This is a genomic window from uncultured Lacinutrix sp., from assembly GCF_947500325.1.
GTDB lineage: Bacteria > Bacteroidota > Bacteroidia > Flavobacteriales > Flavobacteriaceae > Lacinutrix.
The window spans coordinates 230,687-288,357 of sequence record NZ_CANMRQ010000002.1 but is presented as its reverse complement, the minus strand read 5'-3'; the positions used below and the strand labels follow the sequence as shown (position 1 = coordinate 288,357).

The following is a 57,671-nucleotide window of genomic DNA, read 5'->3' as shown; positions in this document are numbered from 1 at the left end:
TTTTATAGGTTATAAAACACAGGAAATTGCTTTTGAAATTATAGCTGGTGATAATAAAGAAATCAATGCCATTTTAGCTGCAAGTACTGCAACTTTAGACGAAGTAGTAATACAAACAACTACTAAACGTGAAAGTGAAACCGCATTATTATTAGACCAGAAAAAAGCTGTAGAAATCAAACAAAGTATTGGAGCGGACGAATTATCTCGTAAAGGTGTTAGCGATGCTGCCGGTGCTGTAGCAAAAATATCTGGAGTCTCTAAACAAGAAGGATCAAGTAATGTTTATGTTCGTGGTTTAGGCGATCGTTATTTAAATACTACCTTAAACGGTTTGTCACTGCCATCTAATGATGTAAACAAGAAAAATATTGATTTAAATCTTTTTGCATCAGATGTTATTGAAAACGTCTCTATTAGCAAAGCCTATTCTTCACGTTTCTATGGCGATTTTGCTGCTGGCAATGTAGATATCTCATCTAAAAATTACAAAGGAAAAGGCTTTTTTGATTTTACTGCAAGTACAGGAATTAATTCTAGAGCTGCTGGTCAAAATTTTGTAAGAAGTGAAGGCACTGGCTATTTTGGTTATTACGGAAGATATGATCATAATCCATTTGCTGTTATTGTATCTCATGGTGTAGATCCTGTAAATGTTAATTCTCCTATAAATGTTGGTTATGGTGCTTCGGCTGGAAAATCTTTTGATTTTGAAAACGATTCACGTTTAAGTTTATTTGCTACTGCTTCTTTTGAAAATGATTATGAATATAGAAAAGGTAAGCAAACAGACTTTACTTCTGTATTTAAAAAAATATTCCCTGAGACTGAAGAGTTTGAATATTCTACTACTACTACAGCAATGTTAAATGCTAATTATAAGATTGATAGTAATAGTAAAGTACAGTTTAATTCATTATTTATTAATAGCTCTTCAGATCAAGTTGGGTATTATGGTATTGGAGGAAATGGGTTTAATAGAGATTCGCAATCTTTAGTAAATGATCAAATAGGATTCTACCAACAAAACATACAATTTAATCAAGATTTAATTTATGTAAACCAATTAATAGGTAGTCATAAATTTGATAAATTAAAAGCAGATTGGGCTATTGGTTATAATAGAGTTAACTCTCATGAACCAGACAGAAAACGTTTCAGCATTGAAAACTACCAATTAGCTTTAGATAATGACCCTACAACAAATCCAAGTTTCTTTAACAATGTAAATTTTGACAACCAACGTTATTTCCAAGATATTGAAGATGAAGAACTAAACAGTCGTTTAAATTTTACATATGAATTAAAAGAAAACACAAAATTAAATTTTGGTTTTAACGGAAGATCAAAAACACGTGATTTTGAAAATATTCGTTACGGATTTGATGTTGATGATCAATATACTATATCTGACGTTTCTAATTTAAATAGCTATTTTAATGTTAACAACATTAATTTAAATAGTCTACCTCTTGATGGAAGCGGTTTATACAATATTAAAGTAATTAATGCTGCTGTTGACGAATACGGAAACACAAATGCACCTGGCGCTCCAGAAAACACCTATTCTGGTAAATTAGATGTCTATGCAGGTTATGCAAATGCAGAGTTAAAGTTTGGAGACAAATGGTTGGTCGTACCAGGCGCTAGAATAGAATCTTTTAAACAACGTATAGAATATGATGTAATTAATTTACCAGCTAATGAACCAGGATTTAGAGAAACAGAAAATGTATTCTTTTTACCAAGTTTAAGTATTAAATATGCTTTAAACGATGATCAAAACCTTCGTTTTTCTGCTAGTAAAACAGTTTCTACTCCAGAGTTTAAGGAAATGGCTCCTTTTGTTTATGAAGGTGTAACACAACGTATTGGAGGTAATCCAGATTTATTAAACAACCCATCATTCTCATCAATTTATAATATTGACTTTAAATACGAATGGTTTGTAAGCCGTTCTGAAATAGTCTCTATAGCTGCTTTTGGAAAACAAATTAATGACCCAATAAACTTAGTTATTGCAAATGATGCTACAGGAACGCAACGTTATTTTAGAACTGGTGACAAAGCAACTATTTTAGGTATTGAATTAGAAGCTAGAAAAACATTATTAGTAAACGAAGATGAAAAACCTAAATTATCTGCAGGCTTTAATGCAACTTATATGCATACAGAACAAGACTTAAAGAGTTCTACAGGTTTATATTCTTCAACTTTAAATAGAACAGATAAATTACAAGGTGCATCTCCTTTAATTATTAATGCAGATTTAAGTTATACACCAACATTTGGGGAAAAATATAAACCAACGGCAAACTTAGTATTCTCATATTTCTCAGATCGTATTTCTGCTTTAGGTTCTGGGCAATTAGGAAATATTATTGAAAAAGGAATACCTACTGTTGATTTTGTTTTAAAGAACAAAATTGGCAAAGATTTCGAAATTAATTTTAGTGCTAAAAATTTACTCGACCCGAGTATAGAACGTGTTAGAGAAAATACATCGTTTGGAGATGTAACACTTTCAGAATACAAAAGAGGAATAGACTTAGGACTACAATTAAAATATAAATTTTAAAACAATCAAAAACAACACAACATTATTAAACTAAAAAACAACACTATGAAACGTAATTTTTTATTAGGCTTAGCAATCTTAGCCATGCTTTTTTCAGCTTGCTCTACAGACGATACTGCAGATGTCGTATTAAATGTAAACAATGGTGGTACTACTTCTACTGGAACAACAATATCTGGAACTTACACTAGTGATTTAACTCTAGAATCTGGTACAGATTACACTTTAAACGGTTCTTTAATTATGTCTGCTGGAACTACATTAACTATTCCTGCTGGAACTACAATTAATGCATTAGCTCAAGGAAGCGATGTATATATTGCAATTGCTCAAGGCGCTAAAATTAACGCCATGGGAACAGCTGCAAACCCAATTGTATTAACATCTAATGCTTCTAATCCTGAAGCAGGTGATTGGGGTGGATTAATAATCTTAGGAAAAGCGCCTATAAACTCTGTGGCTGGTTCTGCAACTTCAACATCAGAAATTGCAAGTTTACCTTATGGTGGTACAGATGCTAATGACGATTCTGGTAGCATAAGATATATGAGAATTGAATATTCTGGAGGTTCAGCAGATGGACAATCTGAAAACAATGGTCTTTCTTTCTACGGTGTTGGTAATGGTACTTTAGTAGAATACATTCAAGCTTTTGAAGGTAAAGATGACGGTATTGAATTTTTTGGAGGCACAGTAAATGTAGATTATGTTTCTGTTGTAAATGCTCAAGATGATTCTATAGATTGGACAGAAGGTTATACAGGAACAATTACTAATGCTTATGTAAAGCATGGAGCAAATCATGATAAAGGTATCGAGGCTGATGGCTATAATACTGATATAGGAAACAATTCTAATCCAATGTTCTGGTCTAAACCAACTGTAAACAATTTAACTATAGAAGGTAACGGATCTACAACTGGTAATGAAGCTATTAGACTAAGAGCAGGAACACAAGGCATTTTTAATAATGTATCTATTCAAGGATTTGCTGAAGGTTTTGATTTGGATGGTAACCAAGGAGACGCTCCTACTGGAGCTGGTGTATTAAGTAATGATTTACAAGTAACAGATGTAACTTTTACAGATGTGATTGAAAAAATGAAAAACGATACAGGTAATACATTTACTGAAGCAGATTTTATTTCTGGAGATGGTAATGGTACAGGAACTGACTATGCAACTTGGAGTGCAAGTTGGACTGTAAACTAATAAGGAAAAGCCTTTTAAATAAAAAAGCATCCTCAATGAGGATGCTTTTTTATTTTGTTTAATTACAATAATTTAATTACTATCTGCGACAGGAGTCTTTACTTCCCATTCGCTTACACTGGCAATAACATTATTGTTATAATCTACTTCTTTAAGAGTGGTATCTTTCCAGAAAAACCACTTGCCGACTTTTTTACCATTATCATAATTTGCAGAAACTTGTTTCTTGCCTTCTGTGTCGTAACTAAGCCACTCGCCTTGTAGCTTACCATCTGTAGTGTAAGCACCTGTTTGGCTTACAACTCCATTGTCATGATAATAAACAACTTCAATTAAATTAGTGTCTTTGTTAACTTTTAAATTTCGCTTTTCTTGTGCAAAAGTTACCACAGCAATTAAAAAGGCAATTGAAAATAAAATTGATTTCTTCATAATTATGGGTTTTAACATTATAATCCAAAGATAAAGATTACATAACATTAAAGCAACTATTACATAACATTAAATTAACATTGAATATGCAATTCACTACAAATCAATAAACTAAAATTCAATTTCAGCATAAAAAAAGCTTAATAAATACTTAATATTAGCTTTACTTTTAGTTTAACTTCATTATTAATCTTTGTAATGTCTTAAGACAAAACAATTAGTTATTCATTATAATCTATTAGTTTTTGTCGACTACATTATTATGATTTCTAATGAGACTGCTTTGGCCAAGGCAGTCTTTTTTTATTTGAAAAATCACTCAAAATTAATCATTTGGAAACATTGAGTTAACATTAAAACCAGTTCTTTGCAGCGACAAAAAACTAATAATTATAATGAAACTTAAAATTACGCTTACAGCATTATTATTATGTGCATACATCTCAACAAATGCACAGGAAATCAGTGATACTAAATTTGGTAAAGGGTTAATTAACTTTACTGCTAAAGACAGTTCTTTTAGTATAAAATTTGCACCACGTTTTCAAGTGCGTTCTATGTCTTCTTGGGATCATGATGGCAATCAATACACAAGCCCAGAACACAACTTTATAGTTCGTAGAGCACGTTTAAAGTTTGATGGTTTTGCATATACCCCTAAATTAAAATATAAAATTGAGCTAGGTTTATCTAATAGAGATGTTTCTGGAGCTAATGAATTTAACAGAAATACACCTCGTATTATTCTAGACGCCGTTATAAAATGGAATTTTGCTAAAAATTGGGAACTTTGGGCTGGACAAACAAAATTGCCTGGAAATGTAGAGCGTGTAGTATCTTCAGGAAATCTACAATTAATAGATCGTTCTTTATTAAACAGCCGTTTTAATATTGACCGTGATTTAGGTATTCAATTACGTCACAAATCTAAATTAGGTGGTGATTTTGTAATGCGTGAAAAACTTTCTATTTCTCAAGGTGAAGGACGTAATGTAACAGAAGGAAATGAAGGTGGTTTACAATATACTGGTCGTTTAGAATTTTTACCATTTGGAACTTTTAAATCTAAAGGGGATTATAGCCAAGCAGATTTAAAACGTGAAGATGCGCCAAAATTAATGGTAGGTGCAACATACAACTTTAATCAAGGATCGGTAAGAGAACGTGGTTTTGCTGGTGATTATATGTTTAGAAGTGATGATTCTTTATATGAAACAGATGTTACAACTGTGTTTGTAGATGCTATGTTTAAGTATCAAGGGTTTTCTTTTATGGGAGAATATGCTACACGTAGTGCTAAAGATGCTGTTGCTATAGATGTAGATGGTACACCAACTGGAGATGTAGTATTAACTGGAGATGCACTTAACTTACAAGCAGGTTACCTATTTAAAAGTAACTATGAAATTGCAGGACGTTTTACAACTGTAGATTATGATACTGTAACTGGAAGTTTACCACAAGAACAATATACATTAGGCGGTTCTAAATACCTTGTAGGTCACAAATTAAAAGTACAAGCAGATTTAAGCTACACAACTGTAGATAGTAAAGATGATAATATTACTTTTAGAATAGGATTTGATATTCATTTCTAAAATTGAGATAAAAATAACATTGAGATAACATTACACTCAATAACACTAATGATATTTGCAAACTTATTTTAATTAAAAATTATGGATAATATTTATTTATTTATGTTAATTGCCATTACAGTCTTAGCCGTAGCTGATATTGTAGTTGGTGTTAGTAATGACGCAATTAATTTCTTAAACTCTGCAATAGGTTCTAAAGCTATTTCTATGCGAACTATTATGATAGTTGCAAGTTTAGGTATTTTTATTGGAGCCGTTTTTTCTAGCGGTATGATGGAAGTAGCTCGTAAAAGTATTTTTGTACCTGCGATGTTTAGTTTTAACGAAATCATGTACATTTTTATGGCAGTAATGATTACAGATATTCTATTACTGGATTTCTTTAACACCTTAGGTTTACCAACCTCTACAACAGTTTCTATTGTATTTAATTTATTAGGAGCAGCTGTAATCATGTCATTAATTAAGATTAATGCTCCAGATAGTGTACATACTTTATCAGATATAAGTAAATTTATTAATACAGAAAAAGCAATCACTATTATAAGTGGTATTGTCATGTCTGTATTCATAGCCTTTTCTGTTGGTGCATTAGTACAATGGATTTCTCGCTTAATATTTACATTTCAAATCGAAAATAAAGTTAAAAACTTCGGAACTATATTTGGTGCCGTTTGTTTAACAGCTATTACTTATTTTATTTTCTTAAAAGGATTAAAAGGAACACCTTATTATAAAGATTTAAAAGGGCTTGTTGAAGGTAATGAGATATTTATTATTCTAGGAAGTTTTGCATTATGGCTAGGCGTTTCTTATGCTTTTCAAGCCATCACAAAAAAAACAATACTACTAGTAGTAATTGCAGTTGGTACATTTGGTTTAGCATTAGCCTTTTCAGGTAATGACTTAGTAAATTTTATTGGTGTACCAATGGCTGCGTATCACTCTTACGAAGCATGGATAGCTGGCGGAATGGATACAACAATGCTAATGTCTGTTTTAGATAAAAAAGTACCTGCAGAACCATTATTATTATTTATAGCTGGTGGCATTATGGTATTAACACTATGGTTTTCTAAGAAAGCGAAAACAGTAGCTGAAACAGAATTAAGCTTATCGCGTCAAGGTGATACTCATGAGAAATTTGAACCTAATATGTTATCAAGAAGTATTGTAAAAGGATCGTCTTGGTTATCCAATGCTATTAGTTCTATTATACCAAAGTCTGCTCAAGAAAGTATAGGAAGAAGTTTTGAAAAACCTGACGCTCTAGCTTTAACTAAGGATCAAAGTATAGATGCTCCAGCTTTCGATATGATTAGAGCTTCTGTTAACTTAATGGTTGCCGGTGTTTTAATTGCGATTGCTACCTCTATGAAATTACCTTTATCTACTACATATGTAACATTTATGGTTGCTATGGGTACATCGTTTGCAGATCGTGCTTGGGGTAGAGAAAGTGCTGTTTATAGAGTTGCTGGTGTATTAAATGTAATTGGCGGATGGTTTGGTACTGCATTAGGAGCTTTTATTGCTGCTGGTTTAGTAGTGTTCTTAATTAAATGGAATCCTGAAGTAATGACTCCTATTTTACTATTAATAACAGGAACATTATTAGTAAGAAACTATTTATCTCATAAAAAATCTTCTAACAAAACTATAGATGAAGACAGTTTAACAACTTCTGAAGAAAGTAGTTCTGTACAAGGTGTTATACATGAAAGTGCTAAAAATATTGCTAGTGTTGTAAAACGCGGAAATAGAATTTACACGAATGCTGTTAAAGGTCTTGCCAAACAAGATTTAGCATCACTTAAAAAGAACAAAAAACAGGTTACAAAGTTATCTGAAGAAGTAGATAATTTAAGAGATAATATCTTTTATTTTATTAAAAATTTAGATGAATCTAGTGTTGATGCTAGTAACTTCTACATTAATATTTTAGGTTACTTACAAGACATGACACAATCTTTAGAATATATTTCTAGAGCTAGTCATAAACACATTAACAATAATCATAAGAAGCTTAAATTTAGCCAAGTTAAAGAGTTAAAAGAAGTCGATGATGCATTAGAAGCGTTATTTACAAATATTAAAAATGCTTTTGATTCTCGTTCTTTTGAACAAATTGGAGACATTCTAAATCGTAAAAAAGAAGTGTTTGACATTGTAACTTCAAAAATTGTAAAGCAAGTAGCACGTACAAGAACAGAAGAGTCTAGTCCAAAAAACACAACATTATACTTTGGCTTATTATTAGAAACTAAAGATTTATTATCTGCTACAATGAACTTATTAGAAGAGTACCATAGTGCTCACGATAGTTCTGTAGAACCAGCGACTATAACAGAGACTGAATAATAAACCATACGTTTATATAAAAAGAAAAGCCTCCATAATACGGAGGCTTTTTCTTTTTAAAACTATAAACCTGAGTTCGATATAACTTACACACACAGTTTATTTTGATTTTCTTAGACTAGGCTTGACTTTGAAGGGCTATTTATAGCTCGAAAAGTCATAACGACGTCTAAGGAAAGACAAAATGAATCTACAGAAAGCCTTCTAAACAGCAATCTTTATCCTAAAAAGCCTTGAATTAAAGGATTAACCTGTGTCTTTTTAGTACAAATCTTACTATTTATAAGGCTTCTGTGTAAATAATTTATATCGAACTCAGGTTATAAGAATCTCATTAAAATATAACCTAATATAGAACCGATTATAATAATCCAAATTGGGCTTATTTTACTTTTAAATACTAAAAAAGCAGAACCTAATGCTATAACAATTGCTTTCCATTCTAACAAGGTTTCTTTACTCATTATAATTAAAACAGCAAGCATAACTGCAACTGCTGCTACATTAACTGCATCTAAAAAATACCGTAGTATTTTAGAATTTCTCATTTTGGGGATAAATGGATTAAGAATTAAAACAAACAAAAAAGAAGGCAAAAATATCCCTGCAGTTGCTGCCAAAGCACCATAAAATCCTGAGAGTTGATAGCCTATAAACGTTGAAGTAGATAATACTGGTCCAGGAGTAAATTGCCCAACAGCTATTGCATCTATTAATTCGGCTCTGGTTAACCAACCTCTGGTTACTAACTCAGCATCTAAATAAGCAAACAGAACATAACCGCTACCATATAAAATAGCGCCTACTTTTAAAAACACCAAAAACACTTTTAATGTAGATAGTTTAGTTAATGTAAATCCTAAACCAGAAGAAAAAAACAAAGGAGAAATACTATTTATTCCCTTAATCGATTTTTCTTTAATATAGAAATATAACATGCCTAAAACGCCTGCGCTCAATAAGGCAATAATTTCATTTACACCTAATAAGCTTACTACTAAAACTATAATTCCTAAAATAGCTAATTCGGTTGTTTTTATAGCTTTTTTACCAAGCTTTAGTACTGCTGAAGCTATAATTGCTAATACTGCAGGTTTAATTCCAAAAACAAATGGTTCTACTTGAGGTAATGCTCCATATTCAACATACAAATAAGCTAGAATTGCTGTAATAACAGTTGCGGGAAGTACAAATGTAATTCCAGCTACAAAGAGCCCAACTTTTCCTGCACGCTCATAACCACAATGCATTGTCATTTCGGTTGAGTTTGGACCAGGAATTAAATTGGTAGTCCCAATAAGATCTAAAAAATAATCTCGTGTCATCCATTTACGCTTTACTACAATTTCATCTTCCATCATAGCAATATGAGCCGCTGGGCCTCCAAAAGCAAAACAACCTAATTTAAAAAATACTAAAGCAACTTCTTTAAGAGTATTATTCATTATAAATTTCTAATTATAATTTTAAGGTATGAATATAATTAAACTATTGAAGACCTTTAAATTTAATTCTGTTTGTTAATATGTTTTAAAAAAATAAGGCTATTAAAAAAATCCATAATCTTCTCTAATACGTAACTAATAGAAATATTTAAAACCTAATCTATGATTATTAAAAAAACAGCAATCGCATTTATATCTTGTATTATTTTAGCAAGTTGCGTTTCTAAAAAGAAATACTTAGCCTTAGAACAAGAAAAAGGTGAAGTGGTTAATGAGCTAACAAAAACCAAGGTTGAGAAAGAAGATTTAGAGGCTAAATTTGCAAAAATTGAAGCTAGAGTTGAAGATTATAATACTAAAATAAACTCTTTAGTTGAAGACAATGATGGCTTAAAATTAGAAAATGATTCTAAAATGTCTATATCTGCCGATGGTACAATTGCATCAAACATTACAAAACTCCAAATGCGTGAAACATTAGCAAAGGCTGATCCATATAAGGTAAGTCAAGCAAAAACCCTAAAAGACTCTATGAACATAGCTGTAGAATACAGTCTTAATAGAGTTATCGATACTAGTACTTTAAATGAAGATGAAGACATTGCAGTAGATATTGATGATACAGTAGTAATGATTTCAATTTCTGATAAAATGTTATTTAGAAGCGGAAGCTACCGTTTAAGTTCTAAAGCAAATGGTATTTTACAAAAACTAGCAGATGTTATTAATTCTGAACCTAGTATTGATGTCATGGTAGAAGGTCATACAGATTCTAGAACTATTAGTAACGCTAGAGTTTCAGATAATTGGGACTTAAGTGTATTAAGAGCCACTTCTGTAATACGTAAATTACAAAAAGACTTTGGTGTGTCTCCAGAGAAACTAATTGCATCTGGAAGAAGTAGTTACCAACCATTAACAGAAAATGAAACCAAAGAAGGACGCTCAAGAAATAGACGTACAAGAATAATTCTCCTCCCTAATATTGATAAGTTTTTTGCTTTAATGGCATCAACAGATTAATATTATAGTCTATATATATTGAATTTAAAAAGCATCTTTTACAAGGTGCTTTTTTGTATTTGATCTATTTCTTCTAATGATTTCCCAATTAACTCTAAACCCGTTTCTCTTTCTATTTTTGCTTTTAATTTTATTTCGTCTACAACATAAGTATTAGACATACTATCATGCCAGCCTCTTGCTTCATCTCCTAAAAATGAGAATTGTTCAAATGGAATTAAACGACACAAACTTCTAAGTATTATATCTGAGATTTGAGGCTTAGAGCCATCTTCCATTACAATCTTAGTTTTAGTAATATATTTCCCTATAGAATGAGCAGTTAAAGATTCTATTATTATAAAGTACACAAGAAGTATAATAATTCCTAAAAGGTAATCTTTCCATCTAGCCTCGTCCACAAAGAACCATTCATATAACTCATAGTTGTCTGTAAGATTTATTATTAAACCTATTAGCATACCAACTAAACCACCAATAAGAACTTGTATTATGTAGTCAATAATTAAATTAGCAAAACGCTTCCCTTTACTAGCGTAGATATCTGGTGTAACTTTAAAATTCTTTGGTTCCATATAAAAATTAGGTTAAGACATCTAATATAGCCTTAAAATATAAATAACTTAACTTAGCGTGTATAAGCAATATTTTAAAATGAAAAACTTAGTATTTATTTCGTTTCTTTTCTCAATTTCAATTGTATTTAGCCAAAAAATTTCTGGATCAGAATTATTAGACAAAGCCATACAATATCATGATCCAAATAATAATTGGAAAACATTTAATAATACTTTAAATGTAACTATGAAAACACCCAATAACCCTAAAAGAGTAAGCGTAATTGATATAGATTTACCAGAAGAATCTTTTAATGTAATAGCCCAACGAGATACTATTAGTTCTAGATATACAATTAAAAAAGGTAAATGTATAATAGCACCTGCAGATTCTCTTAGAATTGCTAGTTTAAAAGAAAAACCTAAACGCTCTCACTGTGAAACTGCAGCTCTCTATAAAAACTATTACACTTATTTATATGGCTTACCAATGAAACTGAAAGATAAAGGGACAATTATAGATGAAAAAGTTGAACTTAAATCTTTTAAAGGCAAAAAATATCTGGTTTTAAAAGCAACATACGAAGCTACTGTTGGTAGTGATATCTGGTATTTTTATTTTAATCGCAAAACTTATGCTATGGAAATTTATCAGTTTTACAAAACTGATGACAAAGGTAATATAAAGAAAGATAGTGGTGAATATATTTTACTAAGTGGTGAATCTATAATTAGCACTATTAAAATGCCAAAAAACCGCGCGTGGTATTATAATAAAAACGATGGTTATTTGGGCACAGATTTTTTGATGGATTAGTTATTTTTCACATAAAACAATAAAATGATTTTCTATTCTAACATTTTATAGTAATCATAATAATCTAACATTAGTACAATAAGATTATGTAAAAAATGGACAATAACACCTAACCAAATGGTATTATATTTACTTCTTAAATATCCTAATAATAATCCAAAAGGAAATATCCATAGAAAAGAAATAAATGAGAAGTGAATTAGTGCAAACAAAAAAGCTGTTGCAATTATAGTTAAATTACTACTAGTAATCTCTCTTAACTTATTAAATAAAAAGCCTCTAAAAGCTAGCTCTTCAAAAATAGGTGGCATTATAGCGACAAAAAATATAGCCCAAAACAAAGGATGCTCTAGATACAAATATGACACAAAATAGTTGCTGGATTCACCATTATCCATTAAAAAAGTAACAAACTCGATAAAATAATATACAATAAGACTACTTATTATAGGAGTAACAATAACTATCAAGAGTAACCTCCAATTAATTGACTGAACTGAATATAACTTTAAAATATTCTTAAAATCTAATATAGAGAACCCAATAATAATTAATGCAAACGTAATTTCGATAACTAAATCTGCTACAAAATTTTCAGGGTAGACATCTCCTATAAAATAAACTACAGCTATAAAAACTAACATGGTTGCATAGAAACCTATAATTAAGTTTATAGTTTCTATTTTCTTTATTTCTATATGTTTAGATATAGATTCACCACATTCTGAACAAAACTTTATTTCTGTATCAAAAATGGCTTTACAACGTTTACAAACTAAAGACACTAATTACTATCTTTTGTAGAAGATGCAGAATATATTCCTTTCCCTAAATAGCCAATTATAATAATCTTCCAAAGAATACCTTTTATTAGAGATGATGGTTCTATTATTGCAGAAATAATTATTGTAGTAATATACAATAACAAACCCAGCAACAATGCTATAAGTGGTTTTTCTTTAGACCAACCTCCAAGCAATAAATAGATACAACAAATAATAAAATTAATTATAAGTGTTACATAATCATCATTTACAAAAAATGAAAAAAAACCAAAGAGCATTACTAATCCTGCCATAACAAAAAGTGTATTTCTAGCGGATTTTATTTTTTCTTCGGCATCCATGTTTTTATTTTTTGCCATCACACGTTTAGCATAAAACTTAGCCACATCTTGTTCATCTCCTTTCTCTGGATATCCACATTCTGGGCAAAAAGCCGTATTTTCTATAATTGGTAATTCACAATGTGTACAAGTTAATTCCCCTAAAGTTTCTGCTGTTTCCATAGATTAAATTTGGTTAGGTTTGTAATATAGTATTTTTTATATCTTTTAAATAAAAAAGCACCCCTTTCGAGATGCCCTTTTGAGTAATAACACTTAATTAGTTCTCATTATTATACTCTAATTAGTAATATAATAAGACTATTTTGTCTACGATCCACACATTAAGCAATCGTCACCTTCAGCTTCTTTAGCTTGGGCTATTAATGCTTTCATTTCTTCTGCGCTCATAGGTGTGCCTTCTGGTTTTTCTGCGGCCTGCTTAGCAAATTTCTCTGCTGTTTTAGCAGCTTGCTGTTGTTTTTGCGTTACACCATCATTATCTACAGCAACTTCTTGCACTACTGGCTCTGCTTTTGCTGCTCTTGAAATAGTTACTTTTTTAGCGTCTACAGCACTTTTAGTACGTAAATAGTACATTCCTGTTTTTAAGCCGCTTTTCCAAGCATAAAAGTGCATTGACGTTAACTTAGCCATTGTTGCGCCTTCCATAAATAGGTTTAACGATTGAGATTGATCTATAAAGTAACCTCTATGACGAGACATATCTATAATATCTTTCATAGATAATTCCCAAACCGTTTTATATAAATCTTTAATATCTTGAGGAATAACATCTACATCTTGGATAGAACCGTTCGCTCTCATTATTTCGTTCTTTAAATTCTCATCCCAAAGGCCTAAATCTACTAAGTCTTCTAATAAATGTTTATTTACTACAATAAACTCACCAGATAATACACGACGCGTATAAATATTAGACGTATAAGGCTCAAAACACTCATTGTTTCCTAAAATTTGAGATGTTGATGCTGTTGGCATTGGTGCTACTAAAAGCGAATTACGCACTCCATTTTTTAATACTTGCTTACGTAATTTTGCCCAATCCCAAAGTCCACTAAGTTCCTCGTCTTTTACACCCCAAAGGTTAAACTGAAATTCTCCTTTACTAATTGGAGACCCTTCATAACTTTGATATGGCCCATCTACTTTTGCTTCTTCCATACTTGCTGTTACTGCAGCAAAGTATAATGTTTCAAAAATATCGTGGTTTAATTTTTTAGCTTCATCACTTGTAAAAGGCATTCTTAATTTAATGAATGTATCTGCTAAACCTTGCACTCCTAAACCTATTGGTCTGTGACGGAAATTTGAGTTTTCTGCTTCTTTTACTGGATAGTAATTTCTATCAATTACTTTATTTAAGTTTTTAGTAACACGTTTAGTGATTCTAAATAATTCTTTATGGTCAAACTCGCCATTTTTAACAAACATTGGTAATGCAATTGATGCTAAATTACATACTGCAACCTCATCCGGAGATGTATACTCCATTATCTCTGTACATAAATTTGAAGAACGAATTGTTCCTAAATTTTTCTGGTTAGATTTACGGTTAGCAGCATCTTTATATAACATGTAAGGCGTACCTGTTTCAATTTGAGATTCTAATATTTTCTCCCAAAGCTCACGAGCTTTTATTGATTTACGTCCTTTACCTTCTGTTTCATATTTTGTATAAAGTGCTTCAAACTCTTCGCTATGAACATCACATAAACCTGGACACTCATTTGGGCACATTAATGTCCACTGTCCATCTTCCTGTACACGCTTCATAAATAAATCTGGCATCCACATAGCGTAGAACAAATCACGAGCACGTAATTCTTCGGCACCATGGTTTTTCTTTAAATCTAAGAAACTCATAATGTCTGCATGCCATGGTTCTATATACATAGCAAAACTCCCTTTACGTTTTCCGCCTCCTTGATCTACGTAACGTGCTGTATCGTTAAATACTTTTAACATTGGTACAATACCGTTACTAGTTCCATTTGTTCCTGCAATATAACTTCCTGTTGCACGTACATTATGAATAGATAAACCTATTCCACCTGCAGATTGAGAAATTTTTGCTGTTTGTTTTAATGTATCGTATATACCATCAATACTATCATCTTTTACTGTTAATAAGAAACATGATGACATTTGTGGTTTTGGTGTACCAGAGTTAAATAATGTAGGTGTGGCGTGCGTAAAGTATTTTTTAGACATTAGTTCGTATGTCTCAATAGCTGCATCTAAATCATTAAGATGAATACCAATAGACACACGCATTAACATATGTTGTGGTCTTTCAGCAATTTGCCCATTTAATTTTAAAAGATAAGAACGTTCTAGTGTTTTAAACCCAAAATAGTCATAGCCAAAATCGCGATTATAGATAATAGAAGAATCTAATTTATCTTTATTTTCCATAATAACATTAAACACCTCATCACTTAATAAAGGTGCTTCTTTACCAGTTCTTGGATTTACATATTCATATAAATCGGTCATGACTTCACTAAACGTCTTCTTAGTGTTTTTATGTAGGTTAGAAACCGAGATGCGGGCAGCTAAACGTGCATAATCTGGGTGAGCAGTAGTCATAGTTGCTGCTTGCTCTGCGGCCAAATTATCTAATTCACTAGTGGTTACACCATCGTATAATCCATCTATTACTCGCATTGCCACTTTAATTGGGTCTACAAGTTCATTTAGTCCATAACATAGTTTACGTACTCTAGACGTAATCTTGTCGAACATTATAGGTTCTTTTCTACCATCTCTTTTTAATACAAACATACTTTACACATTTTTAGTTTTATTCTGAAAGCCGCCATTTTCAGAAAAAGGGTTAATTAGCTACACTAAATACACAACAACATGATAAACAGGGAGTTATTGTGTTAGTTTTTTTTATAATACAATTAAAATTAGTTTCCAAAAGTGCTTCCAAAGTCAATAGACTACAGAAATATTTAAAAACCAATAAAAAATAATTTTGTTTTTGAATTCTTTTATTTGGTTCTAGAAATCATCTGAACCAAAATCGTACTTATTTTCTTCTTCTTCCTTGTTTAAAACACCAGCTTTTTGGTATTCTGACACACGTTTTTCGAAGAAATTAGTTTTTCCTTGTAATGAAATCATATCCATAAAATCAAATGGATTGGCTGTGTTATACACTTTTTCACAACCTAAATCTACAAGCAAACCATCTGTAACAAATTCTAAATACTGTGACATTAATTTAGAATTCATTCCTATTAAACTAGCTGGAAGAGACTCTGTAATAAACTCTCTTTCTATGTTTAATGCATCAACAATAATATCTTTAATTCGCTCTTTTGGCACTTTATTCACTAAGTGATTTTCATGTAGGTGTACCGCAAAATCACAGTGCATACCTTCATCACGAGAAATCAACTCATTAGAAAAAGTTAAACCTGGCATTAAACCACGTTTTTTTAACCAAAATATTGAGCAAAATGACCCAGAGAAGAAAATACCTTCAACAGCAGCAAAAGCAATAAGACGTTCAGCAAAACTTGGAGATTCTATCCATTTTAATGCCCATTCTGCTTTTTTCTTAATTGCAGGAAAGGTTTCTATTGCATTAAAAAGCATTGCTTTTTCCTTTTCGTCTTTTACATAAGTATCAATTAAAAGCGAATATGTTTCACTATGTATGTTTTCCATCATAATTTGAAAACCATAGAAAAACTTTGCTTCACTATATTGTACTTCATTTACAAAATTTTCTGCCAAATTTTCGTTTACAATCCCATCACTTGCAGCAAAAAACGCTAATACATGTTTAATAAAATAACGCTCATCATCTGTTAATTTATCTGTCCAATCTGTAATATCTTGATGTAAATCTATTTCTTCAGCAGTCCACATACTAGCCTCAGACTTCTTATACCATTCCCACAAATCATGATGTTGTATAGGGAAAATGACAAATCTGTCTTTGTTTTCTTGTAAAATGGGCTCGACTACTTGAGACATAATATTGTTGCTTTTTTGTAAAAAATTAAAACGAAAAAATGGTTCTTCTTGGGACTAACAAAGATTGAAAATAATCTATGATTTTAAAAGGTGCTTAACCTTAAATATTATCAAAGTTTTTAACATCAATTGTTGAAATGTAGACCTACAAGTTGGTTTTATTGACCTTAACAGTTCTTAAGTTTTAATAAAACATTAACTCTTTTAAAAAACAAAAAAGTGAGCGTAAAAAAACACTCACTTTTTATAATAACTCATCGCTTCTTAATAGAATAAAATTTTAAGAAATAAACAAATAGTTATTCATTTATTCTCTTAGATAGATTAATAGCATAACCTTTTATAGTGATTCCCTAAGTCACTTAAATATTTTCTTATTAAGAAACTAAAAAACTAACATAACAGTATAAATATATAATGAAAGACAATCTCTAAATCATAGAAATGTATAACTGGTAGGTTTTAATGTATAAGTGGTATGTTGCCACTCTCTTTAAAATACCTAAATTCAAAATAACATCATAATTGACTAATTACACATAATTATTTACCACTTATACATAAAATAATGTGAAGTCTTTTATATGTTTTATATTTATGTAATAATCTCCTTAAACTTATGCTTAAAGCGGTAATTGTAGACGACGAACCAAAAGCCATTCAAGGCTTATCATGGGAACTCACTAATTTTAGTGACGAAATAGAAATAATTAAAACCTTTTCTATACCAGAAGAGGCATTAGTCTATTTAAACGATAATACACCAGATTGTTTATTTCTAGACATACAAATGCCTACAATGGATGGATTTCAGTTTTTAGAAAAACTTAATAAGCAAGATATTGCAGTAGTTATAACAACTGCTTATGATGAATATGCTATTAAAGCTCTTAAAAATGAAGCTTTAGATTATTTATTAAAACCAATAGATTCTGATGATTTACAGATTACTATATCAAAAATTAAAAAATTTAGATCACGAGCATTAAACTCGGATCAAATTGAAGACATTCTAGTTAATTTCACAACATCTAAAAATAAAAAGAAGATTACAATTAATACAGATGGTAAATTATTATTCTTAAATATTGAGGATATTATTTTTGTAGAATCTGACGGGAATTATAGCACGATTTTTTTAACAGATGGCCAAAAAATATTGGTAACCAAGAAGCTTAAAGAAGTGAATGCTTTATTGCCAGATGGTGATTTTTTTAGAATTCATAATTCTTACGTTATTAATCTTTCAAAAATCAAAGAATTTCTTAAAACCGAAGGCTATGTTATTATGGACTCTAACCATAAAATTCCAGTAGCAAGACAACGAAAATCAGATTTCTTAGAAAAACTATAGCAATGAAATCACAACTATTTTATTACAAAAATAAATATAGAAGCTATTTTTTAGTTACTATAATAATATGCTTTAGTTTCCAACTAACACAAGCTCAAAACAAAAAACAAGATTTCTCTATTCTTGCAGATAGTATTATTAAAACAAATCATAGTAAATATGATGATTTAGAATATGCTATTTATAAAAACAAATACGACACTGTAAAAATGCGCACTCTTTTACAGAAAAGTGTAATAGCAGATTACATTCCTGGACAAGCTTTTGCAAACATAATGTTGGGCAACCAGTACAGAAACAAATCTTTTTTTAATGAATCTAGAGCTTTCTTAAAACAAGCACTTTCTATTTCTAAAGAACATAATTTAATAGAATACGAAGTAGTAAGCCTTAATATGCTTGGAGTAATTGATAGACGACAAGACAATATTCGTTCTGCATTAGATTACCACCAAGACGCTTTAGCTCTTGCTGAAACGCAAATAGAAAAGACAAAAAGTATTCAAAAAAGTATTGCAGTGAGCCATAATAGTATGGGCAACATATATCTAAGCTTAAAACAACAAGACTTAGCACTAAAAGAATTTAATAAGGCTTTAAAAATTGAAGAATCTATTGGAAACGAATTAGGCTTAGCTATTAATCATCATAATATTGGTGCTATATATGAAGCCGATGACGATTTAGAAAAGGCTTTAATAAGTTACAAAACATCTCTAAAATATAATGAACGGATAAACTCTGATATTGGTAGAATTATATGTAATAATAGTATTGGAGGTATATATGTTAAACAGAAAAAACCTCAAAAAGCTTTAAAAGTTATAAAACCAACTATTGCTTTAGCTGAAGAAAAACAAGATCAATTTTATATTGCCTCGGCCTATATAAGACTGGGATCTGCTCAAAATCAATTAGGACAGATAGCTTTAGCCAAAAAGAATCTTGAAAAAGGTCTAAAAGCTGCAGAAGATTACAATTTAAAGTCTTTTATCTCTGAAGCCATCTTTCAACTTTCTGACATTAATCAAAAAAACGGTAATCCTGAATTAGCATTAGAACAATATAAAAATGCTGTAGCACTTGATCAAAGTATAAGTAATGAGAAAAACACACAATACGTAAACCGATTACGTTTTCAATATGAAGCCGAAAAACAAACCAATCAAATTAAAACATTAGCTGAAGAAAAATTAAAGTTAGAAAAACGAAATGAAACAACCTTTGTTATCCTCTTCTGCTTATTATCTCTAGCTGCAGGTTTATTCTTTTTTTATAGACATAGGCAACTTAAAAGTGAAAAGCAAATCTTGACTCTTGAACAAGACATGTTACGCAGTCAAATGAATCCACATTTTATATTTAACTCTTTAAACTCAATCAAGCTTTACATTATTAATAATGAAAAAGAAAATGCTGTTTATTATTTAAACAAATTTTCAAAACTTATTAGAAAAATTCTTGTCGCTTCAACTGAAAAAGAAATTTCTTTAGCTGAAGAATTAGAGACTATGGATTTATATATGAATATTGAAAACATACGCTTTTCAAATGAAATAGATTACTCGTATACAGTTAGTAAAACCATTAATATGGATACTATAAAAGTACCTTCATTAGTGCTACAGCCTTTCTTAGAAAACGCATTATGGCATGGCCTTTCGTCTAAAAAAGATAATAAATCTATACATATAAACATCACTAAACAAAACACAGACTTTGTTAGTATTGCTATTATAGATAATGGTATTGGTCGTGAAGCTTCTGCAGAAATTAATAAGAATAAGTTGCTAAAAAGAAAATCTGTTGGTATTGGTTTAACTAAACAACGATTAGAAAATTTCTCTAAACATTATACACAATCTTATAAATTAAAAATTGAAGATTTATATAATGATAACTTAGCATCAGGAACCAAAGTAACTATAGATATTCCAACCAAAGAAATACATAGATTAAAAACTGCATAATACAGAAATTATTACCGCATGGTTTCTGCAACTTTCTCTAACTCACTATACCAATCTTCTCCAAATTTTCTAATAAGCGCTTCTTTCACAAATTTATAAACAGGAACTTGAAGTTCTTTCCCTAATGAGCATGCATCATCACATATCTCCCATTTATCATAATTTACAGCAGAAAATTCGGTATAATCTTTAACTCGTATAGGATACAAATGACAAGATACTGGCTTCTTCCAATCTACTTCTCCTTGATTATAAGCTTCTTCAATAGCACAAAGCGCAGTGTTTTTGTCGTCGAAAATAACATAAGCGCAATCTGCCCCATTAATTAATGGCGTTTCTAACTCATCAAAAACAGTAGTAACAGAAGTTCCTTGAGCCTCAATAACATCAATTCCTTCCTGTCTTAAAAAAGGTTTAACTTTAGGATAAATATCTTTAAGAATTTCTGTTTCTTCTTTTGTTAATGGTGCACCTGCATCTCCATCAATACAACACGCGCCTTTGCATGCCGATAGATTACACACAAAATCTTTTTCTATGATAGCTTCAGATACTATTGTTTTTCCAAGTTGAAACATAAATTATTTATCTCGAATATTAAACAAATATAATGCATATTAACACAAAATAAGTAACTTTAAAATCGTTAAAATATTACATATATATTACATTGTAAATCTCTAATTATAAACTACTTTTGCCGAAAATTTAAAAATCTAAGACAATGAATTTTGACCCTACAGAAATATTTACAGTATTCATGGTGCTTTTTGCAGTAATTGATATCGTTGGAAACATCCCAATTATTATTGATTTAAGAAAAAAAGCTGGACATATTCAAAGTGAAAAAGCAGCTATTATTGCTGGAGTTATATTAATAGCCTTTTTGTTTTTAGGAAAAAGCATATTAAACCTTATAGGAATTGATGTTAACTCATTTGCTGTAGCTGGTGCCTTTATTTTATTTTTTATTGCTTTAGAAATGATTCTAGGCATTACTCTATACAAAGACGAAGAGACCAACCCAATAACTGCTTCTGTATTTCCATTAGCTTTTCCACTAATTGCTGGACCAGGAAGTTTAACAACACTATTATCTCTTAGAGCTGAATTTAGTATTGAAAACATTATAGTTGCTGTGTTACTAAATGTTCTTGTTATATACCTTGTACTTAAAACCTCAAGAAGAATAGAGCGTTTAATTGGTCAGAATGGTATAAATATCATAAGAAAAGTATTTGGTGTTATACTACTTGCTATTGCTGTTAAGCTTTTTGCTGATAATATTAAAATTCTTTTTGCTTAACTTTACAAGATGAAAATATTTACCACAATTTTAAGTGTAATTGCTGTAGGGCTTATAATTTACAATGCAACCAAACTTAATTTTAGCGCGCTTTTTGAAGGCGAAAGCTCAATTGCAATAATTACTATTTTAGCATCACTTTGCGCTATTTTACTACTACAGATTTTAAGAATTTCAAAAAAAATTGAAGAGAAAAGTAAACAATAAATGTTAGACACTTTAATTATTGGTGGTGGAGCTGCTGGTTTATCTTGTGCTTTAATTTTAGGCTCTGGTTTAAAAAAACCTTTTGCAAAAGATAAAACAGTTGCAATTATAACACATCAAAAAACGTCTCATTTACAAAATGCGTTATTTAATAATGTTTTAGGACTAAAACCAGGTACTTTAGGCAAAGATTTACTAATTGAAGGGCGTCAACAACTTAGAGATTTATATCCCGAAGTTATTCAAATTGAAAAAGAAAAAACAAGTTCGATTAAACGAATTAAAAATGGCTTTGAAGTTACTACAAACAAAGACACATACTTATCGCAACGTGTTGTAATTGCTGTTGGCTACACTAATTTGTTAGCTATAAAAGGGCTTGAAGATTACATAAAACCTCACCCAAGAGCAGCTGTTGAAAAAAGTAGAATTTGGCTTGAAAACAAAAATCATTTAATTGAAAATAATCTGTACGTAGCTGGCACACTTGCCGGTTGGCGTAGTCAATTTGCTATTGCTTCAGGAAGCGGAGCACATGTAGCAACAGATATTTTAACACTTTGGAATAACGGAAAACAAACTAAAGTTCATGATAAGCTTGCTTAAAAAACAGCAAACAGTAAAGACAGAAATAAACATGCAATACATAGAAAAACACTACAGTTATGTATTTTTCTCATTATAAGCATTCTACATAATTGAGATTTAAACATTTTATCTTTTGTAAGTAGAAATTCTTTTTTAATAGTTCTTGTTTTAACAGTATAACTTTCAACAACAATTCCTTTATTAAGAAATTTTACAGCGCTAAAATCTATTAATCTTAATATAATAGCTATTAAAAAAAAAGAAGTCGTTAATAAAGTAAGAATCATCTCAATTCTCATTTTCTATAGAAAGATTAATTAATTCGTCAATCATGATATCTTTTTGGTTTACGACTTCTTCGTAAGCACCAAAACCAAATAATTGCTCTGCTATAGCAGCTTTTATATATTGTTTCACTTCTTCTTTATATGCCACAAAGACAACTGTTGTTCTACGTTTAACATTTAAATAATCCTGAAAAGTTCCAATCATCTCATCACTTACCTCATAATTATCTATAAAATCTTCTCGTATAGCATTATCAAAAGCACTTCTGTCATTTTCTATATGCTCAAAAGCGAAATGACTAATATAACCTCTACGTTGTAAAAACTTAATTGTTTCATTTTGCATACCTTCATCTAATGGTACAAAAATATCGGGTATAATTCCGCCGCCGCCATATACTACTTTCCCTTTTGGAGTAGTAAATTTAAGAGAATCGGCTATTTCAATTTTTTCAGCATCTAATAATTCTCCACTATCTAAACGAGAATAATAATCATCAAAATAATCTTTATTTCCTTTCTCATAAGCACGCTGTATTGACCGTCCTGTTGGAGTATAATATCTCGAAACAGTTAATCGCACTGCACTTCCATCTCCTAATTGCATTTCACGCTGCACCAACCCTTTACCATAAGAACGACGACCTATTATAGTTCCTTTATCATTATCTTGTAATGCTCCTGCTACTATTTCACTTGCCGATGCTGAATTTTCATCAATCAACACATAAATATGTCCATCTTCAAAAGCACCACTACTTGTGGCGAAACTTTTTTCAATATCTCCACGTTTATTTTTTGTAAATAAGATAAGCTTATCATCTTCCAAAAACTCATCGATAATTTGTTCTGCAATCCCCAAAAACCCACCAGGATTATCTCTTAAATCTAAGGCCAATTCCTTAGCGCCTTTCTTTTGTAGTTTATTTAATTCCCTTTTAAATTCCTTATAGGTAGACTCAGCAAATCTATTTATTTTAATATAGCCTAATCTATGAGTTAACATATAACCAGCATCAACACTTTTTATTGGTATATTATCTCTAGTAACCGTAAATTTTAATGGTTTCTCTTCTCCTTTTCTTACTATTTCTAAAACCACTTTAGTATCAATTGGACCTTTTAATTTATTTACTAAATCTCCATTACTTAAATCTCTCCCAAAAAGTGAATCTCCATTAGCAGTAATAATACGATCTCCTCCTTTTAAACCAGCACGAGCACTAGGTCCATTTTCTATAGTTCTAATTACAGTAATTGTATCTTTATACGTATTAAAATTAATACCTATACCTACAAAATCACCTTTCATATTCTCAGTAACACGTTGTAAATCTTGTTTAGGAATATAAACAGAGTGAGGATCTAAATTTTCTAGAATACCATTAACAGTAACATCAACAATACTATCAGTGTTAACATCTTCAACATATTCGTGATCAATATAATCTATTAAACGATTTAACTTATCCTTCTTACTATTTGAAGTAAACAGACGATCACTAGTATCGTTAAAATCTAACTTTCCACCAATAAAAATACCAGCTGCAATAGCAGCACCAAGAAGTAAAGGCCAGTATTTTTTTTTCATATTATTAAGCTGTTAAATCTTCTATTTGTTCTAATTGGATTCCTGCTTTTTCTAAAAAACGTAATCCAGAATCATCCTTATATCTTTCTTTATAAACTACTCTTACAATACCCGCTTGATGAATTAGTTTACTACATTCTTTACATGGAGATAAAGTAATATACAATGTAGCACCTCTACAAGCTTGAGTAGATGAGGCTACTTTTAATATTGCATTTGCCTCTGCATGTAACACGTACCATTTTGTATAGCCTTCTTCATCTTCACAAGGGTTTTCAAAACCAGTTGGTGTTCCATTAAAACCATCACTAATTATCATACGATCTTTAACAATAAGTGCTCCAACCTGTTTACGATGACAATGCGATAGTTTACCCCATTCTTTTGCTATACGCAAATAAGCCTTATCGTATTTTAATTTTTTATGTTTTGGCATATTTTATATTAATAAGCTTTTGTACACTATTAATTTTAAATTAATAATTAGTTATAACAACCTCTATTATTTTTATAAAAAAGATTGCAACACATCTCCATTGCTCATACACTTAGTACTAGTAACGAAGATAATAGGTTCGTATTTTAATTACAATGAAATTAAAGAAGTTTGTGAAAACTTTATGTTAAATATTTAAAATAAAGGACTGTTTAATAACATAGGAATTACTAACCCAACAACAATTGCAGAAACAACCATAATCCAATCGCGTTTAGAAAATCTAAAAACCGTTTGAAATAAGTAGCCCAAAAATAGAACAAGAAAAACAATAATTACTTGAGCTATTTCAATACCCAATGCGAATTCTAAAAGTGTAATTAATTTATTATCATCACTCCCAACCAATAATTTAAACTCTCTAGCAAAACCTAAACCATGCACAAGTCCAAAAAACAGAGTGGAAATAAATAATATACCTATCTTTTCTTTTTGAGCACCTTTACCTGAGGTAAAAACATTAAAAAGCGCCACTATTAAAATGGTAACAGGAATTAAAAACTCTATAATATTTGCTGAAATTTTTACCGCTCCATAAGTAGCTAAAACCAAAGATAAAGTATGCCCGATAGTAAATAGTGTTACTAATAAAAACACACGTTTCCAATCTTTAAACATGTAAGGAACAGTTAGAACAATTAAAAATAAAACGTGGTCGTACGCATTAATATCTAATACATGATTAATACCGTATTGTACATTAAACCATAGTTCTTGGAGCATAGTAGAGTATATTTTTAGGGTGTATGTAAATATATAAAAAAAAGAAAAGCACCAATGCAATGTTAAACTCAAAAACTATTTGTTAACCTGCTGCATAAGGACTTGTGCTTCTTTATACTTATAATTGTTTGTATCTGATAGAATTGTTTGTAATACAGCAATCAACTCATCTTTTTTATTTTGTTTTAAAAACGTCATGGCTTTATACCAATTAATTTTTTTAGCCTGCAACGTATTAGAAAGCTCCTCGAATTGTTTTAATGCTTTATCAAATTCATTAAGTTCTAAATAAGCAACACCCATGTATATATAACTTAAAGGCTCTATTGAGTCTTCCTTTCTATGATATTTTATAAAGGTCTCTACTGCTTTTTGATATTTTTGGTCTTCAAATAACAATTGAGCATTTTCTAACAACTTATTAGAATCTTTTCCTCTAGTCACTAAAGAAGGTATCTCGTTGAGATGTATATATTGAGTATATAACTCATTAAGACTATTCTCTTTAAATACAAATAAAGAAACTGTTATTAAAATTGCTATAGACGCTGCAATACCAACAAACCAAAAAGGTTTATTTATTGATTTAGAAGTGTTTTCTGAAATCACTTCTTGAATTGTTGATTTTAAATTAGCAGCTTCTTTACTTTCGAAAAAAGATTTTAGTTTCTTAGCCTCATCAGTCTTTAACACATCTTTATCGCCTTCTAACCATTCAATGTCTTCATAAACAACAAGCATTTCCTTCTGAAGCTTTAGTTCTTTTAATAGCTCAGGGTTTGCAAGAAGTATTTCCTCAAACTTCTGTTTTTCTGATATAGACATCGTATCATTTAGATACGCATCGATTTCTATTGAATAGTCTTTCATAATTCTTTGATTTGATTATATCTAGAATCGTTTTTAATCAATTTTGTTAATTGCGATTTACAATTAAAAATACGCTGCCTTACCACATTATCACTATTATACCCCAATTTATTGACAATATCTTTATAGGGCACTTTCTCAAAAAACAGCTTTAACAATTGCTTACAATTATCAGACAACTGTGCTAATTTTTCCTGAAACAACTCCCACTTTTCTTGCTCTAAAACTGCCATTGTCATATCATCTGCTTCTCTCGATAGTTCCACAACGCTAGTATTTGTTACCATCCTTTTTCGCTTATTTAATTCCCGTCTCCACAAATTCCTACACACAGAAAAGAGATAAGCATCAAATGAACTCTCTATAACAAACGCTTTTACTCTATATCTGGCAATCAACTGTAGTAATGCCTTTTGAAAAATATCCTCAGCATCAGATTGATTACCACTATTCATTTTAATATGACTAGTAATTTTAGGAAAAACCTCACTATACAATTCTTGTACTACTTCTTTATTACCTTCTGCTAAGTTCTGTAGGCGATCATTTTCTTTTATAATAGACATGAAAAAAATTTAACAATTTATTTTTTTTACTTTTGCGTAGTAACATTTGTGAATGTTGTGGAACATACTAATAAATTATAAAACAAAAAAAATATTTAGAATGAAAAAAATCGCATTATTATTTTTAATAACAATATTAGTAGTTGGAATACAAAGTTGCTCTAAAGAAGAAACTTCTATAAAAGAAGTAGAATTACTCGACCAAGATGGATTAAACGCAACAGAATTAGAAAGAAATCCAGATGCTTTCTGTAAAGTTTTTGTTAGATATGCTACTTATACAGATGCTTTTGATAGAATGGCGTTTTTAAACTGGGCTAGGCAGTATAGATTTAGTTTGATTTTAGCAAACACAAATACTGGCTGTGAATTTGTAGAAGAATGGTATGTTCCTTGTGATGAATTAAGATTACCTCCTAGAAATAGAGGTTCTGTTGTTATTGACGGAGGAAAAACTGTTAGTGATGGTACAGATGATGAACCTGGTGAAATAAGTTTTTCAATGAGTATTAACTCTTTTATTGAGACATATGATACTTGTGATCAAGTACCTCTACTACCTCCTGCAAGCTTATAAGATAGCCGAATATTGAATAACATTCATAAAATATCAGAACAAAAAAGAAAGGGAATTATTTTCCCTTTCTTTTTTGTTTATTGCATATTTACAAGTTTACATCTTTATAGTCAGGAAGCTTCTAAAGCATTAGATTCTATACAAAGTTTAAAAGTCAATGACTCTGTTAAAACACAGCTTTACAATCAATTATTTGAAACCTACAAAAAACAAAATAATTATGCACAATTAGGTAATGACGCTCATGAACTAGCAAAAAGATATTATCGTAAAAAATTTAAAAAAGAGACTATAGAATACACCAAGATTGCTGTTAAAGCTAGAAAAAAAGCAATTCCTTATAATGCAGAACTTCTAAAAAGAAGCACATATAATGTTGGGTATTTTTATAAAAAATATGACAGCCTCTCAAAATCTATTTTATGGCTTAAAAAAGCGATTGCTATTAAAGACTCTGACTTTAATGACGGCCGTTCTTTTATAAAAATAGCTGATAATTACGAAATTCTAGGTGATCCATTCCAAGCTGTAGAAAACCATTTACTTGCATTCTCATTTCTTGATACTATAAAAGACAGAAAACGAATTCTTAATAATCACATTAATATTGCCTATGCTTATAAACAAATTAGAGAATCAAGTAGTAGTAAGGAAGCAATAAAACATTTAACTATAGCAGATTCACTTATAAAAACTCACGAAAACCCTAATAAGAAAAGTCTTTTTGCAATACATACTAATTTAGGTTCTGAATACTTTCAAGGATTATACAAACCAGATACTCTAAAAGCTATTTTTCATTTTAATAAAGCACTAGAGTATGCTTCAGAGATTGAAAATCCTGATTATAAAAGACAAAGTTATTATAACCTTGGATTTTCACATATTAATATAAATATAAAACAAGCAAAAGAATATTTGTCTAAATCTTTATCGTATGTAAAAGATGAGCATAGCAAAAAAAAATTAATCTATTATGGTTTTGGAGAGACAGCATATACTGAACGTAATTACAACCAAGCATTGGAGTATTATTACAAGTCGTTATCTTTTTATTTCAAAACAAATACTTTCAACAAAAACTGGTTTCCCACAAAAGATCAACTAGAAGCTGTACATGATAAAGAGTTTTTATTAGAGCTTTTAAAAAAAATAACCCAAGTATATCTAGAGCAAGCTATACAAGAAAAAGATAAAAATTTTAATACGCTCGCTATAAAAACAGTAAAAATTAGTGATCGACTTATTGACCTTTTAATGTCTGATAATTTCTCTTACACATCTAGATTATTATGGAGAGATTTAGCTTCAGAGATTTATATTATGGGGTTAGAGGCTTGTTATAAAAACAATAATCTATCTGATGCTTTTTACTTTATGGAAAAAAATAAAGCATTATTATTAACTCAAGAAATACAGAAAAACAACACTCTTTTACCAACACACATTCTGGAAAAAGAAAAAGAGTTAAAAAACAATCTAAACAAATTACAAGCATTATCAGAAAAAACAACAAATAATAATGATTCTTTATCTCTAACTATTTATAAAGAAAAAGAAAAATTATTGTTCTTTAAAGATTCTATAACTAAAAAACACCCTAATCATTTTACTTTAACTGCTTTACCCAAAATACTTCCTCTTTCTAAAATTCAATTAAAGCAAGATCAAGTTATTATTCAGTATATTATGGCTGAAAGAAAGGCGAATTCTATCCCAAATGCATATGGTTTACTCTTATCGAGAGACCAAAATATTTTATTTAAAATAGATCCAATCGATGAGCTAATATCTAGCATCTACGAGGTGAGAAAAAAACTCAATGCCCCTTTTAGAACCATAAAAGACATTGAAGAATATAAGAAAACATCATACTATATATATAAAACTTTATTCCCAAAGGAAACCAGGAACCTTTTAAAAAACAAAAAAGTAACAATTATTGCTGATCACGTGCTTAATTTCATTCCATTTGAAGCTCTTGTAATAGATGAAGGCAAAGGTTCTTATCTTATTGAGGAATCAGAAATCAATTATGCTCTTTCTCTTTCTTTTTCAAAGGAGAATTCAAAAGTATTAAGAAAATCTACTAAAGATTTTTTTGGTATAGCTCCAATGTTTTTTACTGAAGACCTTACTACACTTTCGCAAAGTGAAAAAGAAATCAATTCTGGAAATCAATATTACTCTGGTGATCTACTAACTAAAGAGCAAGCTACCAAAGAAAATGTAACCCAAGCTATTGATCAATATAAAATTGTCCATTTTGCTACTCATGCAGATGCTTCAGACACTATAAATCCATGGATTGCTTTGAGACATAAAAAACTACATCATTTTGAGTTAAACCTCTTAAAAAATAACGCCGAATTAATTATATTAAGTGCTTGTAACACTTCTTTAGGAAAGGTTAATCGCGGAGAAGGTGTAATGAGTCTCGCTCGTGGATTCTTTAAATCTGGAGCTCACACCGTAATTCCGTCTCTTTGGAGTACAAACGATAAAGCTACAGCTACTATCACTTCTCATTTTTATAAAAATCTAAGCGAAGGCAAAACAAAATCTGAAGCTTTACGTACAGCTAAACTTAACTATTTAAACAGCAATAGTGATGCAGAAGCTTCGCCTCATTATTGGGCAGCTTTGGTATTGATTGGTGATACAGGGACTTTGCTACCAAGAACAAACTATACTATCATTATATACATTAGTATTACAATACTTCTTCTAATTGTGTTTAGCATATTCATTTTTAAGAAATATAAGAAAACGTAATAGCTTCTTAGTATACACATAAAGAAATCAGGATAACAGCAGTACTTTGTTAGCCATTTTACTTCTGGTTTTTTTATCAACAGAACTCTTCTCATATATTTTTCTTAAAAAAATCGAATAACTGATAGTAACATTTTCGTTTTTAATGAACACTATATAAAAGACACATACTCTGAGTGTCTATAAACGTTCAGTATACTAATATTTTAAAATTTTAAATTATGAAGAAAAAAAAGTTCAATGGCTTATCTCTAAACAAAAATGTAATCTCCAAACTTAATAGTAGTGCAATTAGAGGAGGTATCGAAAAGGGCACAAAAGATTACGACACCGCTTCTGCAGCACTGCCTTGTTTTTCAAGAGATTGTGTAGTTTTAACTGGCGAATGCGCAGAAACAGAAATTAATTGCCTATCTATTCGTATAGCATGCGAATAAACTCACTAATGTCAGAATACAACTATTTTCTGCACCTAGTATGATTAAGAAACCACCTCTTTATAGGTGGTTTTTATTTATAATCTTGTTTTGTGTAGGTATCTAATAAAAAAGGGACAAATCAAATTAATATTGATTTATCCCTTAAATTAAGTACTCAAGGTGGGAATCGAACCCACACTTCCGAAGAAATTGGATTTTGAATCCAACGCGTCTACCAATTCCGCCACTTGAGCTATTTTGGAGCACAAAAATATATCTTTTTTCTCTAAATGCCTTAAAAATAGTAGCTATTATGCTTCATACATGAAAAAAAATTATAAATTTGCACCTCATTAAAAATAACGTAGTGTTTTTCACTGCATTAAAACATTTTAACGATGCCAAATACTAAGCCAGACGCTAAAATTTTTTCTATAACGCAAAGTAAAACCTTAGCTGAAAAAATAGCGGCCGCATATGGTGCAAGTTTAGGAAATGTAATTACCTCTACTTATAGTGATGGAGAGTTTCAACCATCGTATGAAGAGTCTATTCGTGGTACTAGAATTTTTATAATTGGATCTACAAATCCAAGTTCTGAAAATTTAATGGAGATGTTATTAATGATTGATGCAGCTAAACGTGCTTCTGCAAGACACATTACTGCTGTATTACCTTATTTTGGATGGGCAAGACAAGATCGTAAAGATAAACCTAGAGTACCAATTGCTGCAAAATTAGTAGCAAAAATGCTAGAAGCTGCAGGTGCAACAAGAATTATCACTATGGATTTACATGCCGATCAAATACAAGGGTTCTTTGAAAAACCAGTAGATCATTTATTTGCATCTACTGTATTTTTACCATATTTAAAGGAATTAAATTTAGATAATTTAACCATTGCATCTCCAGATATGGGAGGATCAAAAAGAGCTTATGCCTATTCGAAAGCAATGGAAAGTGATGTTGTTATATGTTATAAGCAACGTGCCAAAGCAAATGTAATTTCGCACATGGAGCTAATAGGTGACGTTACAGGAAAAAACGTAGTATTAGTGGATGATATGGTTGATACTGCTGGCACACTAACTAAAGCAGCAGATTTAATGATGGAACGTGGCGCATTAAGCGTAAGAGCTATATGCACGCATCCTATTTTATCTGGTAATGCATATGAAAGGTTAGAAAACTCAAAGTTAGAAGAATTAATTGTTACAGATTCTATTCCTTTAAAGCAAGAGAGTAAAAAGATTAGAGTAATAAGTTGTGCTAATTTATTTGCAGAAGTAATGCATAATGTGCATTTTAACAAATCTATTAGTTCTAAATTTTTAATGTAGTCTTACAGCTAGATTAACAAATAAGTATATAATAATTAAATATAAATAAAAACAATGAAATCAATTACAATCAACGGATCTCAAAGAGAAAGCGTAGGCAAGAAGTCAACAAAGGCCTTACGTAATGCTGGTCAGGTTCCTTGCGTACTATACGGAGGAGACAAAGCAGTGCATTTCTCAGCAACTGAATTAGCATTCTCTAAATTGGTGTATACACCAAATGCGCATACAGTTGTAATCGAATTAGCAAATGGCGATACATATAACGCTATTTTACAAGATATTCAATTTCACCCTGTAACAGATAGAATTTTACACGTAGATTTCTACCAAGTATTTGAGGATAAAGAAATTACTATGGATATCCCTGTATCTTACATTGGAAATTCACCAGGAGTAAGAAATGGTGGTGTTTTACGTAAAAACAAACGTAGTTTAAGAATAAAAGCTTTACCTGGAAATTTACCAGATTTTATTGAAGCTGATATTTCTAAATTAAAAATTGGAAGTAAACTATATATCACAGCTTTAGAAAGTGAAGGCTATAAGTTTATGCATCCAGATAACACTGTAGTTTGCTTAGTAAGACGTTCTAGAACTTCTGTAGCAGATGAAGATGAAGATGAAGAAACTGAAGAAGGTGCAGAAGCAGCTCCAGCAGCTGATGCAGCAGAATAGATAACTATTTCTACAAATAATAAAAAAGCATTCTGTTAATTCAGGATGCTTTTCTATTTTTACGAAAAACAATACTAATATATGTTTGAGTGTATTACAAGATTTTTCAAAATAAACAAAGCATCAAATAATATAGAAGAAAATAACCCTATGAAAAAATTCCTCATTGTTGGTTTAGGAAATATTGGCGAGAAATATGAAAATACGCGTCACAATATTGGTTTTAAAATATTAGATCATTTAGCTAAAAAAGAATCTTTAACCTTTGAAACACAAAAATTAGGAGACATTACCACATATAAAGCAAAAGGTAGAACCTTCATTTTACTTAAACCAAATACCTACATGAATTTAAGTGGAAAAGCAATACTATATTGGCTTACAAAAGAAAAAATCCCACTTGAGAATCTTTTAGTTATTACTGATGATTTAAATCTGCCTTTTGGAAGTATTCGAGTAAAAACAAAAGGAAGTGATGGTGGCCATAATGGTTTAAAAGACACTCAAGACAAATTAAATACAAGCAAATACAACCGTTTTAGATTTGGAATTAGTGATGCCTTTAGTAAAGGCAGACAAGTGGATTATGTACTTGGCGAATGGAGCGAAGAAGAACACAACAAACTAGAAGAACGATTAAACAAATCTATAGAACTTATTAAATCTTTTGGATTAGCAGGTATAAATAACACCATGAATAGTTTTAATGGAAAATAAAAAAGGGAGCTAAATTAGCTCCCTTTTTTTATATATAAATGTGATAATTATTTTACTACTATTTTCTTTGTTTGCGTATTAGCACCATCAGAAATTTGTAACATATACATTCCAGATTCTACATCTCCAATATTAACAACTTCGTTAAAATCAGAAGTATTAGTGTAGCGCTTATCAAATACTCTTCTTCCTCTAATATCAAATACAGATATTTCTATATTACTATTAGAAGTAGTATTCAATTTCACATTAAAAGAACCATTATTTGGATTAGGATAAATACTTAAGCCATTAAGACTAAATTCATCAACAGAAAGCGCAGCTGTAACATTAACAGTATAATCTTCTACCTCTGCATCATGTCCATTTTCACAAGCAGTAGGAGCATTTTGATACTTAGTTGTTACTCTCATTATTGTATTCCCTACCACAGCATCTGATGGTACCATAATAGATAATGGTGAATTACTTGTTGGTCCATCTGGTGTATTAGTTGCAGATCCTAAATCATAGGCCTCACTTGCTTCTAAAACACAGTTTTGGTTCCAATCTACCCAAACAGTACTAACACAAGTATAATTACCATCTGTATTTTGATTAATTGTAATTGGATATGACATACCTTGCTCTACATCTGTTGACATAGCAGTATAATCACTATACCCTGAAGGTTTTCCAGAAGCATTGTTTATAGAACCAAACTGAACTAATGTTGTACTTGTTTGATAAGTTGTGTTAGCCACTGAAGCACACAAACCATCTACAACTGTAAGCATTACATCTACTGTTTTAGTTTCTGAAGCAGACATACCAGTTACTACAATAGTGTAGTCTCCTGCAGTAGCTCCCGTTAATCCAGAAACAGTCATAGTCGTAGTTCCATCTGCACTTAATGTAGTTGGAGAAAACATTACAGTAGATCCTGCTGGATTTCCTGCAGCACTAAAAGTTGTAGTCTCAGAAAAACCATTTACAGTAAAGAAATCAACATCATAAGTTACCGAATCTATACCACAAGCGCTTTGAGCACCATTTGCATTATTTAATGCAAATGAAGGGGCACTTGAAATATCAAATGTTTCAGATAATGCATAAAAAATATTATCTGCAGCTTCTACTAAAATCCTTGCATTACTAGTATCTGCTACTGCCGGCACAGTTATAGCTTCTGTCCCATCATTAGGTGTATTTGCTGCTAATGTAGTAGGAAAAGTAGCGCCTCCATCTGTAGAAAATTTAATATTTACGGTTTGGCAATTAATAGTTGCATTATCAGTAGGTCCTACATTCCATAATACATTTTGGGCACTTCCACTACCCCAAGCTGGTGGAGTCACTACTGTAAAAGGAGCGCCTCCTTCAACAGTTACTACCATAGTATCAAAATCTGTTTGCGGTGTTTGACCAACGCCTCCAGCTTCTGACCTATCTCTTATTATTAATGCAAAGTTTAATGTTCTCCCTACAGTTGCCACAGTTTCCCATGAAGTATTCGCTACAGTTTCAACAGGATTATCTTCTGTTAATTGACCTGCTAAAACCCTACTATATAAAGGCATATATCTATCTGGTGATGTACTCGGCGGACGAGATCTAAACATTGCTCCAGATCCATTTGTTGGTCCAAAAACAGTATTAGGCACAACACCATCATCTATTTGCTCCCAAGTATATGTTAAAGTGTCTCCTCCATCAGGATCTGTTGCAGCTCCTTTTAATATAAAAGCTGTACCGTTTGGAATCGCAAAATCCGCTCCTGCATCTGCTACTGGAGGATTATTTGTTATTGCTGTAGTTACCGCACAATCGTTTGGAGCATTAGCTACATTATCTAATATTTGTGAAATACTGTAATAGTGAAAATAAGGATCACTATGATCTTGAACATCACTTCCGCCTGTAATACCTGCATAACCCATAATAGTTGTTCCACTACCAGGCTCTGCATTTACTCCAGTTCCTTCTGAATTGAATGACCAAGTATGATTTGCTCCCATTTGATGACCTATTTCATGCGGTACATAATCTATATCAAAAAAGTCTGCCATATATGGACCGCCATCATTGTCTGTAAATTGGTGAGCAGAAAAAGCAGATCCTTTTCCATTTTCACATACACATCCTATACATCCAGCATTTCCATTGTTTCCCGCAAATGCTAGTAAATGACCTATATCATAATCAGCTTCTCCTACGGTTGCCGTTAAATTTGTTTGTAAATCTCCATTTAAATTCCCTCCATAAGGATCTGGAACCGATGGTGAATAAATTAAGTCTAAAGCTGGATCATCTGCTGTATCAACTAAAACAAATGTAATCGCCATATCTACTTCAAACACCTCATTGTTTCTATCTAAAGTTGAAATCATTTGTGCTAAAGCATCTGCTCTATTATCTCCATTAGCTGCATTACCATCATCCCAAAAATTTGTGTATTCTTGAGTTACAGAACAAGCCATTCTAAAAGTTCTTAATAATTGATCGTTAGCATCTCTAGATACTTCACTACTAACAATTCGCTTAGTGATTTCTATATCTTCTGTTAAACATTCGAATGTATCAGAAGAATTTAATTTTGCTGTTCTATTATATAATAGGTACTGCCCATTAGATACTTTAGTAACTGGTTGAATATAAACCATTTCTTTTCCTGGTTCAGAAATCATTCCCTTTAACCCTAAAGGCGTCACACTAAATCTTACTCTAGTTCCAGAATTATCTACTCTTGAACCTAAATATGTTTTAATACCTGGGTGATCTGCAGCATTATCGTTAGAAGAGAAAATTTGAGTTTCTACAATTCTAAATTCTTGCATTTTACCATCTATACTTGGAAAAGAAACAATGGTATTAGATCTACCCTGAGATGCATTTCTTAATGGCGCGCCTTGTAGTTGTTGCTTGAAACTTTCAATATTAAATTGGAAAACTTCCGAATTATCCTTGTCAAGGTTTTTTAATGAAATACCCTGAGTACCGTCTTTAAATGTTGTTTTGGACCATATATTATCTTGCGCTAATATACTATTGGCAAATAGCAAGATTGCCAATGACAAAACATAATGTAATTTTGTTTTCATAATTGTGAGAGATTTTATAAATAAACTCAAAATTAGCTTTTATTTGTGAGAAAATCGAAAAAAATTAACTAAATCTACCGCATAATTATACCCTATATAGCCTATAGGTTATAGATTAAATATTATTATTACTATAGTTTACATAATTATACTAAATGTATTATTACTAGATATTTAAATTAAAATAATACTAATCTAAGGAGGTTTTATCTAATAAAACAACAAGTAGTTTTTATAATTTCATATTATAGAAACGAATTTAGTTAGTCTTTTTATACTTTTGTATTTCATAAATAAACAGGCTTGAAATCTAAAAATTCTGATAACAAATACACCATTGTTACAATTGGCACTTTTGATGGTGTACATATTGGGCATCAAAAAATCATTAAGCGTATTGTTACTGTTGGTAAAGAGCAATCATTAAAACCAACTATATTAACGTTTTTCCCACATCCCAGAATGGTTTTACAAAAAGATGCAAATATTAAGCTTATTAATACAATGAAGGAAAAAGAAACTTTATTAAAAGGTTTTGGGTTAGAGAATATGGTAGTTGAAAAATTTACTCAAGACTTCTCTAGATTAACAGCTAAATCTTTTGTTGAAGATATTCTTATAAAAAAATTAAAAGCAAAGCATGTTATTATTGGATATGATCATCATTTTGGAAGAAATCGATCTGCAAATATTGAAGATTTAAAATCCTTTGGATTACAGTATGGTTTTGAAGTTGAAGAAATAACTGCTCAAGATATTAATGATGTTGCTGTAAGCTCTACAAAAATTAGAAAAGCCTTGTTTGAAGGAGATATTACAACTGCAAACACTTATTTGGGGTATCCGTTTATGTTAAGTGGTCATGTTGTTAAAGGTAATGGTATAGGTAGAACCTTAAACTTCCCTACTGCTAATATTGAAATAGATGAAACCTATAAACTTATTCCTAAAGAAGGTGTTTATGTTGTAAAAACTAAAATTGAAGGCAATACTATTTTTGGCATGATGAATATAGGTACCAATCCAACAGTAAATGGCAAATTGCAAACTATTGAAGCTCATTTTTTTAACTGGAAAACAACATTATATGATGTGAAATTAAATGTTGAATTGCTAGAAAGACTTAGAGATGAAGAAAAATTTGAATCGGTTAATGTTTTAAAAGAACAACTAAAACAGGATAAAATTAATGCTTTAACATTTATTAATAATTATGCTCAATAAATTTCTATTTAAACATATAGATAATAGTGCATTAATAGTCTTCAGGATTATTTTTGGATTACTATGTTTTTTAGAATCGGTTGGAGCTATTTTTACTGGTTGGATAACACGAACTTTAGTTGATCCTAAATTCACCTTTTCTTTTATTGGGTTTGAATGGCTACAACCTTTACCAGGAAACTGGATGTATGTTTATTATATAATAATGGGGCTCTTTGGTTTCCTAATTATGTTAGGCTACAAATATACAATGAGCACTATTGCATTCACATTAATGTGGTGTGGTGTTTATTTTATGCAAAAAGCGTCTTATAACAATCATTATTATTTATTAATCTTATTGAGCGCAATTATGGTTTTACTACCTGCAAATAAATATGCGTCATTAGATGTTAAATATAATCCTAGTATAAAACAAAATTCGATGCCTAGTTGGTGTAAATGGATATTTATATTACAATTGTTCATTCTTTATTCTTATGCTTCTATTGCTAAAATGTATCCAGATTGGATAGATTTAACAGTTCCTAAATTATTAATGCAAGGCAAAATCAATTATCCCATAATAGGAGGTTTTCTACAAAATGATTTTATGCCTTACTTGGTAGGCTATGGAGGCATTTTATTTGATGGGTTAATTATTCCATTATTGTTATTTAAACCTACAAGAAAATATGCTTTTTTTGCTTCGATCTTTTTTCATTTGTTTAATTCCATAGTATTTCAAGTTGGTGTATTTCCATATCTATCTTTAGCATTTTGTTTATTCTTTTTTAAACCAAAAACTGTTAAAAATATTTTTCTAAAAAAGAAAGAGTTATATACAGATTCTAAAGTAATAGTACCTAAATACAAACCTGTCTTAATTACACTAGCTTCTATCTATTTTGTAATACAAATTGCATTACCTCTACGCCATCATTTTATAGAAGATAATGTATTATGGACAGAAGAAGGCCATAGAATGTCTTGGCGAATGATGTTACGTTCTAAAACGAGTACCACAACTTATAAAATTGTAGACAAAGAATCCAAAAAAGAAATAAGAGTTAATCTTAAGCATTATCTCTCAAAAAAACAAATAAGATTAGCAAGTTCTAAACCTGATGTTATATGGCAATTTGCACAGCGTTTAAAAAAAGAATATAAAGAAAAAGGGAAGGATATTTCAATTTATGTTAATGCATATGTTAGTGTAAATGGCAAGCCTCACAGGCAATTAATTAACCCAGAAGTAGACATGGCAAATGCCAAATGGAATATCTTTAAACATAATGATTGGATATTGCCTTCAAAATAGGCACACTTTTTATTTTACAACACACTAAATCTTACTACTTTTACGTCTTTAAATTGAAGTTATACCCTTGCGTTAAGGATTACTCATAAATATATTGAGTAATACATCGTGATTGCTACATAATTATGGCAATATGCTTTTTGTTTTTTCCACAAAAAGATTTAGCGAATAGCCTGACCTTTAGATAACGTCCAAAATAAAATTTATGTTACAAGTACCATTTATTAGAGAAAACAAAGATGCAATTATCACTGGTTTAGCAAAAAGAAATTTTGATGCTACTACTATTGTAAATGAAGTGATTGCTGTTGATGAAGCGAGACGAGCTTTACAAAGTGAATTAGACAATACTAAAGCAGAATCTAATTCAATCTCCAAAGAAATTGGTAACTTATATAAATCTGGAAAAGCTGCAGAAGCCAATATTCTAAAAGAAAAAACGACACTTTTAAAGAATAATGAAAAAACACTAAAAGAACAGTTAAACTCAAAAGAAGATGCTTTAACTCAGTTGTTATATCAAATCCCTAACGTACCACACACATCTGTACCTGCAGGAAATAGCGAAGCGGATAACGAAGAGATATTTACTGAAGGAGACATCCCAAAATTGAATGAAAATGCGATGCCACATTGGGATTTAGCTAAAAAATACGACCTTATTGATTTTGAACTAGGGAATAAAATTTCTGGTGCTGGTTTTCCTGTATACAAAGGGAAAGGTGCTAGATTACAACGTGCTTTAATTGCCTACTTTTTAGACAAGAATACTGATGCTGGTTATACAGAATATCAGCTACCACATTTAGTAAATGAAGCGTCTTGTTATGGTACTGGTCAATTACCAGATAAAGAAGGCCAAATGTATCATGATTCTCGCGATAATTTATATTTAATTCCAACGGCTGAAGTACCAGGTACAAATGTTTTTAGAGATGTACTATTAAATGAAGCAGATTTACCAATAGGAATAACCGGCTATACACCATGCTTTAGGCGTGAAGCAGGAAGTTATGGAGCTCATGTTCGCGGATTAAATAGATTGCACCAATTTGATAAGGTAGAAATTATTCGTGTGGAGCATCCTGATAATTCTTATAAAGCATTTGATGGAATGATTGAACATATAAAAACCATTTTACGTGAGCTAAAATTACCTTATAGAATTTTACGTTTATGCGGTGGAGATACTGGTTTCCCATCTGCAATGACTTACGATTTTGAAGTGTTTTCAACTGCACAAGATCGTTGGTTAGAAATATCTAGTGTTTCTAATTTTGAAACTTATCAAGCTAATCGTTTAAAGCTACGTTTTAAAAATAGTAATGGTAAAAATGAATTAGCGCATACATTAAATGGTAGTTCATTAGCATTACCACGTGTTTTAGCTGGTATTTTAGAGAATTATCAAACTGAAAATGGTATAACTATTCCTGATGTTTTAGTTCCTTATACAGGATTCTCTACAATTGAATAAAAATTGAAACACATTTTTAAATCGACGAAATGTTAAAAAAACACGTTGTTTGACGATTTTTTGCTTATTAGTTTTTTTTATTTAGATTTTATTATGACTTTTAGAATCCATAATAAACCCTACTTATATGAAAAACATTAAGCGCTTGTTCCTACTTGCAACGCTAATTATTGTAGCCACTGTGGTTTTTTCTTCAGAATATGATGAATTAAAATCGCAATTGAATACAACTATTGTTGCAAACAAATAATTTTACCAATACCCCAATCAAGTAATTGAATCATGTAAAATATATGATTAATAGCACATTTATTTAGATTGGCTAATGCCTGGTTAAGTTCAGGCATTTTTTTGTGTTTTATTTAGGCATAACATTTGCTATATTTACACAAATCATGACTATGCGAATTTTATTTCTTTTATTCTTTTTATCTAGCTTAAATACCTTTTCTCAAGATGATATTTTAGCTAAAGAATACTTTAAAAACGGAGCCTTTGAAAAAGCGCTAGTCTCTTACAAAAAACTCTACGCAAAAAACAATAAAAATCGAAATTACTTCTATCAGCTTATTAAAACACATCAGCAATTAGAACAATTTACTGAAGCAGAAAAATTACTAACTACTGAATTAATTCGTTATGAATATCCACCATACTTAGTAGAACTTGGTTACAATTTTAGCTTAAAAAAAGACACTATTAATGCAACGCTAAATTACAATAAAGCAATTGCTACTTTAGACAAGAATGCCAATAATGCCTATAGTGTAGGGAGAAGTTTTGAAAGCTTCTCACTTTTAAAACAAGCTATTGTAACATATGAAAAAGCAATGGCATTGAAACCTGCTTTAAATTTCAATATGCAATTGGCTCGTATTTATGGAGAACAAGGTAATATTGAAAAAATGTTTAATAGTTATATTAATTTTTCAGAAATTAACGAAAGTTACATCAATAGAATAAAACGAGAATTTAGCACATTTATAAGCGAGAATAGTGATAATAATAACAATATTATTTTAAGAAAAATTTTACTTAAAAAAATTCAAACATCACCTAATTTACTTTGGAATGAAATGTTAAGCTGGCTATTTATTCAGCAAAAAGATTATAAGAAAGCATTTATTCAGGAAAAAGCAATATATAAACGACAACTAGAATCTTTAAATCGTGTTGAAGAACTGGCAAATATTGCATATAACCAAAAACAAATAGCAATAGCTAAAGAAGTTTATGAGTTTATAATAGAAAACACACAAGATATTGACATTAAAATAAGTGCTCATTATAATCTTCTAAAAATAGAAACAGAGCAAGCTACTAAAGAAGAATACAATGCTATAAATAAAAGATATAAAACATTATTAAATGAATTTGGCAAAAACGGCAGAACTATAGATCTACAAATTGCTTATGCCCATTTTCTAGCTTTCTATATAAATAATACTAGTGATGCCATTACTTATTTAAAAGACAGTTTAAAGCTTGGCATAGGAAGTTATTTACTTGCAAAAATTAAATTAGAATTAGGTGATATTTTAGTTTTGGAAGAAAAATTTAATGAAGCTTTAATTTATTATACGCAAATACAACGTAGTTTAAAAAATAGTCCCATTTCACAAGAAGCTCGTTTTAAAGTCGCAAAAACCAGCTACTATAAAGGCGATTTTAAATGGGCAGAATCCCAATTAAAAATATTAAAAAAATCAACCTCTCAATTAACAGCCAATGATGCATTAGATTTAAAATTACTTATCTCAGATAACAAACTTGATGATTCTTTACAAGTAGCATTAAAAAGTTATGCAAGAGCAGATCTGTTAGCATTTCAAAACAGAAAAAATGAAGCTATATCTATATTGTCAAGCATATTAAAAAATCATAAAACTGAAGCTATTATACCTCAAACCTTATTAAAACAAGCACAATTATTTGAAGACAAACAAGAATTTGAAAAGGCAAAAAATAATTACGAAGCTATAATTAAAAATTATAATGAAGGCATTTTAATTGATGATGCAATCTATGCCTTAGCCGAAATTTATGCTAATAAGTTAGGGCAAACTGAAAAAGCTAAAGAACTATACGAATCTATTATTTTTAATCATGCAGATAGTATTTATTTTGTTGAGGCTCGAAAAAAATACCGTGCACTTCGTGGCGATGCTATAAATTAAGTAATACATTTTCATTTACAATTAGATTAAGAGTAAAATCTTACCTTTGCTTATTATATTATAATTAATAAATTATGCTCATATACAATGTTACAGTTAATGTAGATGACACTATACATAATGATTGGATAGTATGGATAAAAGAACATATACCTAGAGTATTAGCAACCGGCAAATTCAAAGAAGCAAAATTGACTAAAGTTTTAATTGAGGAAGAAATGGGTGGACAGACTTATTCTATTCAATATAGAGCGCACTCAAGAGAATCGTTAGAGGCTTATTATAAAGATGATGCAGATCGTTTACGAGCAGAAGGCTTGTCTAAATTTGCTGGTAAATCTTTAGCTTTTAGAACTGAATTAGAAATTATTGACGAATATACAGTAGACTTTAAATAAGTAAATAGTCATCATTCCTGAACTAATATAGGCTGTTAAAAACTTATCTTAGTTAATTCACCTTTAACTTAAACTAATGGCACAAAAACAAAACAATTCTCATCAAGTAAAAGCAAAAAAGTTTTTAGGTCAGCATTTTCTGGAAGATGAAACTATTGCAAAAGACATCGCAGACACCTTAACATTAAATGGTTATAAAAATATTTTAGAAATTGGTCCAGGAATGGGTGTTTTAACTAAATATCTTCTAAAAAAGCCAGTAACAACTTATGTTATTGAAATTGACACTGAAAGTGTAGAATACCTCAAGAATAATTATCTAAATCTTGCTCCAAGAATATTAGAAAAAGATTTTTTAAAATACAATTTAAATGAGACTTTTAAAGAAGAGCCATTAGCAATTATTGGTAACTTTCCTTATAATATTTCAACACAAATTGTTTTTAAAACATTAGAATTACGCGACCAAATTCCAGAATTTTCTGGAATGTTTCAAAAAGAAGTTGCAAAACGTATATGTTCTAAAGAGGGTAGCAAAGTCTATGGTATTTTATCTGTACTTACACAAGCTTTTTACGATGCAGAATACTTATTTACTGTTCCTCCTACTGTTTTTAATCCACCGCCAAAAGTAGACTCAGGAGTTTTAAGATTAATACGTAAAGACAATTACAGTTTACCATGTAATGAAAAACTCTTTTTTAGAGTTGTAAAACAAGCATTTCAACAGCGTAGAAAAACATTGCGCAACAGTTTAAAAACATTCAATCTAAGCGATAAATTAAAAGCAAATGTTATATTTGGCAAACGTCCAGAGCAACTAAATGTTCAAGCGTTTATAGAACTTACAACTTTAATACAAAACGATAGCGAAAATTAAATTTTTAGGTGGAAGAACAAGATAAAAATATCCAATTCAAAATAAGTAATGAACTTATTGAAAAGGTAGAACTTTTAGTAAACTCTCAAGATGATAAAACGATTCTTGAATTACTAAATGACTACCACCATGCAGATATTGCCGAAATTCTTGAAGAGTTAAAAACTGAACAATCTACCTACATTATTAAGCTTTTAGATAGTGAAAAAACATCCGATATCCTTATGGAAATGGATGATGATGATCGAGAAAAAATTCTTGCTTCACTATCTATAAAAGAAATTGCCGAAGAAGTTGAAGAACTAGACACAGATGATGCAGCAGATATTATTGCAGAACTTCCAGAAGAACGTCAAGAAGCTGTAATTTCTCAAATTGAAGATGAAGAACATAAAGCTGAAATTCAAGAATTACTAACTTATGATGAGAATACTGCTGGTAGTCTAATGGCTAAAGAGTTGGTTAGTGTAAACGAAAATTGGACCGTTACAGAATGTGTTAAAGAAATGCGAGCTCAAGCAGAAAATGTAACCCGAGTACATTCTATCTACGTTGTTGATGAAGCTGAAAAATTAATAGGTCGTTTGTCTCTAAAAGATCTATTAATGGCATCACCAAGAGCACATATTTCTACTGTTTACATACCTAAAGTAGATTATGTAAAAGTTTTTGAAGATGTAGAAGATGTTGCAAAAATCATGCAGAAATATGATTTGGAAGCTATTCCTGTAGTCGATGAAAATAAAATACTGTTAGGCCGTATTACTATCGATGATATTGTAGATGTTATTAAAGAAGAAGCAGATAAAGATTACCAACTTGCAGCTGGTATTACCCAAGATGTAGAAGCAGATGATAGTATTATTGAATTAACTAAGGCTCGTTTGCCTTGGCTATTTTTAGGCTTGATTGGAGGTATTGGAGCTTTTATTATAATGGAAGGTTTTCAAAGTTCTTTCGAGAAGTATGCTGTTCTTTTTTTCTTCACACCTTTAATTGCTGCTATGGCAGGAAATGTTGGAGTACAATCTAGCGCTATTATTGTTCAAGGTTTAGCTAATGATGATGTTAAAGGCAGTATTAATAATCGTTTAATAAAAGAAATGCTTTTAGCTGCACTTAATGGTGTCATTCTTGCCCTATTTCTTTTTGGTTTTGTCTGGGCTACAAAAGGAGATTTCCTAACAGCATTAGCCATTTCTGTTTCCTTAGTTGTTGTCATTATAATAGCAGGTCTTATTGGTACATTTGTTCCTCTATTTTTAGATAAAAAGGGAATAGACCCAGCCATAGCAACTGGCCCATTTATAACTACTAGTAATGATATTTTTGGAATATTAATCTACTTCTGGATTGCAAAACTTATTTTAGGAATATAACCTTTCTATCAAAAAAACACTTTCCTTTTATTAAATAGAAAAATACGATAAACATATAAGTTTTACACTAATACAAATTGTCGTAAATTTATACTCACACATAATGTATTAAGCTATGAAACCCATTAACATAAAAGAGAAACACGCCGCCTTTACTAAACAATGGCATCCACATCGCATTGCAACTGTAGACAATATGCAAGTCATTTTAGCCAAAATAAAAGGCGAGTTTGTATGGCATAGTCATGATGATGAAGATGAATTATTTCAAGTTATAAAAGGCACATTATACATGCAGTTTAGAGACCGAACAGAAATTGTAAATGAAGGTGAAATTATAGTTGTACCAAAAGGGGTTGAACACAATCCTATGACAAAAAATGAAGAAGAAGTCCATTTACTATTATTCGAAAAACTCAATACAGCTCATACTGGAAATGTAAAAGACGAAAAAACACAAACCGAATATCCTTGGATATAACTATGAAAATTCTTCACTTAGACGCTAACCATTCGTTGTTAATTAATCAACTTAATGCCTTAGGCTTTAGTAATCATGAAAACTATGTAGATTCTAAAGAGGCTATTCAAAAAATCATTCATCAATACGATGGATTTATTATAAGAAGCCGATTTAAAATAGATAAAGACTTTATAGATGCTGCAAAAAACTTAAAATTTATAGGTCGTGTTGGTGCTGGATTAGAAAATATTGATTGTGACTATGCTCAAAAAAAAGGTGTAATTCTTATTGCTGCTCCTGAAGGCAATAGAAATGCAGTTGGAGAACATAGTTTAGCAATGCTATTATCATTGTTTAATAAACTTAATAAAGCAGATAGAGAAGTTAGGCAAGGAAAATGGCTACGTGAAGATAATCGTGGACTCGAATTGGATGGCAAAACCATTGGTTTAATAGGCTATGGAAACATGGGAAAAGCTTTTGCAAAAAAATTACGAGGTTTTGATGTTAAAGTACTTTGCTATGATATAAAAGACAACGTTGGTAATGAAGATGCCAAGCAAGTTTCATTAGAAGAGTTACAACAAAAAGCTAATATTTTAAGTCTTCACACACCCGAAACACCATTAACTATTGGAATGATTAATGAGGATTTTATAAATTCATTTAAAAACTCTTTTTGGCTCATTAATACAGCTCGCGGAAAAAGCGTAATTACCAAAGATCTTGTTTCTGCTCTAAAATCTGGTAAAATTATAGGTGCTGGACTTGATGTTTTGGAATATGAAAAATCGTCTTTCGAAAATTTATTCAAAAAAAATAATATTAGAGCTGGTGAAGAAATGCCGCAGGCCTTTCGCTATTTAATACAATCTCATAACGTTTTATTGTCACCACATGTTGCGGGATGGACAATAGAAAGTAAAGAAAAACTGGCGCAAACAATTGTAGATAAAATAAAAATGAACTTTTGCTAATGAAAAAAACTATTCTTGTTTTTGGATTACTAATTGTTGCTATTTTAACCTTATTTCAAATAAGCAAATTCACCTTAACGTCTCATAATTTTAATGTAGAAATTGTTATTATTCTAGTAGCCATTGTCTTTCTATTTATTGGGATCTATCTTAATAAAAAAAGCTTGCACAAAATAGTATTACCTGTTCTAGAAATTAATCATCAAAAGATTAAAGAATTAGAAATCACCAAACGAGAATATGAAGTTTTACAAGCTATTTCTGAAGGTTTATCAAATAAAGAAATCGCAGAGAAATTATTTCTTTCAGAAAGTACTATAAAAACTCATGTCTCAAATTTATTATTAAAATTAAATGCTAAACGACGTACACAAGCCATTCAAATTGCAAAAAGTTTAAAAATTCTATAAAATTTATATTTTTAGACTAAAGTACAAGCCATTTGGTACTTTAGTATGAGTCATTTTTTCAAGTATCATTCTACTTTTGAATAACTAATTTTTAACTAAATATAGATTATGAAAAATACAGTCATTAGATATGGTGTTTATGGGTTATTAACTGCAGCCATATTATTTTTATTAGCATTAACACTTGGAAAATCATTAAATTATTCTGCTCAAGAGATTGTAGGATATACAACAATGGTAGCTTCATTAAGTTTTGTTTTCTTTGGGATTAAGCACTACAGAGACAAAGAGAATAATGGCATTGTTTCATTTGGCAAAGCTTTAAAAATAGGAGTCTTAATTTCACTATTCGCAGGTATAGGTTTTGGTATTATAGATTATATATACACTACAGTAATTAATCCTGACTTTGCTACAGAATATTTAGATAAAACATTAGAAACAATGAAATCTACATTATCTGCAGAAGAATTTGAAATTGAAAAAACAAAACTAACACAACAAATGGCAGATTATGGTGGATCGGGGTTTATGGCTTTCATAATGTTTTCCTCTGTCGTTATTATAGGATTTATTATATCTTTAATATCATCATTAATTTTACAACGCAAATAAAAATAAACGATTATGCAGTACAAAGCAGACTCTCCAGAAGATTACATTAGTCAACTACCAGAAGATAGAAAAGAACCAATTACAAAATTAAACAACCTTATTATAAAACATATGCCAAAAGGTTTGGAAGCAGGAATGGGTTATGGAATGTTAGCATATTATGTTCCAAAATCTATTTATCCAAATGGTTATCATTGCAAACCTTTTCCTCCTTTACCTTTTATTAATTTAGCTTCACAAAAAAACTTTATAGCCTTATATCATTCTGGCATGTATGCTAAGAAAGAATTATATGATTGGTTTGTTGGAGAATATCCAAAACACTGTAAATACAAATTAGACATGGGTAAAAGCTGTGTAAGATTTAAAAAAATAGAAGATATCCCTTATAGTTTAATTGAAGAGTTATTAGGTAAAATGAGTGTTGAGGAATGGATAGACATATATGAATCAGTTCTAAAAAAGAAATAAAAATGAAAAAACGAGTAACAGGAATTGGTGGTTTATTCTTTAAAACCAAAGACCCTAAACAAACTAAAGCGTGGTATAAAAAACATTTAGGTTTTAATACAGACGATTATGGTTGTACCTTTTGGTGGAAAGACAAAGAAGGTAATGATTGCTCTACACAATGGTCTCCTTTTCAAGAAGACACAAAATATTATGAGCCTTCAAAAAAAGACTTCATGTTTAATTATCGAGTAGAAAATTTACCTAAATTATTAGCTACTTTAAAAGAAGAAGGCGTAACTATTATAGGAGAGATAGAAGAATATGATTATGGAAAATTTGGTTGGATTTTAGATAATGATGGAAATAAAATTGAACTTTGGGAACCTATAGATAAAGCTTTTTTATAAATATTGTAACAGATTTGCTTTATATTTAACCTATAATAAATAATAAAACAATTAAATCATGTCTGAAGAAAACAACAATTTAGAAGAAAATATTGAAGATACTGTAGAAAATACAAGTGAAGCTTTAGATGACAAAGCATCTGAGGTAACAGATAACTCAAATGAATCTATAGATAATTTGAAAGATAAAGCTTCTGAAATTGCTGATGAAGCAAAGGAAAAACTAGGTGATTTAAAAAATAAAGCTGAAGAGTTTATTAAAGGAGATGCCAAGGAAGCTCTGGATAATGCAAAAGCTAAAGCGTCTGAATTAGCCCATGAAGCTGAAGAAAAGTTTGATGATTTAAAAGAAGATGCAAAAGAAGCATATGAAAAAGCAAAACAAAAAACTACTGCTTTTATTAATGAAGATGGGAAAGAAATGATTGATGATGCTAAAGAAGCTTTAGACAAAGCTAAAGTTAAAGCTTCAGAAATGGCTAGTGAAGCAGGAGAAAAATTAGAAGATTTTGCAGATGATGCTAAAGAGGTAATTGAAGAAACAACAAAGAAAACGAAGAATTTCTTCCAGAGGCTTTTTGGAAAATAAAATAATGTAAGTAAAGACCTAAGTTTTCATACTTAGGTTTTTTATTATTTAAAATTATTGTAATATTGCAATATCACGCTTTTAAATTAAAAAAAATGGGATTTACAAAAAAACACATCTTTAGCGATCAACAAAACCAAATTGCTAATTACACTAAGGTAATAGGGCATCCAGCAAGAGTATCTATTATACAATATATTAGTGAACATAAAGATTGTAATTGTAATAGGTTAGTTAAAGCTATAGGTTTAGCACAACCAACTATTTCACAACATTTAGCTGAGATTAGAAAAACAGGATTATTAAAGCAAAAGATAAAAGGCAAAAATCTTTTCTATAGCATAAATCAAGATAAATTAAACGAATGTAGAAGATTAGTAAATGACTTTTTTGTAAAGACTCAAGTAAATTGCTCTAAGCTTTAAAGTAAATTCTTTTTATGTTTTGTTAATCTATACCATAGTTAGAAGGAAGCATTGAAGAAATTCTATTCTTACCAAACTCACCACTAACAAGTAATTTATATATTGGATAATAGTTGCCATAGCCATCAATCTTGAAAGTAGTCTCTTCATCTTCAAGTGTAATTCCAGATTGGCTAAACCCTTTATACATTATTGTAATTTTACCTCTTCTATTTATAATAACTTCTGTCTCTTTCGTTTTAAGTTTTTTTGTTTTAAATACTGCCGTAGGAGATATTCCAACAAACTGTTTACTTCTTGGCTCTGGTTTAATATAAAGTTGGAATTTATTTTCAGCTAAACTTTCATTAGCTATACATCTCATAAAATGTAAAAAAGAGCCATTATAGACATTCTCTCTAGCCTTAACATACTTCTTTTTTATCTTTTTTTCATTAATCTCTCTAAACTGACTAGTGCCACTATAATAAACTCTTTCTACTCTTATAAAGTTCTTATTACCAATAAATACAATTTCAAAATCAACAAGATTATAATCTATTCTGTAACCTAAAGATTTGTTTATAATTTGTATTGGATTTTTAGATGAAGCAAATAATTTATTTTCACTTTTACTATAAACCAATCTTATATCTTTAGAATTTAGAAATTTACATTGATTACTTGCTAGAGTTTTACCCAAAAATTCCTGCTTAAAATACTTCCATTTTTTTTCTCTGGACCAATTATCTTCTTCTATTACGACTTCTGCTAAAGTCATTGGTTCTACCTCTAGATAAACAATAAGTTCTTCTTGTTTTAAATCTACTTTATTTAAAACTTTCGTTTTATACCCTAAAAAACTAACAACTAATGATGCTTCTATAGATTGCTTCGTTTCTATTTTAAATTTTCCTAAATAATTTGTAGTAGTACCTATTGTAGTGCCATCAAAATAGATAGAAACACCTTCTAAAGGTTCGTTAGATTTGGAATCTAATATTTTCCCAAAATATTCTTGACCATAACTTGATATAAATGTTGCAATACAAAATACAGTAAAAGCAACTATTCTTTTCATTGGTTTTCAGAAAATTTACGTTCTAATTCTGCCTGAAATTCTTCCATTACTGGACGAACAGTACTATCTGGTAAGTCTGCAATTTTAATATACATTAAGCCATCTACCGCATTATTAAATAATGGATCTACATTAAATGCTACTAGTTTTGCATTTTGCTTAATATATTTCTTTAATAGTACAGGAAGTCTTAATGCTCCTGGTTCAATTTCATCAATAATTTTGTCAAATTTATTTAAATCGGCTTCAGTTGCATCAAATACAAAATCTTTATCTGCATCTTTTAAAATAACTTTAAACTCCTTTTTGGGGCGAACATATTGGGCTACATATGGATCATAATAATGAGATTTCATAAACTCAATCATTAAAGACTTAGAAAAGTTAGAAAATTGATTACTAATACTTACTCCTCCTATTAAATATTTATGTTCAGGATGACGTAAAGTTGTATGTACTATACCTTTCCAAAGTAAAAACAAAGGCATCGGTTTTTGCTGGTATTCTTTTATAATGAAAGCACGCCCCATTTCTATAGACTCGCTCATCATTTTATGCAATTCTGGCTCAAAACGGAATAAATCCTGAAGATAAAAACCATCTATACCAAATGCAGCAAAAATTTGAGATCCTAATCCCATTCTATAAGCTCCAGCAATTAACTTAGCTTCATTATCCCATAAAAACATATGGTTATAGTAACTATCAAATTTATCTAAATCTATAGCTTCATTAGTTCCTTCTCCAACTTCTCTAAAAGTGATTTCTCTTAACCTACCAATTTCTCTAATAATATTAGGAATCTCATTAGCAGGAGTTAAATACACTTCATAGTTTTTACTTTCTAATAAACGTCTATCATTTTTTTTAAGTGCTTCTACTTCTGCCTGCATAACCTTAGAACTCACAGGAGTAACAATTGCTTTAGGTGTTTTAGTAACTTTCAAACTAGAAGAAATAGAGCTAATTGTTTTTTCTTTAGTTTCAAAAGCGTTAGATAACATATATGTTTTTCGGCGAACAAAATCTGTAAAATTTTCTAAATTTTGATATTCGTTTTGATCTTTAACACTAATAGGCTTACCTATTCTAACCTTAATTGTTCTTTTCTTTTGGGTTAATAACTCAGAAGGCAGTTTTGCTGTTCTAAACGTATCACTAATCTTAGACAGTTTATAAAATAACTTGCTGTTTTTCGCATGAAAATAAATAGGAACTATTGGTACATTAGCTTTTTGAGCTAATTTCATAGCAGCTTCTTCCCATGGTTTATCAACCATTAATTTCCCGTCTTTATAAGTAGAAACTTCACCAGCAGGAAATAAACCTAATGGATGACCATCTCGCAAATGCATTATTGCATTTTTAAAACCAGCAATACTAGACTTAACATCTTTACGATCTTCAAATGGATTAACAGGCATTATATAAGGTTTCATCGGTTCAATACGATGTAACAAGAAATTGGCTATAATTTTAAAATCATCACGCTGTTCTAACATTAATTTTAATAATAAAATGCCATCAATCCCTCCTAATGGATGATTAGATACCGTGATGTAAGCACCATCTTTAGGCAAACGTTTTAAGTCTTCTTCAGGGATTTCAAACTTAATTTGAAACTCGTCTAAAATAGCATCTAAAAATGGAACTTCGTTTAAGTGTTTATTACGATTATAGATTTTATTTAATGTAGATATTTTTAAAATCTTCATTAATAGCCATCCAAAAAAAGTACCAAGTACACCATACTTGTCTAGGTTTATTGCTTTTGAAACTTCTTTTGCGGTTACTAATGCCATGTTATTTTTTAGTGGTTAATGCCTACAAATGTAAGCAATAGATTATTGAGTTACAATCTGTACTGTTTGTTGAAATAACTGCTTAAGCAGTACGGTTTTACCTTGTTCTAACGCTCTTATTGCAATATCATCATAATGCCTAATAGTATATAATGATACATTTTCATGGCAAGTTACTTTAAATTTTGCTTTTAAATGCAACAGTAATTTATCAAGATTATTATATGTGTTATCTATACATACAGAAAAACTAATCGCAGAGTTTTGAATAACATCTACTTTCATTTTATATAATGCCAATAAATTAAATATTTCACTAATATTTTCTTCAACTACATAAGAAAAATCTAACGTAGATAATGACAATAGCACTTGATTTTGTTTTAAAATAAAACAAGGTATTTGTGGTGTAATCCCTTTTGTTTTATTTACTATCGTACCATTGTTTTCAGGATTTAAAAAAGATTTAACGTGTAACGGAATTTCTTTTCGTTGTAATGGTTGAAGTGTTTTTGGATGTATTACAGAAGCGCCATAAAAAGCCAATTCTATAGCTTCTGTATAAGATATTGTATTTAATAGTTGTGTATTTTTAAAATATCTAGGATCTCCATTTAAAACCCCAGGAACATCTTTCCAAATAGTAACACTTTCTGCATTTAAACAATATCCAAAAATAGCTGCAGTATAATCACTTCCTTCTCTACCCAAAGTAGTTGTAAAATTATTTTTATCACTGCCTAAAAAACCTTGGGTAATATAAAAAGTATTAGGTTTTATTTTAGTTGAAATTAAGCTTTGAGTTATATCCCAATTTACATTTGATCTTCTATAATAACTATCTGTTTTAATACATTCTCTTACATCAAGCCATTTATTTTCAATTCCATTATTATTTAGATAATGGCTAATAATTGTTGTGGATACTAATTCTCCATAACCAATAACTTGGTCATAAATAAAATTATAATCTGGTGATTTATTTAATTTTAAAAATTGCTCTAATTCTTCAAAAAGGTTATTTACAACCTTAAAAGCTGGATCTTGCTTGTTAGCAAATAAATCTATAAGTATATCACTATGGTAGTCTCTAACTTTAAGAAGTGCGTTAGTTAATTCTTTTTTGTTGTTTAAATATTTATCAATTACTATTTCTAATGCATTTGTGGTTTTACCCATAGCAGAAACCACTATAAGAGTATTCTTATAACCTACTTTTTCTAATACTTTAATAACATTTCTTACACCATCTGCATCTTTAACTGATGCGCCTCCAAATTTGAATATTCTCATTAAATAGCGTTCAAATAATTTTTAATTCCTTCTTCATCTAATTGTACTACATCCCAATCTCTCATTACATTGGCTCCTTTTTGCTCATAAAACTTAATAGCTGGCTCGTTCCAATCTAGCACTTCCCAACTTACTCGCTTAACTTTTAATCTAGAAGCATATTTTACAACTTCGTTTAAAAGAGCAGTACCTAAACCTGTACCTCTCATACTCTGGCTTACTATTAAATCTTCTAAATGTAAAACAGAACCTTTCCATGTAGAGTAGCGTGAATATACTAAAGCAATACCAACCACTTTAGTTTCTTGTTCTGCTACAAAGCATACAAATTTTTTATCTACACCAAAACCATCATTTAATAGATCTTCTACTGTAATTTCTACAGCATCTGGTTCCTTTTCAAAAACTGCTAATTCAACAATTAAATCATGAATACTTTTTACATCTTCTCTAGTAGCTAAACGAATAGAAAAACTCATAATATTTTATTTAATACTCAAATATAGTTTAAAGTTACGAACGTTTAAATATTTACCTCTTAGTAAGACAGTGTAATTTTTAAAAAAATACGATATTTGCAAAATAACACTACTTACATATATGTCTAGAAAAAATCAAACACTAGGAGAATTTATTATTGAAAACCAATCGTCATTTAAATATACTTCTGGCGAGTTATCTAGACTTATTAACTCCATACGTTTGGCTGCTAAAGTAGTAAACCATGAAGTAAATAAAGCTGGTTTAGTAGATATTACTGGCGCAGCTGGAGATACAAACATACAAGGAGAAGATCAACAAAAATTAGATGTTTATGCTAACGAAAAGTTTATCCAAACATTAACTAACAGGAATATTGTATGTGGTATTGCTAGTGAAGAAGAAGATGATTTTATTTCAATAAATAGTCAAGATGAAAACAATCAAAATAAATATGTGGTTTTAATCGACCCATTAGATGGTTCATCTAACATAGATGTAAACGTTTCTGTTGGAACTATTTTTTCAATTTACAGACGTGTTACTCCAGTTGGGACTCCAGTTACTCTTGAAGATTTCTTGCAAAAAGGCAATCAACAAGTTGCTGCAGGTTATGTAGTATATGGTACATCTACAATGCTAGTTTACACTACTGGTCATGGTGTAAATGGATTTACTTTAAATCCTGCATTAGGCACATTATATTTATCACACCCTAACATGCAATTCCCAGAAAACGGAAATATTTATTCTGTAAACGAGGGTAATTACAATCATTTTCCTCAAGGTGTAAAAGACTATATTAAATATTGCCAAAAAGATGAAGATGATAGACCGTACACATCTCGATATATTGGTAGTTTGGTTTCAGATTTTCATAGAAATATGATAAAAGGCGGTATTTATATCTATCCTAAAAGTTCAAAAAATTCTAATGGAAAATTACGTTTACTATACGAATGTAATCCAATGGCATACCTAGCAGAACAAGCTAATGGTAAAGCTAGCGATGGTTTTACTAGGATTTTAGATATCGAACCAACAGAACTTCATCAACGTGTTCCTTTTTTCTGCGGAAGTAAAAACATGGTTGAAAAAGCTGAAGAATTCATGCAAAACGCAGAATAATAAACTTAGTTATCTAATTATTTTGTTATTTTTACAATAATCTTAACAACTATGCATTAATGGCAAAGAACGATAAAAGCAAAACCGAAGATATAATTGCAACAGATCCATCATCTAAAATTGATGCAATTAAACAACTTATTTTTGGTGAAAACATACAAGAATACAATCATGAGTTTGAAGCTGTAAAACAAGATATCTTAAGTAAGAAAAAAGAACTTGAGAACTTGATAGATGATGTTAAAGCTGAATTACTTCAAAATATAGACAACCTTAGTACAGATATTAATATTAGAATTACTGAGCTTGAAAACACTCTAGATGATAAAGCCGAAGCTTTAGATGATAAAAAATTAGACCGCAGACTTTTTGGTGATTTACTTATAAAACTTGGCGAGAAAATAAGTAATTAATTGATTCTCACGCCATGAATCAAGACGAAAAACTTTCTATTTTAAAAGACATCTTATTAACAGATGAAAGAGAGTATGCCGCAAAAGTTGAGAAAAAACTCAAGGTTTTAGAAGAAATTCTTGAAAAACAAAAAAAATTATCTGAACGTGTTAATCCTATTATAGATGACAAATTAGAAGATTTTGTTTCAGAAATGCCTAAAACTTTAGGACCAACAATAACTGAAACATTAAAATCTGAAATTAAAAACTCTCAAGATGCCGTTGTAGAAGCATTATTTCCAATAATTGGAAAGATGATAAAAAAATATGTACAACAAGAAATGAGAATTTTATCTGAGCAGATAAATAATAAAATAAACTCTACTTTCTCTTTTCAAGGTTTCTTAAGAAAATTTAAATCTAAAAAAACAGGAGTTAGTGAAGGTGATTTAATATTACAAGAATTAGCACAACCTATGATTGAGCAAATCATGGTTATAGAAAAAGGTTCTGGTTTAATTATTTCTGAATATTCTAAAACACAAGCAATTGATGAAGATATGGTGGCTGGAATGCTCACAGCTATTAAAAGTTTTGCTGAAGATGCTTTTGAAAAAGAGGAACAAGAATTACAATATATTGAGTACGATTTGTTTCATATTCACCTACAAAATTTCTCATCATATTATATTGCCGTAGTAATTTCAGGTGCATATAATGCTATTTTTAAAAGTAGATTAGAAGATAGGCTACTAGATTTCGCACAAAATTATATTAACAAAGAGGATATTGACGACAAAGTTGTTTTCTCTAAAAAGCTTAAAGAGTATTTTAAGTAAAAATAAATTCTATAAAAGACATATAATTATGTGTCTTTTACTATTTTTGGCTTACTCTTAACCATATACATAGAAATATTTCAGTAATAAATTTATATACCGAAACCCTTAATTTCTATAAAAATAAAAGTATATTTCAGTAATGAAAATCTCAAAAAAAATTGTTTTACTAGGTCATTTTGGTGTTGGAAAATCTTCCCTAATTAGACGTTTTGTAGAAAACACGTTTTCTGAAAACTACAAAGTAACTATTGGAGTACACATCTTTAAAAAGAATGTAGAAATTCCAGAAAAGGATACAGACGTATCTCTCGTTATATGGGATTTAGAAGGCAACGATGATATAAATAATACACGACTATCTTATTTAATAGGTACCAATGCTTTTATTTATGTTTACGATGTAACTAGACCAGCTACATATGAAAACCTTCAAGCTGAAATAGATTTCTTAAAAGAAAAACAAAAAAATACGCCTATAAAAGTTGTTGGAAACAAGAACGATTTAGTAACAAAAGCTTTTTTAAAGGAGAACAACGATAATTTTGGTCGTTTAACGGATTTATACGTTAGTGCAAAAACAGGAAACCAAGTTGATTTTCTTTTTTCTAAATTAGCTGAATCGCTTCTTTAGAAAAATCAAAGTCAGCAAAAATGCTCGAAGAATACAAACAAAAATACACAAAACCAGTAATACAATACTCTGTATTAGAGCCTAATGGATTAGTTTTAGAATCTGACAATGGCTTATTTGAAAATTTTGAGAAAAAGAACATTTCTGACATACACCCTTTCTTTGAAACCATTATTC

The 57,671-nt window shown here is 30.2% G+C and carries 56 protein-coding genes and 1 tRNA gene (2 of these 57 running past the window's edge); 38 read left to right on the top strand and 19 right to left on the bottom strand.

Annotated features, from left to right (window positions below; translation table 11 throughout):
* Positions 1-2,578, top strand: partial view of a TonB-dependent receptor gene (locus Q0997_RS04130; protein ID WP_299884914.1) — the 3' portion only. 224 nt of this gene lie to the left of the window's left edge; the window shows 2,578 of its 2,802 coding nt (coding positions 225-2,802); its start codon lies off the left edge, out of view; the stop codon is at positions 2,576-2,578.
* A gap of 45 nt (positions 2,579-2,623) precedes the next feature.
* The gene (locus Q0997_RS04125) at positions 2,624-3,790 is read left to right on the top strand and encodes a multidrug transporter (RefSeq protein ID WP_299884911.1); all 1,167 of its coding nucleotides are present in this window, start codon (positions 2,624-2,626) and stop codon (positions 3,788-3,790) included.
* A 72-nt stretch (positions 3,791-3,862) separates the two neighbouring features.
* Here the strand turns inward: Q0997_RS04125 and Q0997_RS04120 are convergent, their stop codons facing one another.
* Positions 3,863-4,222 carry a nicotinic acid mononucleotide adenyltransferase gene (locus tag Q0997_RS04120; protein WP_299884908.1) on the bottom strand — a complete coding sequence of 120 codons (360 nt, stop codon included), beginning with the start codon at positions 4,220-4,222 and terminating at the stop codon, positions 3,863-3,865.
* A gap of 395 nt (positions 4,223-4,617) precedes the next feature.
* On the opposite strand from Q0997_RS04120, the gene Q0997_RS04115 reads away from it, so the two are divergent.
* Entirely contained in the window at positions 4,618-5,820 is a 1,203-nt protein-coding gene (locus Q0997_RS04115) for a porin (protein ID WP_299884905.1), read from the top strand.
* A gap of 81 nt (positions 5,821-5,901) precedes the next feature.
* On the top strand, positions 5,902-8,181 hold the full coding sequence (locus Q0997_RS04110; RefSeq protein ID WP_299884902.1) for an inorganic phosphate transporter: 2,280 nt from the start codon (positions 5,902-5,904) through the stop codon (positions 8,179-8,181).
* 320 nt (positions 8,182-8,501) lie between these two features.
* On the opposite strand, the gene chrA is transcribed toward Q0997_RS04110, so the two are convergent.
* Positions 8,502-9,626 (bottom strand): chromate efflux transporter, encoded by a 1,125-nt coding sequence (gene chrA / locus Q0997_RS04105; RefSeq protein ID WP_299884899.1) that lies wholly within the window; start codon positions 9,624-9,626, stop codon positions 8,502-8,504.
* A gap of 168 nt (positions 9,627-9,794) precedes the next feature.
* Here chrA and Q0997_RS04100 point away from each other — a divergent pair, with 168 nt between their 5' ends.
* Positions 9,795-10,649: an OmpA family protein gene (locus Q0997_RS04100; protein ID WP_299885513.1), complete on the top strand. Its 855-nt coding sequence runs from the start codon at positions 9,795-9,797 to the stop codon at positions 10,647-10,649.
* A 38-nt stretch (positions 10,650-10,687) separates the two neighbouring features.
* Here Q0997_RS04100 and Q0997_RS04095 read toward each other — a convergent pair whose 3' ends face one another.
* Positions 10,688-11,224 carry an RDD family protein gene (locus Q0997_RS04095; protein WP_299884896.1) on the bottom strand — a complete coding sequence of 179 codons (537 nt, stop codon included), beginning with the start codon at positions 11,222-11,224 and terminating at the stop codon, positions 10,688-10,690.
* A 79-nt stretch (positions 11,225-11,303) separates the two neighbouring features.
* Here Q0997_RS04095 and Q0997_RS04090 point away from each other — a divergent pair, with 79 nt between their 5' ends.
* On the top strand, positions 11,304-12,023 hold the full coding sequence (locus Q0997_RS04090) for a DUF6503 family protein (RefSeq protein WP_299884893.1): 720 nt from the start codon (positions 11,304-11,306) through the stop codon (positions 12,021-12,023).
* A 32-nt stretch (positions 12,024-12,055) separates the two neighbouring features.
* Here the strand turns inward: Q0997_RS04090 and Q0997_RS04085 are convergent, their stop codons facing one another.
* From Q0997_RS04085 to Q0997_RS04070, 4 genes are all read right to left on the bottom strand, one after another.
* On the bottom strand, positions 12,056-12,808 hold the full coding sequence (locus Q0997_RS04085) for a type II CAAX endopeptidase family protein (protein WP_299884891.1): 753 nt from the start codon (positions 12,806-12,808) through the stop codon (positions 12,056-12,058).
* On the bottom strand, positions 12,808-13,311 hold the full coding sequence (locus Q0997_RS04080; protein ID WP_299884888.1) for a hypothetical protein: 504 nt from the start codon (positions 13,309-13,311) through the stop codon (positions 12,808-12,810). Before Q0997_RS04080 ends, Q0997_RS04085 begins: the two co-directional genes overlap by 1 nt.
* Positions 13,312-13,458: 147 nt before the next feature.
* Entirely contained in the window at positions 13,459-15,936 is a 2,478-nt protein-coding gene (locus Q0997_RS04075; protein WP_299884886.1) for a ribonucleoside-diphosphate reductase subunit alpha, read from the bottom strand.
* Between the two features lie 225 nt (positions 15,937-16,161).
* A complete protein-coding gene (locus Q0997_RS04070; protein WP_299884881.1) occupies positions 16,162-17,145 on the bottom strand; it encodes a ribonucleotide-diphosphate reductase subunit beta in 984 nt (327 codons plus the stop codon).
* Positions 17,146-17,764: 619 nt separating this feature from the next.
* Here Q0997_RS04070 and Q0997_RS04065 point away from each other — a divergent pair.
* The gene (locus Q0997_RS04065; RefSeq protein WP_299884878.1) at positions 17,765-18,499 is read left to right on the top strand and encodes a LytTR family DNA-binding domain-containing protein; all 735 of its coding nucleotides are present in this window, start codon (positions 17,765-17,767) and stop codon (positions 18,497-18,499) included.
* A 2-nt stretch (positions 18,500-18,501) separates the two neighbouring features.
* The gene (locus Q0997_RS04060) at positions 18,502-20,469 is read left to right on the top strand and encodes a tetratricopeptide repeat protein (protein ID WP_299884875.1); all 1,968 of its coding nucleotides are present in this window, start codon (positions 18,502-18,504) and stop codon (positions 20,467-20,469) included.
* Between the two features lie 11 nt (positions 20,470-20,480).
* Here the strand turns inward: Q0997_RS04060 and Q0997_RS04055 are convergent, their stop codons facing one another.
* A complete protein-coding gene (locus Q0997_RS04055) occupies positions 20,481-21,047 on the bottom strand; it encodes a DUF3109 family protein (protein ID WP_299884872.1) in 567 nt (188 codons plus the stop codon).
* A gap of 146 nt (positions 21,048-21,193) precedes the next feature.
* Between Q0997_RS04055 and Q0997_RS04050 the strand changes: the two genes are divergently transcribed.
* From Q0997_RS04050 to Q0997_RS04040, 3 genes are read left to right on the top strand one after another with little or no spacing between them, the layout of a single operon-like run.
* The gene (locus tag Q0997_RS04050) at positions 21,194-21,775 is read left to right on the top strand and encodes a MarC family protein (RefSeq protein WP_299884869.1); all 582 of its coding nucleotides are present in this window, start codon (positions 21,194-21,196) and stop codon (positions 21,773-21,775) included.
* Positions 21,776-21,784: 9 nt separating this feature from the next.
* The gene (locus tag Q0997_RS04045; RefSeq protein WP_299884866.1) at positions 21,785-21,982 is read left to right on the top strand and encodes a hypothetical protein; all 198 of its coding nucleotides are present in this window, start codon (positions 21,785-21,787) and stop codon (positions 21,980-21,982) included.
* Positions 21,983-22,588 (top strand): FAD-dependent oxidoreductase, encoded by a 606-nt coding sequence (locus Q0997_RS04040; RefSeq protein WP_299884863.1) that lies wholly within the window; start codon positions 21,983-21,985, stop codon positions 22,586-22,588.
* A gap of 270 nt (positions 22,589-22,858) precedes the next feature.
* On the opposite strand, the gene Q0997_RS04035 is transcribed toward Q0997_RS04040, so the two are convergent.
* The 5 genes from Q0997_RS04035 to Q0997_RS04015 all read right to left on the bottom strand — a co-directional run bounded on the left by Q0997_RS04035 (position 22,859) and on the right by Q0997_RS04015 (position 27,103).
* Positions 22,859-24,448, bottom strand: a complete 1,590-nt coding sequence (locus Q0997_RS04035; RefSeq protein WP_299884860.1) for a S41 family peptidase — start codon at positions 24,446-24,448, stop codon at positions 22,859-22,861.
* Between the two features lie 4 nt (positions 24,449-24,452).
* Complete coding sequence (locus Q0997_RS04030) at positions 24,453-24,884, bottom strand: dCMP deaminase family protein (protein ID WP_299884857.1); 432 nt, start codon at positions 24,882-24,884, stop codon at positions 24,453-24,455.
* 195 nt (positions 24,885-25,079) lie between these two features.
* Positions 25,080-25,667, bottom strand: a complete 588-nt coding sequence (locus Q0997_RS04025; protein WP_299884854.1) for a HupE/UreJ family protein — start codon at positions 25,665-25,667, stop codon at positions 25,080-25,082.
* 75 nt (positions 25,668-25,742) lie between these two features.
* Complete coding sequence (locus tag Q0997_RS04020; RefSeq protein ID WP_299884851.1) at positions 25,743-26,537, bottom strand: hypothetical protein; 795 nt, start codon at positions 26,535-26,537, stop codon at positions 25,743-25,745.
* Positions 26,534-27,103: a sigma-70 family RNA polymerase sigma factor gene (locus tag Q0997_RS04015; protein WP_299884848.1), complete on the bottom strand. Its 570-nt coding sequence runs from the start codon at positions 27,101-27,103 to the stop codon at positions 26,534-26,536. Before Q0997_RS04015 ends, Q0997_RS04020 begins: the two co-directional genes overlap by 4 nt.
* Positions 27,104-27,203: 100 nt before the next feature.
* On the opposite strand from Q0997_RS04015, the gene Q0997_RS04010 reads away from it, so the two are divergent.
* The 3 genes from Q0997_RS04010 (at position 27,204) to Q0997_RS04000 (ending at position 30,892) form a co-directional block, all read left to right on the top strand.
* Positions 27,204-27,680 carry a hypothetical protein gene (locus Q0997_RS04010; RefSeq protein ID WP_299884845.1) on the top strand — a complete coding sequence of 159 codons (477 nt, stop codon included), beginning with the start codon at positions 27,204-27,206 and terminating at the stop codon, positions 27,678-27,680.
* A 12-nt stretch (positions 27,681-27,692) separates the two neighbouring features.
* Positions 27,693-30,455 carry a CHAT domain-containing protein gene (locus Q0997_RS04005; protein ID WP_299884843.1) on the top strand — a complete coding sequence of 921 codons (2,763 nt, stop codon included), beginning with the start codon at positions 27,693-27,695 and terminating at the stop codon, positions 30,453-30,455.
* A 221-nt stretch (positions 30,456-30,676) separates the two neighbouring features.
* Complete coding sequence (locus tag Q0997_RS04000) at positions 30,677-30,892, top strand: class I lanthipeptide (RefSeq protein ID WP_299884840.1); 216 nt, start codon at positions 30,677-30,679, stop codon at positions 30,890-30,892.
* Between the two features lie 154 nt (positions 30,893-31,046).
* Here the strand turns inward: Q0997_RS04000 and Q0997_RS03995 are convergent.
* Positions 31,047-31,128: transfer RNA gene (locus Q0997_RS03995), tRNA-Leu, on the bottom strand.
* A 144-nt stretch (positions 31,129-31,272) separates the two neighbouring features.
* Between Q0997_RS03995 and Q0997_RS03990 the strand changes: the two genes are divergently transcribed.
* The 3 genes from Q0997_RS03990 to pth all read left to right on the top strand — a co-directional run bounded on the left by Q0997_RS03990 (position 31,273) and on the right by pth (position 33,609).
* Positions 31,273-32,214, top strand: coding sequence for a ribose-phosphate pyrophosphokinase (locus tag Q0997_RS03990; protein WP_299884837.1), 942 nt, complete (start codon positions 31,273-31,275; stop codon positions 32,212-32,214).
* 54 nt (positions 32,215-32,268) lie between these two features.
* A complete protein-coding gene (locus Q0997_RS03985) occupies positions 32,269-32,892 on the top strand; it encodes a 50S ribosomal protein L25/general stress protein Ctc (protein WP_299884834.1) in 624 nt (207 codons plus the stop codon).
* A 150-nt stretch (positions 32,893-33,042) separates the two neighbouring features.
* On the top strand, positions 33,043-33,609 hold the full coding sequence (pth, locus tag Q0997_RS03980; protein ID WP_299884831.1) for an aminoacyl-tRNA hydrolase: 567 nt from the start codon (positions 33,043-33,045) through the stop codon (positions 33,607-33,609).
* A 47-nt stretch (positions 33,610-33,656) separates the two neighbouring features.
* On the opposite strand, the gene Q0997_RS03975 is transcribed toward pth, so the two are convergent.
* Positions 33,657-36,689: a reprolysin-like metallopeptidase gene (locus Q0997_RS03975; RefSeq protein ID WP_299884828.1), complete on the bottom strand. Its 3,033-nt coding sequence runs from the start codon at positions 36,687-36,689 to the stop codon at positions 33,657-33,659.
* 303 nt (positions 36,690-36,992) lie between these two features.
* On the opposite strand from Q0997_RS03975, the gene Q0997_RS03970 reads away from it, so the two are divergent.
* The 16 genes from Q0997_RS03970 to Q0997_RS03895 all read left to right on the top strand — a co-directional run bounded on the left by Q0997_RS03970 (position 36,993) and on the right by Q0997_RS03895 (position 49,863).
* Positions 36,993-37,913 carry a bifunctional riboflavin kinase/FAD synthetase gene (locus Q0997_RS03970; protein ID WP_299884825.1) on the top strand — a complete coding sequence of 307 codons (921 nt, stop codon included), beginning with the start codon at positions 36,993-36,995 and terminating at the stop codon, positions 37,911-37,913.
* The gene (locus tag Q0997_RS03965) at positions 37,903-39,213 is read left to right on the top strand and encodes an HTTM domain-containing protein (RefSeq protein WP_299884823.1); all 1,311 of its coding nucleotides are present in this window, start codon (positions 37,903-37,905) and stop codon (positions 39,211-39,213) included. The genes Q0997_RS03970 and Q0997_RS03965 overlap by 11 nt, the downstream gene beginning before the upstream one ends.
* Positions 39,214-39,418: 205 nt before the next feature.
* The gene (gene serS, locus Q0997_RS03960; RefSeq protein ID WP_299884820.1) at positions 39,419-40,690 is read left to right on the top strand and encodes a serine--tRNA ligase; all 1,272 of its coding nucleotides are present in this window, start codon (positions 39,419-39,421) and stop codon (positions 40,688-40,690) included.
* A 127-nt stretch (positions 40,691-40,817) separates the two neighbouring features.
* Positions 40,818-40,940, top strand: coding sequence for a hypothetical protein (locus Q0997_RS03955; protein WP_299884817.1), 123 nt, complete (start codon positions 40,818-40,820; stop codon positions 40,938-40,940).
* A gap of 151 nt (positions 40,941-41,091) precedes the next feature.
* Complete coding sequence (locus tag Q0997_RS03950) at positions 41,092-42,867, top strand: tetratricopeptide repeat protein (protein WP_299884814.1); 1,776 nt, start codon at positions 41,092-41,094, stop codon at positions 42,865-42,867.
* A gap of 74 nt (positions 42,868-42,941) precedes the next feature.
* The gene (locus Q0997_RS03945) at positions 42,942-43,265 is read left to right on the top strand and encodes a DUF4286 family protein (protein WP_299884811.1); all 324 of its coding nucleotides are present in this window, start codon (positions 42,942-42,944) and stop codon (positions 43,263-43,265) included.
* A gap of 76 nt (positions 43,266-43,341) precedes the next feature.
* Entirely contained in the window at positions 43,342-44,145 is an 804-nt protein-coding gene (rsmA, locus tag Q0997_RS03940) for a 16S rRNA (adenine(1518)-N(6)/adenine(1519)-N(6))-dimethyltransferase RsmA (RefSeq protein ID WP_299884808.1), read from the top strand.
* 8 nt (positions 44,146-44,153) lie between these two features.
* Positions 44,154-45,524, top strand: a complete 1,371-nt coding sequence (gene mgtE, locus Q0997_RS03935) for a magnesium transporter (RefSeq protein ID WP_299884805.1) — start codon at positions 44,154-44,156, stop codon at positions 45,522-45,524.
* A 115-nt stretch (positions 45,525-45,639) separates the two neighbouring features.
* Positions 45,640-46,005, top strand: coding sequence for a cupin domain-containing protein (locus Q0997_RS03930; protein WP_299884802.1), 366 nt, complete (start codon positions 45,640-45,642; stop codon positions 46,003-46,005).
* Between the two features lie 2 nt (positions 46,006-46,007).
* Positions 46,008-46,964 carry a 2-hydroxyacid dehydrogenase gene (locus tag Q0997_RS03925; RefSeq protein WP_299884799.1) on the top strand — a complete coding sequence of 319 codons (957 nt, stop codon included), beginning with the start codon at positions 46,008-46,010 and terminating at the stop codon, positions 46,962-46,964.
* Positions 46,964-47,374, top strand: a complete 411-nt coding sequence (locus tag Q0997_RS03920; protein WP_299884796.1) for a response regulator transcription factor — start codon at positions 46,964-46,966, stop codon at positions 47,372-47,374. The genes Q0997_RS03925 and Q0997_RS03920 overlap by 1 nt, the downstream gene beginning before the upstream one ends.
* A gap of 108 nt (positions 47,375-47,482) precedes the next feature.
* Positions 47,483-47,989 carry a DUF4199 domain-containing protein gene (locus tag Q0997_RS03915; protein WP_299884793.1) on the top strand — a complete coding sequence of 169 codons (507 nt, stop codon included), beginning with the start codon at positions 47,483-47,485 and terminating at the stop codon, positions 47,987-47,989.
* Positions 47,990-48,001: 12 nt separating this feature from the next.
* Positions 48,002-48,460, top strand: coding sequence for a DUF1801 domain-containing protein (locus Q0997_RS03910; RefSeq protein ID WP_299884790.1), 459 nt, complete (start codon positions 48,002-48,004; stop codon positions 48,458-48,460).
* A 2-nt stretch (positions 48,461-48,462) separates the two neighbouring features.
* Positions 48,463-48,849, top strand: a complete 387-nt coding sequence (locus tag Q0997_RS03905) for a VOC family protein (RefSeq protein WP_299884787.1) — start codon at positions 48,463-48,465, stop codon at positions 48,847-48,849.
* A gap of 58 nt (positions 48,850-48,907) precedes the next feature.
* Entirely contained in the window at positions 48,908-49,438 is a 531-nt protein-coding gene (locus tag Q0997_RS03900) for a hypothetical protein (RefSeq protein WP_299884784.1), read from the top strand.
* Between the two features lie 95 nt (positions 49,439-49,533).
* Positions 49,534-49,863 carry a helix-turn-helix transcriptional regulator gene (locus tag Q0997_RS03895; protein WP_299884781.1) on the top strand — a complete coding sequence of 110 codons (330 nt, stop codon included), beginning with the start codon at positions 49,534-49,536 and terminating at the stop codon, positions 49,861-49,863.
* A gap of 22 nt (positions 49,864-49,885) precedes the next feature.
* Here Q0997_RS03895 and Q0997_RS03890 read toward each other — a convergent pair whose 3' ends face one another.
* Genes Q0997_RS03890 through Q0997_RS03875 form a run of 4 tightly spaced genes read right to left on the bottom strand, consistent with a single transcriptional unit; the run spans position 49,886 to position 54,497 of the window.
* Positions 49,886-50,923: a carboxypeptidase-like regulatory domain-containing protein gene (locus Q0997_RS03890; protein ID WP_299884778.1), complete on the bottom strand. Its 1,038-nt coding sequence runs from the start codon at positions 50,921-50,923 to the stop codon at positions 49,886-49,888.
* Positions 50,920-52,725 (bottom strand): lysophospholipid acyltransferase family protein, encoded by a 1,806-nt coding sequence (locus Q0997_RS03885; RefSeq protein WP_299884775.1) that lies wholly within the window; start codon positions 52,723-52,725, stop codon positions 50,920-50,922. The genes Q0997_RS03890 and Q0997_RS03885 overlap by 4 nt, the downstream gene beginning before the upstream one ends.
* A gap of 42 nt (positions 52,726-52,767) precedes the next feature.
* Positions 52,768-54,018, bottom strand: a complete 1,251-nt coding sequence (locus Q0997_RS03880; protein ID WP_299884772.1) for an aspartate kinase — start codon at positions 54,016-54,018, stop codon at positions 52,768-52,770.
* A complete protein-coding gene (locus tag Q0997_RS03875) occupies positions 54,018-54,497 on the bottom strand; it encodes a GNAT family N-acetyltransferase (protein WP_299884770.1) in 480 nt (159 codons plus the stop codon). The genes Q0997_RS03880 and Q0997_RS03875 overlap by 1 nt, the downstream gene beginning before the upstream one ends.
* Before the next feature lie 121 nt (positions 54,498-54,618).
* Here Q0997_RS03875 and fbp point away from each other — a divergent pair, with 121 nt between their 5' ends.
* The 5 genes from fbp to Q0997_RS03850 all read left to right on the top strand — a co-directional run.
* A complete protein-coding gene (gene fbp / locus Q0997_RS03870) occupies positions 54,619-55,626 on the top strand; it encodes a class 1 fructose-bisphosphatase (protein WP_299884767.1) in 1,008 nt (335 codons plus the stop codon).
* Positions 55,627-55,685: 59 nt separating this feature from the next.
* The gene (locus Q0997_RS03865) at positions 55,686-56,039 is read left to right on the top strand and encodes a fructose 1,6-bisphosphatase (protein WP_299884765.1); all 354 of its coding nucleotides are present in this window, start codon (positions 55,686-55,688) and stop codon (positions 56,037-56,039) included.
* A gap of 14 nt (positions 56,040-56,053) precedes the next feature.
* The gene (locus tag Q0997_RS03860; RefSeq protein WP_299884762.1) at positions 56,054-56,860 is read left to right on the top strand and encodes a cell envelope biogenesis protein OmpA; all 807 of its coding nucleotides are present in this window, start codon (positions 56,054-56,056) and stop codon (positions 56,858-56,860) included.
* Between the two features lie 142 nt (positions 56,861-57,002).
* Complete coding sequence (locus Q0997_RS03855; RefSeq protein ID WP_299884759.1) at positions 57,003-57,494, top strand: Rab family GTPase; 492 nt, start codon at positions 57,003-57,005, stop codon at positions 57,492-57,494.
* 20 nt (positions 57,495-57,514) lie between these two features.
* Positions 57,515-57,671 carry the 5' end (the start) of an ATP-binding protein gene (locus Q0997_RS03850; RefSeq protein ID WP_299884756.1) on the top strand. 1,370 nt of this gene lie beyond the right edge of the window, so only the first 157 of its 1,527 coding nucleotides appear in the window; the start codon lies at positions 57,515-57,517; the stop codon falls past the right edge of the window.

Excerpts from the sequence above, each read along its gene's own strand:
- Q0997_RS03865 (WP_299884765.1), top strand. The coding sequence starts at position 55,686 with ATGGCAAAGAACGATAAAAGCAAAACCGAAGATATAATTGCAACAGAT.
- Q0997_RS03930 (WP_299884802.1), top strand. The coding sequence starts at position 45,640 with ATGAAACCCATTAACATAAAAGAGAAACACGCCGCCTTTACTAAACAA.
- Q0997_RS03955 (WP_299884817.1), top strand. The coding sequence starts at position 40,818 with ATGAAAAACATTAAGCGCTTGTTCCTACTTGCAACGCTAATTATTGTA.
- rsmA (WP_299884808.1), top strand. The coding sequence starts at position 43,342 with ATGGCACAAAAACAAAACAATTCTCATCAAGTAAAAGCAAAAAAGTTT.
- Q0997_RS03965 (WP_299884823.1), top strand. The coding sequence starts at position 37,903 with ATGCTCAATAAATTTCTATTTAAACATATAGATAATAGTGCATTAATA.
- chrA (WP_299884899.1), bottom strand. The coding sequence starts at position 9,626 with ATGAATAATACTCTTAAAGAAGTTGCTTTAGTATTTTTTAAATTAGGT.
- pth (WP_299884831.1), top strand. The coding sequence starts at position 33,043 with ATGAAAAAATTCCTCATTGTTGGTTTAGGAAATATTGGCGAGAAATAT.
- Q0997_RS03880 (WP_299884772.1), bottom strand. The coding sequence starts at position 54,018 with ATGAGAATATTCAAATTTGGAGGCGCATCAGTTAAAGATGCAGATGGT.
- Q0997_RS03900 (WP_299884784.1), top strand. The coding sequence starts at position 48,908 with ATGTCTGAAGAAAACAACAATTTAGAAGAAAATATTGAAGATACTGTA.
- Q0997_RS04110 (WP_299884902.1), top strand. The coding sequence starts at position 5,902 with ATGGATAATATTTATTTATTTATGTTAATTGCCATTACAGTCTTAGCC.
- Q0997_RS04035 (WP_299884860.1), bottom strand. The coding sequence starts at position 24,448 with ATGAAAAAAAAATACTGGCCTTTACTTCTTGGTGCTGCTATTGCAGCT.
- Q0997_RS03860 (WP_299884762.1), top strand. The coding sequence starts at position 56,054 with ATGAATCAAGACGAAAAACTTTCTATTTTAAAAGACATCTTATTAACA.
- Q0997_RS03945 (WP_299884811.1), top strand. The coding sequence starts at position 42,942 with ATGCTCATATACAATGTTACAGTTAATGTAGATGACACTATACATAAT.
- Q0997_RS03910 (WP_299884790.1), top strand. The coding sequence starts at position 48,002 with ATGCAGTACAAAGCAGACTCTCCAGAAGATTACATTAGTCAACTACCA.
- Q0997_RS03985 (WP_299884834.1), top strand. The coding sequence starts at position 32,269 with ATGAAATCAATTACAATCAACGGATCTCAAAGAGAAAGCGTAGGCAAG.
- Q0997_RS03885 (WP_299884775.1), bottom strand. The coding sequence starts at position 52,725 with ATGGCATTAGTAACCGCAAAAGAAGTTTCAAAAGCAATAAACCTAGAC.
- Q0997_RS04000 (WP_299884840.1), top strand. The coding sequence starts at position 30,677 with ATGAAGAAAAAAAAGTTCAATGGCTTATCTCTAAACAAAAATGTAATC.
- Q0997_RS04075 (WP_299884886.1), bottom strand. The coding sequence starts at position 15,936 with ATGTTTGTATTAAAAAGAGATGGTAGAAAAGAACCTATAATGTTCGAC.
- Q0997_RS03890 (WP_299884778.1), bottom strand. The coding sequence starts at position 50,923 with ATGAAAAGAATAGTTGCTTTTACTGTATTTTGTATTGCAACATTTATA.
- Q0997_RS04070 (WP_299884881.1), bottom strand. The coding sequence starts at position 17,145 with ATGTCTCAAGTAGTCGAGCCCATTTTACAAGAAAACAAAGACAGATTT.
- Q0997_RS04125 (WP_299884911.1), top strand. The coding sequence starts at position 2,624 with ATGAAACGTAATTTTTTATTAGGCTTAGCAATCTTAGCCATGCTTTTT.
- Q0997_RS04030 (WP_299884857.1), bottom strand. The coding sequence starts at position 24,884 with ATGCCAAAACATAAAAAATTAAAATACGATAAGGCTTATTTGCGTATA.
- Q0997_RS04050 (WP_299884869.1), top strand. The coding sequence starts at position 21,194 with ATGAATTTTGACCCTACAGAAATATTTACAGTATTCATGGTGCTTTTT.
- serS (WP_299884820.1), top strand. The coding sequence starts at position 39,419 with ATGTTACAAGTACCATTTATTAGAGAAAACAAAGATGCAATTATCACT.
- Q0997_RS03875 (WP_299884770.1), bottom strand. The coding sequence starts at position 54,497 with ATGAGTTTTTCTATTCGTTTAGCTACTAGAGAAGATGTAAAAAGTATT.
- Q0997_RS03920 (WP_299884796.1), top strand. The coding sequence starts at position 46,964 with ATGAAAAAAACTATTCTTGTTTTTGGATTACTAATTGTTGCTATTTTA.
- Q0997_RS04060 (WP_299884875.1), top strand. The coding sequence starts at position 18,502 with ATGAAATCACAACTATTTTATTACAAAAATAAATATAGAAGCTATTTT.
- Q0997_RS03895 (WP_299884781.1), top strand. The coding sequence starts at position 49,534 with ATGGGATTTACAAAAAAACACATCTTTAGCGATCAACAAAACCAAATT.
- Q0997_RS04045 (WP_299884866.1), top strand. The coding sequence starts at position 21,785 with ATGAAAATATTTACCACAATTTTAAGTGTAATTGCTGTAGGGCTTATA.
- Q0997_RS04120 (WP_299884908.1), bottom strand. The coding sequence starts at position 4,222 with ATGAAGAAATCAATTTTATTTTCAATTGCCTTTTTAATTGCTGTGGTA.
- Q0997_RS04010 (WP_299884845.1), top strand. The coding sequence starts at position 27,204 with ATGAAAAAAATCGCATTATTATTTTTAATAACAATATTAGTAGTTGGA.
- Q0997_RS03925 (WP_299884799.1), top strand. The coding sequence starts at position 46,008 with ATGAAAATTCTTCACTTAGACGCTAACCATTCGTTGTTAATTAATCAA.
- Q0997_RS03915 (WP_299884793.1), top strand. The coding sequence starts at position 47,483 with ATGAAAAATACAGTCATTAGATATGGTGTTTATGGGTTATTAACTGCA.
- fbp (WP_299884767.1), top strand. The coding sequence starts at position 54,619 with ATGTCTAGAAAAAATCAAACACTAGGAGAATTTATTATTGAAAACCAA.
- Q0997_RS04040 (WP_299884863.1), top strand. The coding sequence starts at position 21,983 with ATGTTAGACACTTTAATTATTGGTGGTGGAGCTGCTGGTTTATCTTGT.
- Q0997_RS03975 (WP_299884828.1), bottom strand. The coding sequence starts at position 36,689 with ATGAAAACAAAATTACATTATGTTTTGTCATTGGCAATCTTGCTATTT.
- Q0997_RS04025 (WP_299884854.1), bottom strand. The coding sequence starts at position 25,667 with ATGCTCCAAGAACTATGGTTTAATGTACAATACGGTATTAATCATGTA.
- Q0997_RS04115 (WP_299884905.1), top strand. The coding sequence starts at position 4,618 with ATGAAACTTAAAATTACGCTTACAGCATTATTATTATGTGCATACATC.
- Q0997_RS04020 (WP_299884851.1), bottom strand. The coding sequence starts at position 26,537 with ATGAAAGACTATTCAATAGAAATCGATGCGTATCTAAATGATACGATG.
- Q0997_RS04080 (WP_299884888.1), bottom strand. The coding sequence starts at position 13,311 with ATGGAAACAGCAGAAACTTTAGGGGAATTAACTTGTACACATTGTGAA.
- Q0997_RS03905 (WP_299884787.1), top strand. The coding sequence starts at position 48,463 with ATGAAAAAACGAGTAACAGGAATTGGTGGTTTATTCTTTAAAACCAAA.
- Q0997_RS04065 (WP_299884878.1), top strand. The coding sequence starts at position 17,765 with ATGCTTAAAGCGGTAATTGTAGACGACGAACCAAAAGCCATTCAAGGC.
- Q0997_RS04095 (WP_299884896.1), bottom strand. The coding sequence starts at position 11,224 with ATGGAACCAAAGAATTTTAAAGTTACACCAGATATCTACGCTAGTAAA.
- Q0997_RS03950 (WP_299884814.1), top strand. The coding sequence starts at position 41,092 with ATGCGAATTTTATTTCTTTTATTCTTTTTATCTAGCTTAAATACCTTT.
- Q0997_RS04055 (WP_299884872.1), bottom strand. The coding sequence starts at position 21,047 with ATGTTTCAACTTGGAAAAACAATAGTATCTGAAGCTATCATAGAAAAA.
- Q0997_RS04090 (WP_299884893.1), top strand. The coding sequence starts at position 11,304 with ATGAAAAACTTAGTATTTATTTCGTTTCTTTTCTCAATTTCAATTGTA.
- Q0997_RS03855 (WP_299884759.1), top strand. The coding sequence starts at position 57,003 with ATGAAAATCTCAAAAAAAATTGTTTTACTAGGTCATTTTGGTGTTGGA.
- Q0997_RS03990 (WP_299884837.1), top strand. The coding sequence starts at position 31,273 with ATGCCAAATACTAAGCCAGACGCTAAAATTTTTTCTATAACGCAAAGT.
- Q0997_RS04015 (WP_299884848.1), bottom strand. The coding sequence starts at position 27,103 with ATGTCTATTATAAAAGAAAATGATCGCCTACAGAACTTAGCAGAAGGT.